Here is a 57,671-nt window from a genome sequence, read left to right on the forward strand (position 1 = left end):
TTGTGAGGATACCCAAATTTGAGCTACCGGGTACTATCGCTGGATATCATAATATCATTGGCTTAAGCCGTAATTTGTTCTACTTCGTGAATAATCCGGGTTAAGTGATTTGAGGGTTCAATTGAATACTATTCCAACATAATGTCTTAAATGCAACTCCACCCGTGGTGATTACGCCATTCTTGCGGGTTGATTGCGACAGCGGGTTTTGGTTAATTGATAATAGTTTTACCGGAGCCAGTCACTGTTAATTAATGCCCAAACCGATGAAACACGTATCCATCCTCATCCCACGCGGTAATGCCAGTGTCGTAAACATCGGCGGTACGCACCAAATTCTGTCGATGGTGAACCAGACGTTGCAGCAGCTGGGACGGAAGCCGGTGTTCGATATCCACCTGGTGGGACTGGAGCAGGAGGTCCGCCAGTCGCCCGGTATCTTTTCGGTTACCCCCGACTGCCTGATGACGGAAGTTGGGGAAACAGACCTGATTATCATTCCGGCCATTTTTGATGATGTGCCTGCCGCCAAAAAGAAAAACCAGGAGTTTATCCCCTGGATTTTACACCAGTATAAAAACGGGGCGGAAGTGGCCAGCATGTGCGTGGCGGCTTTTTTCCTGGCCGAGACGGGCCTGCTGGATGGCAAAAAATGCTCCACCCACTGGATGCACGCCAACAGCTTTCGGAAATTGTACCCCGAAGTGGAGCTGGTGGATGAAAAGATCATGACAGAGGAGGACGGCATCTACACCAGCGGCGGAGCCTACGCTTTCCTGAATTTACTGATGTACCTGATCGAGAAGAATGCCGGCAGAGAGGTGGCGGTGCATATTTCCAAAGCATTTGCCATTGATATCGATCGCGAAAGCCAGTCGCCGTTTATCATGTTTGAAGGACAAAAAGATCACGCCGACGAGAAAATTAAATCGGCCCAGGAATACATCGAAGAAAATTACGAGCGAACAATCCGCGTGGATGAACTGGCCGATAAACTGGCACTGAGCCGCCGTACGCTGGAACGGCGATTCAAGCGGGCCACCTCCAATACGGTAACGGAATATGTCCAGCGCGTAAAAATTGAGGCGGCCAAAAAAGACCTGGAGCGAACCCGTAAAAATGTGACCGAAGTGATGTACGAGGTCGGCTATTCAGATACCAAGTCCTTTCGTAACCTGTTCCGCAGGATCACCGGCCTGACGCCGATCGAATACCGTGAGAAATACAACCGCGATGCCGTAGCCGTCTAAAAACCGACCTTTTTTTGGCATCCCCAGACAGATGACCTGCCGGCAATTGGTAAGGCTGAAAGGGTATTTTAGATGCCCGGTTTTCCCTCTATTGCCTTCAACTATCTCTCATTTAATACGGGGGATAGCAATCTTACCGGAACGAAAAGCCTCAACACAAAAAGCGGTTTTAACAGAAGAGATGTTTCTTTTGTCTTGATACAAAAGGAACCGAAAACTCAAGAAGAATTTAACTCCCCGGGCGGACCTCATCCCGTCCGCTGTTCAGATGAATCGCCTGCTCCTCATAAAACAGAAATTCTTCGGGTTTGGACATGGTGCAATACCCCGTTCATACGACCTACTCCTTCGAAATCCTTCATTCATAATCCCCCACTCCGCTGCATGCAGGAATGGCACGAGCGAGACGCCCGCGCCAGTATTAGAATTAAGTTCAATGGTTTTAGCACAGGCGCGGTTTCGTTATTTGCGGACTGGTTATTCGTTTTTTGAATTAAACCAATAACCTATCTCCGGCGGCGAATGTTGCGGTTTGTCTTCTTCGATGAAAAAATAAACAGGGAATCATGATTAAGAAGCCCCGAAAGGCAGATAGTTACCAACATTTTCATGAGATACTCTAAATGATCTGGATCCCTTTATTACCCGGCGGGCTCCATCTGCCGTTCCTTTTTACGGCGGCGATGTGCTTTTAGATATCGCTCATCTTCAGCATACGTCGTAGGATATACCGTGGGAACCGGCTGAGGATCCATATTTTCATCCACATTTACAAAGGTGAACACACAGGTATTGGAAAGCGCCTTGGTCACTTTATCCAGGCTGGTGCGCTCAATATCGATTTCAATGCTGATAGAAGTTTCACCCGTATATACGATGCGACTGGTAAAATCGAGTTTGTCGCCAATACGGATCGGCTGCAGAAAGTTGATCCGGTTCACGCGTACAAATACCGGCCGGTTTGGGGCGATCTCCTCAGCGTGCATCAACGCCAGCTCAAACGCCCGGCGGATGACGTAGCCCCCAAATATTTTCTTGGGTACGTTTTCATGATCCGGGTACATTCTTTCCATGCTGCTGCGAATAAGATCTCCGGCCAGGAGCCCGTCAAACCCCTCCTTTTCCTGCGCATGGTGCAGTTTACGCAGATGGTGGAACTCCTCTTTACTCGGCGGTTCTTCCAGCGCGTCAATCTGCCGGCGGTATGATTTGCGCCGTTCGATCGCTGCCTGGTATCGCTCTTTTTCCAGGTCGCATTCATATTCAAGCGGGGGGATGGGCAGGCTTTCGGCTTTTTCACCTTCTCCCGTACGCGCCACCATCGTAAAGTAACAGGCCGCCAGTGAGTGTTCCGCCTCCTTGTCCTGGTCAACCCTGATGCCGACCTCCATGGAGGTTCGCCCTACATAATTGATGCGAGCCCGCAGGTACACATCCCTGGTTATATCGCCCGGAACATGCAGGGCGATATCATCGACGGCAGCCGTCACCACACGTGCCCCGGGTTCAAACTGGTGGACATAGTCCAGCGCCACATCCTCGGCCAGCTTGTCGAGATGCTCCAGCAGTCGTCCCCAGCGCATATTGCCGGGAATCTGCCTGTCCACAATCATGAATTTACGACGCAGCTGACGGTCACTGCTAAACGGGAGAGTTCGCTCAATGGAGGTGTCTAAAGGACGCATAATCGGATAATTGAAAATGAAAACACGTTTCTAAATATAAAATAAAAGCGAACTGATGCCATCACGAATATTGTTTCATTTGCATCATATGTCAGTTCAACACAGTATATAAGACCATTTTGCCGTTTGCTACATCCCGGGTTCGTATTTTCGGCATAAATCAATGTCCCGCACTGTATTTCGAGGGAAATAAAATAATTTTCGTGAGAAGTGCAGGTTAGCCCGGATTTCTATACTCTTGCCCGCTGCACTCTCATTGGCTACATTGCAACTCCGCCTGCGGAAGATTGTTGAGTGATAATTGCCGTATTCCAGGCAAGCCCGCGATGGCTGCGACTTGCATCGAACTGAGTTTTTGTTACCCCAAACTGCTAGAAACCAGGAAAAATATTCAATGATGAAACGGAGTTTTCAAGAAATTTACGAGCAGCTTTACCAAATTTTGCGAAACTATGATTTCCCGGAAGAACGGGCCCGGCTTATCGCTCAAACGCACACCCAGTCTAGTTGCGACGGGGTCTATTCGCACGGACTCAACCGCTTCCCTTCCTTTATTGATTATGTGGAGCGCGGACTGATCGACGTTGCTGCCGAGCCGGAAAAAGTGGGCTCTTTCGGGGTCCTCGAGCGTTGGGATGGCAACCTGGCGCCCGGGGTCTCCAATGCTCATCACTGCATGGAGCGGGCGATGACGCTTGCCCGGGAACATACGATCGGCTGTGTGGCACTGCGCAACACCAATCACTGGATGCGCGGCGGTACCTACGGGTGGCAGGCGGCAGATGCCGGGAAAATAGCCCTGTGCTTCACAAATACGAAATCCAATATGCCGCCCTGGGGTGGCCGGGAAAACCGGATCGGAAATAACCCTTTCATCATTGCTATTCCAAGAGAAAAGGGTCATGTGGTGCTGGATATGGCCACCTCCCAATTTTCGCTGGGCAAAATGAATACCTACAAGCTCAACAATGAGTCGCTCCCGTTTGCCGGCGGCTGGGACAGGGAGGGAAATTTGACAAGAGATCCTGAAAAAATACTTGCCACGGGACATGCGCTGCCCGCGGGCTACTGGAAAGGATCAGCGCTGACAATCGTCTTGGACATGCTGGCTGCCCTGCTTTCTGATGGCAATCCAACACACAACATTGATGATGACGAGGAAATCGCCATTTCCCAGGTTTTTATCTGCATCGATCCCGAAAAGTTCGCTGATGGCAACTTGAAAAACCAGTTATTGGATGAAATTATTGACCATGTACATGATGTGCCTCCAATACAGGATGGAGAACGTACATATTATCCCGGGGAGCGGACCCTGGCAACGCGAAAGGAGCATCTGGAACATGGAATTCCGGTCAGTGAATCAGTGTGGAAAAAAATTATACAACTTTCATCTCAATCCGGTTAGGCCGACACTTTTTTCTGGCAGCAACAACGTACCTGGACTATGTCAAAGCCTTCTACAAAAATATTATTTAAAATCCTGGTGAATTATTCAGGTTGTAACCCATACACCTTTTTCTGAAAAATGAATAATATGGCTTGGTTTTACTTAATAATTGCTGGTTTGTTTGAAATAGTGTGGGCGGTAGGCCTGAAATATTCTGAGGGTTTTACCAGGCTCTATCCAAGCATTGGTACGGTCATCGCAATGGTGATCAGTTTTTATTTCCTGGCTCAAGGGTTAAAAGTTATTCCGGTGGGAACAGCGTACGCGGTATGGACAGGCATTGGAGCAGTGGGAACGGCGATACTGGGAATGATTTTGTTTGATGAATCCAGGGATCTGCTCAGAATCAGCTGTATCCTGCTTATAATCGCCGGGATAATAGGCCTGAAACTTGTTTCTCCCGATTAGGTAAATTTTGCAAAATCAGGTTATGCCAGACAAACCACGAGTTCCGTTGCATCCTCCCTGTGTCGAGGGACATTACTGCACGGTCGGTCTGCGGCTGGCAAAGCTATTTTATACAAACAGTATCCTACATTGACATAAGGGGACCGAAAAATTGCAAACGTTTTGGAAAATTAGTCAAATTCCTTGCATTTATTAAAAAAATTAAGACATCTACTTCATTGCTAGTCAATGAAGTAATATGGTTGTGAGGATGCCCTAATCTTACTATTGAATAGCTGATAACGCTGCATTTAACAATCATGAGGGGATACATATAAAGCATCCCCATATGATTGTTTTGATCGGTGTTAGAGTGATGAAAGTATCCCGTTCCATTTGAGCTCAACAAAGAAACTTCGCCCGGGATCGTTGAGTGGTAGTGTAGATCCCTGCAAGCTCCGGTTCAGGTGCTCGTGGTACGTCACGTCAAACAGGTTGTCTACGCCTGCCGAAAGCTGAATTCCGCGACCCAGTTGGGAACTCAGTTTGAAACTTGTCAACAGGTAACCGTCCGTCGGCTGCTCGTCGAACGATTCGGCCACACGGGTTTGCTCGGCCACTCCGCGGAGATGCAGTTGTGGAATCAACTTATTATTCAGGAAAGGGTAGTCCAGTTTGAGGTTTGCTTCATAAGCCGGAATCTGAGGCAGATCTTCATCAGCCGTTACATTGCGGCCAATGGTATAGGCGGTGGACAGGTTGTAACCCAATTTATTGCGCCCATTGTTTTGGAACGTCAGCTCAAATCCGTACAAGGCAGCCTGATCCACATTCACAAACTGCTTTACGCCCGGTGCCCCCATCTGTTTGGGATTCAAATCGGGACGAACGGCCGCGCTGATATAATCGGTCACGTAGCTGTAGAACAGTGAAGTCTCAATACTGATGACTTCGTTCGTATAGTTGAGCATCGCATCTACCTGGTGGTTGGCCTCGGAGTTCAACTGCGGATTGCCTACGTATTCATAGGGATCCATCCCGATGGCCAGGTAGTTGACAAAAAGCTCATCCATGCCGGGGTAGCGCTCCGATCGTCCAACCCAGAAGCCGGTCGTCCAGTTCGGATGCAGATCTTTGGTAAAGCCGGCGCTGGCACTCCATCCCAGGTGCTCCTGGTCGAGCGTTCCGAGGGACTGGGCAAAATACGTATCTGGATCGCCGGCATTGGAGTAGTAGTAGTCGAATCTGGAAGAGATCACCACGTTCCATTCGCTGATAATCGGCTGGTATTCCACCACACCGCCAAAACGATTGCGTTTTCCACCCTGCCAGACGTTATCGGTGACGGTCTGCCCGGCCATGGGACCCATGTTGAAATCGCGGGTGCGAAATCCCTCCATATACCTGAGCGTGGCGTCGGCGCCGAAGGTCCAGCTGCCCGATGTCCCCGGTAGCACATAGGAAATATCGTACCCGTAGGTTTCCGTGGCCAGGTCCGTAACCGCTTCGGTCATTTTTGACATCTCGCGATCCAGGTTATCCATAACGTGTGCAACGTACGAGCCAAAAACCGAGCTTTTAAAGCGTCCCCTGCCGAGATCAGCCTTGGTATAGGTAAGCGTGGCGTTGGTGATGTTGTCTTCCCGCATATCCATCATCAGCGCCGGGTATTCCACATCCCGCGCAAAATTCTGACTCAGTTTGGCTTTAAGGGTGTTGGCACTATTTAACTGGACCGATGTTTCCACCGAATATTCGGCATTCGACATCCCGGCGCTAACGCTGTTTCCGGAACCGTCCTCATAATTTTCAGTGGATGCAAAAGCCCCGTATATGTTGGTCGTCCATCGGCCGCCCTCTTTTTTGATGCCGCCCGCATAGCGCTGGCGGTCGATGTTGCTTTCGTAACCGGCGGTTACGTAACTCGAAATAGCAGGATTGCCGAAATGGTTCGCCTGCTGTGATTTGAAATTGATGATACCGCCAAACGAGGGCCCGTGCTTCAGGGCATAGGGCCCCTTAAGAATCTCAACTTCTTCGATCTGCTCCATCTGAATGTGTGTTGTTGGGGGATCCATCCGGTTGGGACAGGCACCCTGGGATTGCAGCAGGCCGTCCATCTCCACCATCAGCTGATTTTTTTGGAAACCGCGCAGTACGGGATCGACGCCAAAACCGCCGCCTTTGCGAATGCCTGAAATATTGGGCGAATCCTTGAGAAACTGTCCCGCATCGTGCGAAAGGTTAACGGTCGAGATGGCCTGCAAAAACTGGTCGGGCTGGGCGGAGGTTTTTCTTGCCAGCACCGTAACCGGGCTCAACGCCTCCCTGGATTTTCGCAAGTAGATTGTTGCTGTTCCATCTGCACCATCTCCCGCATTGAGTTCAACGGTTTCAGTTTTGTAGCCCACATAGGTAATGCGCAGGATTAACGTTTCGACATCTGCAGTAAAGCTGAATTCGCCGTTGGTATTCGTCGTTGTAGTTACACCGCCGTCCAACCAATGCACGTGGGCACCGGTTAACGGTGTACTGGTTGATCGGTCCAGCACTTTGCCTGTAAACGTGTGTTGAGCCCAGGCGTAACCCGGGAAAACAGTAAGGAGTAACAGTCCAATTGCCAAAGAAAGTATTTTTTGTGTTCGCATGATTCTAATATGGTTTCGTTCATCCGCATCACAATCGAGATATTGCTATTGCAATAGCGTTACCGCACAGTGATGCAGCGTGATTGATGAAATTTGATTGGAAAAAAGGAGATCATGCGGTTGGCCGGGGCGGATGGAAAATGTCTTCCGTAAAGATAAACGGCCGATGCTGCTTCATGCCGGGAAGGATGGAAGTCGGGGAAAAGGAGATCCCGCCAAAAGCCGAAACCAGCGGGGCTTTAATCTGAAATGGAGACGCTATACCCACTACTTCGTTCCCGTGATGGGTACACCCACAAATGGTGACGGTGTTGTCATGTTCTGTATTATCCGAGGAGTGGTGACTGCAATTGCAACGGTTAGTGCCATTCATCTCGCAGGTGGTCCCGTTATTGCTCGGTTTTTCGCATACCATAACCTCGCTGCCGGAATGGGATAACTGCTGTGTCAAAACCGGTGAGAGGCTTTGCAGCGACCAGGCCGAAAGGAATAAAATCAATACAGCCGGTGGTATGTTTTTAAGGGGAGTCAGCAAAACAAAGCACGTCTTATTCAGTTTTCGTTGCCGTGATGTTATGAAGACATCACATGGCTACATCTTGTCATCTCATTAATTAGGAGGCCCTGTAATAGATACAACTTATCACCAATCAAATAAATTTTACAAGAAAATCAAAAACCTCTAATTGCAATACCAAGGTAAATTTACAATATTGTGAGTAAACATTCACATACTAAATGGATTTGATTATGAAACATCAATTTTTGCTTCTTTGTGTGTTGGTGATATTTTTTTCAGTAGCGATGGTTGAGATCGGAAGTGATCCCGTGCAGGATGATACACAACCGATTACAACGATCATGCAGCGTTTGATGATGGATATGCAAACCATAGAGGTTGGTATCTGGAACGAGAATTACGAAACGATCTGGTCGGGTGCACACAATATTCTAAATCATCCCAAAATTCCGGCGGACCAGCGAACCGAAATTGCCGGTATTCTCGGCAAGCAAAAAATGAAAGCTTTTGCCGCGTTGGACATGCAGGTGCATAACCAGGCAGATTCTTTGGCAAAAGATGCACTGGCACAAAATATGAATGAAATTCTGAAACACTACAGTATTATCCAGCAGGGCTGCGTAAGCTGTCACTCGAATTTCAGAACAGAAATCATTGAAGGAAGATAAGTGGGCGATACCAAAAGAAAGGCAATATTGGAAACGGCTTTACAACTATTTGTGAAGCACGGTATAGATGCGACCTCAGTAAGGGCAATTGCGGAGGGGGCTGATACTGCAGAGGGAAATATATACCGCCATTTTAAAAGCAAGGGTGATCTTGCCCGGACCATCTTTTTGGACTGCGCCAACACGTTCCGAAGTACCTTGAAAAAAGCCGTCCGGGAACAATCCGGCCCGGAACAGAAGATTGAGATATTGGTTCGCGCCATGTTTGAATTTGCCTTTAAGCACTCGCGGGAGTTCTCCTATATACTCATTGCCAATCACCGCGAGGAGATCATTACCCGGGATATGCTGGCCAAACCCCTGCCAAAAGATGTGTTTGAGGAAGCGCTGCAGGAGGGGATGGAGCAACAGTTATTTCAGGTATCGGAGCCGACGATTGCCGTTGCCTGGATCGTGGGGATGGTACAGCGCAGCACCATTTTTATTCAGCGGAATATAACATCACTGGAGCCGGAGAACGTTATTGACGAGACGGTTAAAGCCGTTTTGCGGATGTTGAAATAATGCCGAATTTTCGTTGCCTATTGATCAATGGATAATAAATCTATTATCCATTCCACGTTCTTTTCTATTTCTTCGGGATCGGTATGAACTAAGGAGGTGCCGATTATGTCAAGATTTTTATCCGCTATTACAATGCACGGTTCGCCTCCAGAGATGCCAAATTGCTGAATAATCGAACCATTTTTGTCAATAACAACTGGATATGGTTCTCTTTTTAATTTACTCTTTTGGATGCTGTAAAATGGAAACGATGTTTGGTACGGCTCCACTATCAAAAGCGAAAAAGTTTGCTTGTTTTCGGATGTTATCTCCTTCATCCATATACGAATAATATTTATAATCTTTTTCCCTTTCGACGTTGATCCGGGTTTAGGTAAGAGAAAAAGGAAGAACCCTTCCTTCTGCATATTGGAAAGTGTAATCTTATCACCTTCAACGGTTTCAAAGGATTGTTTAGAAATATCGGTTAAAGGAATTGAGTCTATCGATAGTTGAGCAATGGCTGGCAAATTCAGTAATACCAGGAATCCGAATAGTACTATCCTCTTGTTAAATAAAATCATCACTGATGGTTAATTTCGTACCTGGTTAAAAAATATCCCCGGCTATCAACCGGAGATATCTATGTTGGGGATTGATTGGATTAGGGGGCATGGCAAAATTCTATTGGGAATCCGTTGCTGATTTTATGTCTCCCAGCCAGGATGTAAAATCATCAATCACGGTATAAAAGACGGGCACCACCACCATGGTAAGAATACTTGAGGCCGTAAGTCCGCCGATAATGACGATGGCCATGGGTGAAAACCGCTCGGCCCCCAGTGCCAGCTCCAGCGCCAGTGGCAACATACCGATCACCGTTGAGAAGGTGGTCATCATAATAGGACGAAACCGAACCGCAACCGATTTTTTTACAATCTCTTCCCGGCTTTCGCCCTTCATCTGGTGCAAAATAAAATCAATGAGAATGACCGAGTTGTTAACCGCTATACCAACCAACAAAATGAAGCCGATCAACACCGACATGGAGATCACCTTGCCGGCAATGATCAAGGCAATTGCAGCTCCCACCACGACAAGCGGTACGGCAAGCATAACCGTCAATGGATGAATAAACGAGCGGAATTGGGCCACCATCAGCAGGTAAACAGCAATGAGAGCCGCCAGCAGGGCGCCCAGCATTTGTGAACGCGACTCCTGGAGGTCGGAGTTTTCACCGGTTACCTGCAATTCATATCCATTGGGAACCTCCATTTCGGAGATGGATGATTCTATATCGGCAATGACGTGGCTGAATGCCCGGTCGTAGGTAAAGCCCAGCACGTCGGCCGTACGGATTAGGTTTTCACGCGTTATCAGGTTCGGGGCCAGCTGCACATCGGTTTTTGCCACGGATGACAATGGCAGCCCGGGCTTCAGTTTGGTCTGCAAGACATCATCCAACACCCTGCGATTGGTAGAATCATACCTGACCACAATATTGGGATCGGTGCCGTCAGGTGCATCTAATCTGCTTACCGGCACCCCATCTACGGCGGCAAATGTCTCCTGGGCGATATAGCCGGGTGTGAGATCATAAAAGGCCGTATTATAGCGATCAATGGTAAATTGTACTTCAGGTCGTTCCAGGGTCCACTGGCGATAAATATTAACAGCCCCCTCAACATTGCGTACCCGCTCGGCCACTTCCTTGGCCAGCCTGTTAAGCTGCTCCAAATCCGGTCCCGATATGCGCACGTCAATGGGAGCAGCAGTAGTGCTTTTAGCCGTTCCGCCCATCTCCTTTAGCACGGCTGTTCGAATTCCGGGAATGCGGTTTATTTTATCCCGCAACTGATGTTCGATATCCCAGATTGAGCGCTCCCGTTCTTTGCGAGAGACCAGTTCAACGGTAATAAAAGCCTGCTGTACACCCATGGCCCCGGCATCACCAAAGAATTTGGCATCGGGTTCAAACCCGATCTGAGACGTATAGTTAATCACATCGTTATCCTCTTTGAGTAGATCTTCGATGTCACAGACAATCGATTTTGTCTTATTAAACGAGCTGCCCGGTTCAGCCTCCACGGAGATAAAGAAGGAACCGGAGTCCAGCTTGGGCAGCACTTCCATCCCCCGCATAGCCAGCAGAGCCATGCTTCCGATAAATATGATCAGGGTACCGGTCAGCAGAATGGCGCGGTGTTTCAGCGACCAGTCGAGGAGTACCAGATAGCCATCCCGAATGTTATCCATCCCACGGTTAAAGGGTGCGATATATTTTTCAATCCATGATCCGATTTCCGAGTTGTTTCTTTCAAGAAGAAAAAACAACAGCGGGATCAGGGTAACGGCCATGAGGATGGAAGATCCGAAGGCAAAGATCATGGTGAGTGAGAGCGGACCAAAAACCTTGCCTACAAATCCCGTTAGAAACTGAAAGGGAATTAAGACAATGATGGTCGTAGCCACTCCCACAAGCACGGCGAAGAAAACCTCCCCGGTGCCATCAATAGCTGCTTGTTTGGCAGAAAGATTTTCCTCGTCGTAGTGGCGGCTGATATTTTCAATAACCACCACAGCGCCATCAACCACCATACCAACAGCCAGGATAATAGCCGAAAGCGTCACCAGGTCCAGCTCCATGCCGTTGAGTTTCATCAGGGCAAATGTAAGCAGGAAGCTCATGGGCATGGCGATACTTACAATAAAGGCGCGCCGGATGCTCTCCAGGAATCCAAATATGATGAACGATGCCAGGAACAGCGCAAGGGCTATGGACGTAGCCATATTTCCGGTGACCTGCTCGGTGAAGGATCCCTCTTCGGTAGCAACTTCAAACGTTAAGCCGGGATACTGCTGTCGAAGACTGGGAAGCTCGCCCGTAACGCGACTTACCACCTCCACGGTATTGGCATCATCCTGCTGGAGTACCTGCAGGGCTACAACCTCAGTTCCGTTTACCATGAATGCACTTTGCGGATCGGCCACACCGTCTTCCACTTCTGCGATATCGCCGATCAGCAGCCGCTGGTTGTGTTCATTTTTTATGGGTATACCTCTAATCTCTTCAGCAGTAGTCAGTGATTCGTCAAAACGCAGCAGCACCTCGCGCCGGTTGTTTTCAATACTGCCCAGCGGCCTGGAGATGTTGGCCGACTGTACAGACCGGCTGATGGTACCCAGCGTAAGATTGGCCGCTTCCATACGATCGCGGTTGATGGAAATGTTGATCTGCCGGCGGTACCCGCCGAATATGTCCACTGAGGCAACGCCCCTGAGGCGCTGCAGGATGGGGGCAATTTCGTCGTCGGCAATTTGACGCACCTTCCTCAAGTTACCGTCATTTGAACTGATACCGAGCGTAATTACCGGCTTATCACTCGAGCTGATTTTTAATATACGCGGCTCGCTGACGGATTCCGGAAGCCTGCCGCTGAAACGGCTTACCGCATTTTGCACATCCACGGCCGCCAGGTCCACGCTTACATCATATTGAAATTCCGCTGTAACAACGGACAATCCGTCTTGCGATTTGGAGGTTACTTTTGCGATCCCGTCAAGGGCTGACACTTCCTCTTCCAAATCTTCAGATACCTTTTCAGCAACATCAAGCGCAGTGGCACCGGGATACTGGGTAATAATGGTAACCACCGGGGGGGAGGTCTCCGGGAACAGCGAGATGGGTAGCGTAAGATATGATTGCGCACCAAACACCAGGATGGCCAGTGACAGCGCGTAAATAGTGTACCTGTTTTGTATTGAAAATCCTGCCCAGTTCATAAAATATGGTGATCGTAATTTTAATTAATAGACGTGAGTTTACGGGCAATTTCCACCCGGTCGCCGGGCTTTACATTACTGACGCCGGAGCTGATAATTCTATCAGTTGGGGATACATTACCTTTTACCTGTCGATATTCCCCGAGCTGGATGCCGAGTTCTACCGGTAGGGCCTCCGCTTCCATTTGATTGTTTACCTTGAACAGGCGTGGGGTATCCCCTCGTAAATCGACAGAGGATACCGGCACCAGCAAGGCATCTTCCTGCCTGTTGACTTCAAAAGTCAGGGAAATGCCCGCCCCGGGTGGTCGGCCGGCAAGAGCAGAATCAGGGAAGGAGGTAAACACACGAACACTCCGGAACGGCGGTTTGGCCTGGTAATCTATTCGCTCCACCCTTCCGGTCACCATTTTATTTTGCAATTCTGCCGAAACCGGGGTTCCCTCTTTAATACCTTTCCGGAGGTCCTGCTCCAATACATCAGCATATATTACTGGTTGCCCCTGGTGGAAAAAGAAGACCGGCTGGCTGGGCCCGATGTTACTGCCTTCCCGGATCATAATTGATCCAATCCTGCCATTGGCGGGAGCCTCAAGCTGGGTTTGTGCAATTCTTTCTTGGATTTCATCCAACGCCGCCTCTGCAGCATAATAACCACTCAGGACCTGTTCATAGTTGAAGGCGGTTTTATTGAATGCCGTTTGTGAAATGGCCCCCTCTTCATAGAGCGTGCTGTCGGTGGTAACTTCACGTTCCCAAAAAACTTTTGATGATTGTGCCTTCCTGAACTCGCTTTTTGCGCGCCTGCGCCGGGCGTCCAGTTCGGGAACCGAAACGGCAGCCAGCAGCATCCCCTGTTTGACGGCTTCACCTTCTTCAACGTTGATTTCGTTGAGCGTCCCACCTGTGCGGAAGGAAAGGGTTCCGTCTTTGGTCCCAGCGACCGTCCCCAAATACGGCAGGTGATCGGCAACGGTTTTCACCGTTGGCCGGGTGACCTCAACGGCTACACCGCCATTCTGTTGAGTCAAATTTGTGTCTCGGGCCGCTGCGGATTCACTGTTATCGGTAAACCATAAAATGGTAACAGTGCCCAGTAGAGCTATTATAAAGACGGTCAAGATATCTTTTTTATTCATGTTCATAACTGTTCACCTTCTGCCATTTTTATCGCTATTTCCCTGGTTAGTTGTCCTGTTAAAACGGCTGTGTTAAGATTGAGCATCCTAAGCTGCGCGCGCCTGGCAATAAGTTCTGCCCGTACGCTGTTTAATTTGGATTCCGTGGTCAGCAGGTCGGTTAGCGTGGTTCTGCCTTTCCGATAAGAACTGAACTCCACGCGATAGGTTTCTTCCAGGTACGTTACCCGGGTTTCCGTTGCCTGTATTCTTTCCTGCGTTTCGAATTGAGCATTTATCAATTTGTTTAGCTGCTGTCGATACTGTTGACGGGCCTGTTCCAGCCTGATCTCCTGTGATCTGGCTTCACTCTTTTTTACCTGGTTGTTGACAATTTTCTTACCGGCAAAAAGCGGAATGTTCAACCGGATGCCCACCATCCACTGGTCATCTATTTCCAAGTCGGCGCCCGACCGGAGCTGTTCGGCTGCAAAGAGATTGAACTGGGGTAAAAAGGCACGATATGATGCCTTAACCTCAAATTGTGCAGCCTGTTTTTTCTCTCGTGCAGCCATAACGGATGGGGCCTGCTCGGCATGGGCGCGATCCGGATTAAACAGAAAATCATTCTCAAATTTCAGTGGAACTACTTCCTCCAAGACCAATGGATCCTGCAGGGCCAAATTGTCTGAGAGTGTCTCCAAAATTTGGTCAATATTATTGTTGGTTGCTGTTACTGACGTCTTAGCATCTACAATGGTGTCCTCAATTTTCAGAAGGTCAACGTTGGCTATCCGACCCTCGCGGTATAGCGACTCTAATTGCTCTTTGCTCTTTTTTAAAGCTTCAAGCCGTCCTTGCTGCACCCGCCTGAGCTCCCTGAGCTGCTGCAGCTGAACAAAAGCCGACACGGTCGATTCAATGGTTTCCATTTTGGCCAGTTCATACTTCACATTGGCTGCATCGGCCAGCGCTTTTGCTTTTTGCCTGATAGCTCGACTTTCACCGAAATCAAAAATCTCCCAGTCGGCCTGAATGTTGGCCTCATATAATTGGTCGTCCAGCGGGGGAAAAGCTCCCTGCCGGCGAATGGGAGTTACAATTTGGGGAAATTGTGAGCGGGTATATGACAGACTGCTGTTTATTTTGGGAATATAGTCGGAAGACAAAAGTCCACTGCCCGCTTCAGCTGCTTCTTTTTCAGCCTCGGCAATGCGGGTGGTAGTGGCATGTTCCAGCGCCCGATCAATCGCTTCCGGCAGGGTAACCGTCTCGGTTTGAGCGAAAGCTGGCCATGCAAGTCCGCCGATCAGATAACTGCCAATAAGGAGGTTGCGTAACAATTTCATGCTGTTGATTTATAAGTGAACGTTCACTCACAATATAAGCTTCAATTCTTTGACAGTCAATATTCAAAGGTCCCCAATATTAAGTAGGGCATGTTTAAAAAATCACTGGTGGGGATTAGTTATTGGTTATTAGGAATTCGTTGTAGGTTCAACAAATAACGGATAACCAATCCACAAATAGCTAAACTTCGGCTGCGCTATATTTTGCCGGACGACTCACGAATCGCAAGAGCGGATGGGGGATTAGGGATGAAGGATTTTAGATTTTGGGAGAGGGATGGAGAACGCGGGTCAATCTCCCTAAATACTTCTTCTCCAGAGGGACTTGGGGGGTAGCTCATTTTTACCAACGAGTTCCTCTGGAGAAGGAGGATTGACCTTCAATTTCTTTTGGTGTTAACATGATTACCGTATGCATCTTCTTGTTGTTGTTGAGCCTTTTTTAGGCAGCCTCACGGAAATATCCCGTTCTTATGTCAAACTTAGTTTAGTGACCTTTCCCCGCCTAGATCTTTTTCATACCTTTGGGATCAAGTCAAAATGAACACCTCTGCTCAGTATTGAGGCTTTTAGGTCCAGTATGGTTGCTATCCCCCGCTTTAATGCAACGTAGTTAAAGGCAATAGCGAAAGACCGTGCATCTAAATTACCCTTTCAGCCTTACCAATTGCCGGCAGGCCAGGACCTGGCATCTGTCTGGGGATTCCTTATTTATTTTTGTGCCAAATAGCTTCACAACAAGTCGCTCAAGCGCGTTCAGTTAATTGCTATTTCAGCTGCAAATATAAACGGTTGTTGCCACTTTCCGGGTATTGGGCTTTGACAGGCGGTGTATCTTGGGATAAAGAAATATCGCTCGTCTTTTTCAGCAATTCCTCCAGCACCACCCGCAATTCCATTCGTGCCAGCGGTGCGGCCGGGCATGCGTGAATACCCGCTCCAAATAACAGGTTTTGTTCCTGATTCCGCTCTGGGTTAAATGCCTCGGCCTCCTCAAACGCCTGACCATCCCGGTTGGCAGCCACCCAGTTTGTCGTTATCGTCTCCCCGGCCTCAATCCTGCGCCCACTTATGTTCACCGGACATCTGGTTTTACGACGGTTTGTTACCAGCGGGCCGTAAAGCCGCAATATCTCCTCGATCGCATCTTCCAAGCGTATGGTCTCTGCCCGAAGCTTGGACTGAACGTCACCGCGGGCAGCTATAAAATGGACCAATATACCGATGGCGTTGGTGATAGTCCCCACCTCTCCCATCGTCCAGTTCCGCAGAATACTGATGATCTCTTCATCGGTCAGCCGCTGACCGTTTACCTTTTGATGCAGAAGATGAGCGGTGATATTCTGGTCTGGGTCGGCTTCCCGTATCGTGCTCAACAGCTCTTTCATATGCCGCTGGAACCGTCGGGCGACCCTTTTAATTGCCGGGCGATCCCGGTTGCGGATCGCCCGGATATTGTTGATCGTCCACTCCCGGAGGGTTTGATGCATCTCCTTGGGCCAACTCATAAATGCACACTGTACCCGCACCGCGAATGTCCGGGCAAACCGGTCGATGAACTCCACCTCTCCACAACCGGTGATTTGATCCACAAGATCGGAAGCGACACCTCGGCATTTGGGCTCAAATTCCGCAATCCGGTCATCTTCGAAATAGACCTCAACCAGCTTCCGGTATTGGGTGTGCTCCGGCGGATCCATTCCGTTCGGCACCGATGTATGTGAGGACACGTTATTACTGAATGTCTCACTATCGTGCAGTATATCCATTATATCGGCGTGCCTGAATACCGACCAGCCCCATGAAGCACTGTAGGCCACCGGGCAGTGTTCACGCATCTCGTCATAGGCTGAACGCTGATCCCGCTGTACGTTGACGGAAAAAGGGTCCCAATTCGACCCGTTTCTATTACTCATAAAGATACCTGCTTCGTTAATTTCAGTTACTGCTCCCCCAGGGGGTTTTTTTAGAATAAGGATGCCTGCGTCGAGTTCTTGTTGGATACCCCGTATTGGGTTTTGGTTGGGACGTAGCATGCTACGTCCGTACTGATATTTGATTTCGAAAATTCATATTTAATTCTGGTCAGGAAATCTGCAGCATCCGTTCTATCGGCTTTTTGGCCCGTTCGGCCAGGGCATCCGGCACGCGGACCTCATACTGCTCATGTTTGAGCGCCCGGTGCACCTTTTCGAGGGTGATCATCTTCATAAACTCGCAGACCGACTCCTCGTTGGCCGGGTAGAACTTTTTCCCGGGATTCTCCTTCTCCATGCGGTAGAGGATGCCGGTTTCGGTGGCTACCACAAATTCCTCCGCCTCCGATTCAGCCACGTGCTCCAGCATGCCGCCGGTAGAGTGGATATGGGCGTCGTTGCAGTCAAAATACATGGAGGAACGCATCATGCAGGAGGTGGAGCAGCCGCACTCGGGATGGATCAATACCTCCGCATCGGGGTGCTCTTTTTGCACCTCAGCCAGGTTCAGCTCCCCGATCTTCTCATGCACGTGGCACACGCCGTCCCAGATATTCAGGTCGCGGCCGGTCTGCATCTCGATATAGGTGCCCAGGAACTTGTCTGGCAGAAACAGGATTTCCCGGTCTTCGGGGATCGATTCCACCACCTGCACTGCATTGGAGGATGTGCAACAGTAGTCGCTCTCCGCCTTTACCTCCGCGGTGGTATTAACATAGGAAACCACCACCGCGCCGGGATGTTCCGCCTTCCACGCCCGCAGCTGGTCGGCGGTAATGGTCTCGGCCAGCGAGCAGCCGGCCTCCGGATCCGGTATCAACACCTTTTTGTCGCGCGATATCATCGAGGCGGTCTCGGCCATAAAGTGCACCCCGCAGAACACGATCATCTCCGCATCGGTGCGGTCGGCCTGCCGGGCCAGTCCCAGCGAGCTGCCGATAAAGTCGGCCACCTCCTGCACCTCCGGCACCTGGTAATTATGGGCCAGGATCAGGGCCTTCTTTTCTCGTTTCAGTTTGCCTATCTCTTCTGCTATCTCTGTGTCGACCGTCGTTTTCATAACAATTCTTGCTTGTGATCTCGATTACAAGTGAAGCGGGGGCAACATACATTGTAAATGCCTCGCACCACTGGTTTAGTCATTTGACTTTTCTGAACTCAACAAACCTGTGCGTACTGCGATTAAACCATGTTATAAAGCCGTTAAAAGAAGTGCAGGATGCCACTTTCTATTTGGGACCTCCATCTACAACACAGGCTGTGATTTTACAACAGGGAACTACTCCGATTTTTTCGTGATTTTCACTTTCCACTCCCCGGGCATGGCCAGCAGGTATTCCCACTCAAACGGATCATCGCTTTCCGCCTCCATCTGGTAATACAGCGGCTTGGGATCGTGATCGTTGGTAAACACAAACGCCTCTCCGGGATTCAGCTCCTCAAACGCATCAAAGATCATATCGTGGCGTTTGGCCGGCGGGTGGGGACGGACATCAAATTTGTTGACAATCGAAACATCCTCGGCCGTTACATCACTCTCCTCCTTTTTCGTGATATGGATTATGTATTCTCCGGCCTCCTGCTTCTTATACGTCCAGTCGTGCTCGCCCTCAAATTTGTTGCCGAAAATCCTGCGAATCTCTTCCGGATCTTCTTCCGCAACAAGCTCCATCGTATCTCCTTTCAACATCATGCCGTAACGATGAAATACCACGTACTTCCAGTCCTTTTTATCGGCTTTGCGGAGATCCATCAAAGTGGAAATTTCCCTGAATTCCCGCCCTTTTGAGGCTTCGGTCCTTGTAACTCTGACCTTCCACTCCTGCCCTCCGCGCTGCATGTATTCCCATCCCACTACATTCCCGTAAATTGACCGGAATTCATAATACAGCGGTTTGGGATCATGATCGTTGATAAAAGTAAAGCTTTCGCCCACGGGCAGCTCCTTGAAAAGCTGCAACAGTTTTTCATGACGTTTAACGGGGATAAGATTGCGTACATCCAGTTCTTCTGTTTCGCTAATTGAGTTATTCATAAGATGTATTTAAAAGATTTAATACTACTTAGTCCTATTTTAATTAAAATACAATAGTCAAACCTTCACGGTACTTTTTGAAGAAGTTCGGTTAATGGTGAGAGCCGGTATTTTCCTGGTCTCGCAATTCCACCACAAAAGTAATTTTGTCCCCTTCCGTGTTTACGTTGGGCGTATTCAGATCTTTGACCGTACAGGTGAAATTACCCCCGAGGTAATCATCGATCTTCTCCTTTATGAGATGTTCCAGCTGATCGGCAGAAAGAGTTTTTAAGTATTCACTCATAATACTACTGTTTAATTTTCTGTTTAGATCAACTCAGGATAAGAAAGCCGGCATCAATTTCTCAATTGCGGTAGCTTTCCAACAAATATCCAATAACTACACCAGCCAGGATTGTACAATCATCCTGAATATTTCAGAACATTGCACCCAAAAGCAGCTCCTTGTTCTTCTACTCCCGCCAGTAATTATTGGCTTCGGCTACTGTTTGGTAGTGCACAGCAATAACGTGTGAGCTGGCAATAAGCGCATCCGGATCCTTGGAATACACATCCCGCAACATGAACAGCACATCCTTGTCAGGCTGGGTGGTTGTCACCCCTTTTCGGGCCAGTTGAACCGCTACTTCAAATCCCTCTTCAGGGGTGTCAGTAATCAGGGATAACTCATCCTTCTTTTTTGCCATGTCGGTTGTATCGCTATCCTGTATAGATATAAATGCCGTTCCGGCTACAAGTAATATTATGCCCAGTACGATTGCAGATATATATTTAGTCATGATCCTGTCTTTTTCTTGATTGAGGTTGGTTGGTAAAACTCATATTCATTATAAATATCCGTTTATAATCCTTGTGAGATCCTGTTCTCACAACCGATGCCACCCATTTATGAGGATTCCTCAGCGTATGTATCCAAAAATTCCTTTAAGACAATGGCGTGATTATGCGCCTTATCCCTGGCAGCAAAAAGCAAGGTTACCTGTTGGTTTTCGGCCTTTTTCAGTAATGCTTCAATTACCTGCTGCTTCTCTGCAAGCTCTGTTTTATACCGATTGCTGAAGGCTTTGAACTTGTTTGGATCGTGATCAAACCACTTGCGCAACTCGGTGGATGGAGCAATTTCTTTGAGCCACTCGTCCAGCCGGGCCTCCTCTTTGGAGACGCCCCGCGGCCAAAGGCGATCCACCAGCACGCGGTATCCGTCATCAGCGGTGGGTTCCTCGTAAATGCGTTTGAGTTTAAACGTTGGCTGACTCATCTACTTTACTATGTTCATTTGTAATTCCAATTTGCAAGTCGAAGGGGGTCTAATTTTATCCCAATTTCTTTTAAATGAGCGGTTCAATGCAAGCAGATCATACCAGGCCCTGCTGAAGCATGGCATCCGCCACTTTAATGAAGCCCGCAATATTGGCCCCTTTGATATAGTTGATGTTACCGCCTGCCTCACCATGTGTTATGCATTTTGAATGGATATTTCGCATAATTTCCTGGAGCCTGGTATCTACTTCTGACCGTGACCACTGGGTATGCATGCTATTTTGAGCCATCTCCAACTGCGAGACCGCCACACCACCGGCATTAGCTGCTTTTCCCGGTCCGAACAGCAACCCGTTTTCCAGGAATACCTGCACGGCTTTCGGCTGGCAGGGTTTGTTGGCGCCCTCTGCTACGCACCGGCAACCGTTTTCGACCAGCGCAATGGCATCTTGCTCGCCAATTTCGTTTTCCGTTGCACACGGGAGGGCGATGTCACAGGAAATATTCCACGGTGTCTGGTTCTCCAGGTAGGTGACATCATATTTTTGGGCATATTCGCGAATGCGACCGCGTTTCTCATTTTTAAGATGCTTGACAAACGCCAGCTTCTCCTCATCCAGTCCCTCCGGATCATAAATGGCGCCATCGGAGTCCGAAAGCGAGACCACTTTGCCGCCGAGGTGAATCGATTTTTCCGCTGCAAACTGGGCCACATTCCCGGACCCGGAAATTGTAATGGTTTGTCCCTCAAGGTTTTGATTCTGGGCCTGAAGCATTTCACTGACAAAATAGACCAGCCCATACCCTGTTGCTTCCGGTCGCAGCAGACTGCCGCCGGATTCTGCACTCTTGCCGGTCATTACACCGTTAAACTCATTACTCAGCCTCTTGTACTGGCCAAACAGGTACCCGATCTCGCGCCTGCCGACGCCGATATCTCCGGCGGGTATATCCGTTTCGGGACCAATATACCGGTACAACTCCGTCATAAAGGACTGGCAAAATCGCATGACTTCCGAATCGGATTTTCCCTTGGGATCAAAATCGGCTCCCCCCTTGGCACCCCCGATCGGGAGCGTCGTCAGGCTATTTTTAAAGGTCTGTTCAAAGGCAAGAAACTTGAGTATGTCCAGGTTCACCGACGGATGGAAACGCAGTCCCCCTTTGTACGGACCGATCGCTGAATTGAATTCAACCCGGTAGCCACGATTGATATGCACATGTCCCTGGTCATCTGTCCACGGCACGCGAAACATGATGACCCGCTCGGGCTCGGTAAGTCGTTCCAAGATATTTGTATGCAGATATCTGGGATGCTTTTCCAGCAGCTCCCATACGGAATCAATGACTTCCTTAACCGCTTCAAAAAATTCAATTTCACCAGGATTTTTTTCTTTAACCCTTTTAAGAAATGTATCGATAGAACTGTAACCTACAGCTCCATTTGTTTTGAGCTCCGGGTTATCTATTGTATTAGATTTTAATTGTTCTTCCGTCATGGGTAAGTGGTGTTAAACTTATTTATCAGTGATTAGCTAGTGCTATTACCATCAAATTTGTAATACAGTACTCAATAAATTTTTTAGATAGTCCACCTGGGTTAACTGGGCATAAAGCAGAAAATAATGTGGTATACCCCACAAATAACGAATACACGAATCAACCAATAACTACACTAGCTTGCCTTCAACGAAATATCATAGGTGCAGGAAAAATCACCATCGGCGATATAGGACGTGCGTTCGACATCGCCCTGAAACAGTTTTTTGTAAAACATCGCCTCCAGCTTGCAGGGCAGTTTGGTTTCCTTGACCACCTCGCTAAATGGACAATTGCATTCCTTGACCGTCAGGGCTTCACTCTCCTCATCAATATTGAATTCGGGCATAAAGCCCTCCTCCTCCAGCATTTTTTTCAATGCTTCAGCCCTGGAGTAGCTGTCAGTTTCCGAAGCCTCGTCCATAGATCTCCGGGCTTTTTCGATTCGCTTGTCCCAAAACGCCTGGAAGAAATCCTCTATGGTTTCATCATCCCCATTTGACTTGAGATATTTAAGCAACTCTCTCATCATCACTGACTCATACGACGGATACAGGTTATTTCCCTTTTGAGTCATCTGGTATTGAAGACTAGGCCGCCCGGGCCCTGACCGAACGTAGTCCCGCTTGATGTACCCATCCCGTTCAAGCTGCAGGAAGTGTTCTCGCACGGTTGTTTTGGCCAGCTCAACCACGTCGACCGCATCATCAATTGAGATAGCTCCTTCTCGTTTAATTAGATCCAACAATTCTTTTTTTGAGCCGGTAAACATATTTAGATATTGGTTATTTGTAATTGGTTATTCGTAATGTGCTCGGTGCAGCCGGCAAACTATCTAACGTCAGCTCGAGATAAGAAATAATGTTTATATTGCTTATAAGGTCTTTGGATACACTTTTTATAATGTTCATTTTTTCACCGATGAAAAAACGAACCAAAAAAATCGCCGGCTGGTGAAATTTTTGTTCCGTTCCCTCCGCCGCAGCTAAAACCATTTAACTCGATCCGCTGGGAAGCGCGGATCTCAAACAGAAATGGTTTCTTAACGCTCCGGCTGCGGTCACTATTCCAACAAAAATTTCATAGGCCGGAAAACAACTCCTTCTCGTACTTATTATTACATTCCTTAACCTGAGATCACGTTATCTATATTTTGAGCGTACCAGGGGCAACAGCTTCTGCCGCTCCAGTTCAAACTGCTCGCTGAGTATGGAAAATAGCTGATTCAAGTTATAATTGAGAATGCGCAGCGTCGAACAGGCTCCGCTGGGGTTGTTAAGCTGATTACCTTTTCGCTTAATCCTCCCCACCAGGTTCTCCAGCTCTTCCTGATCTTCTTGAATAATTCCGATTCCTCGTTTTACTTTCTGGATGGTCCCATCCATGATCCCCTGTCTTCCGTCGTTGAGGTTCTCAAAAAGGGGGAAGAATTTTTGGCTTTCAAAGTAGGTATAGAACTGAAGCTTATCGTCAAATTTCTCAAGCGGCCATTGCATATGTTTCAGCCAGGTGTATTGATTGCCGTGTACCTGGTGAATCCGGGGAAAATCATGGGTGATCTGCCCAAGAAGGGAAAGGAGCCGGGGATGATATTCCTCTACAATATGATTGCGCCACAAAGTTAGATCATCCCCGGAATCCGGTTTGTCAGACTTTTTGGACTTTTGCTCCTGAGTATTCCTGGCAACCCGGTTTTTCTTAACCCACGCCAGCACCTCCTCTTCACTCCACTTCAGCTGCTGGCATACCGAACGCAGGGTTTCACTTTTGTGGCTTGCCGGTTCCATGCCAATGGACGCCAGCAGATCTCCGGCTTTCTGGTCGGCTGTAATAATTTCTTCTATAGTAGCTTCAGGAGTCAGGTTTGCAAGGGCTGAATGGGTATCCATAATAGTCAGGTTCGTTCCGTGATCGTTTTTTCAAGCTGTTTCAAAATAGGAATGCCGAACCATTAAATCAATAAAAAAGGTTAAAACCGTTTTTATAGTTGATATTAATTTTCCAGGCTCCTACCTTTCCCCTGAAGCAATTGAGAATCGTTTAACACTTACTGCTATGGCGTACGTCGTTACCGAACCCTGTATTCAGTGCAAGCACACCAACTGTGCGGCCGTCTGTCCCGTGGATGCTTTTCGGGAAGGGCCTAATTTCCTGGTCATCGATCCTTTTGAATGCATCGATTGTGATGCCTGCGTGCCTGAATGCCCTGTGGATGCCATCTATCCCGATGACGAAGTGCCTATGGAGTGGGAGGAATACATCGAACTCAATGACCGTCTTTCTGAAGAGTGGGCAGCCCATATTATCAATGAAGTAAAAGATCCCCTGCCCAATGCCGAGGAATGGGGAAAGCGCGAGGACAAGCGCGAATACCTGGTCGAAAGCTGGAATGGTGAGGCGAAGCCCGTAGACTAGTTATTGGTTATTGGTTGATTAGTTATTCAGAATCGGCTTGATCAACCAATAACTAGTAACTAATAACTAAAGATACCCGGCGGGTACTTTTCCAAACAGAGGTCAGCTTTTGCAAAGGTACTCGCTCAGGGGTTTCACTCCCGTCTAGTCAATACTGTTAGAAAGATTATGGATTTATCCACTTTAGATCGAACGGCCATTGTTCAGAAGCTCCGAGGAGTTATCGATCCCGAACTGGGAGTCAATATTGTTGATCTCGGACTGGTGTACGGTATATACCCGGAAGGGGATGTGGTTGTCGTGGAATACACGGTCACCACGCCCGGGTGTCCCATGCGCCGCTTTCTTCAACAGAAAGTGGAAGAGGCATTGGATTCAATCGATCAGATCAAGGCTTTTGAAACCCGGGTGGTCTGGGAGCCCGAGTGGAACGTTGATATGATTAAACCGGACGTCGAGTTTTTTGCCCATCCCCCGCCACGAGCTCAAGTGTGAAAAAAGCAAGTATGTAAATCTGGCTCACATAAAATCAGAAACCATTCAAAATTTCAAAGATTAAATGAACGCTGGTAAAGTCTCCAACAAAGTGCTGGTTGGTCTTCTCTTTTTTGCGGCCGTGGGGCTGCTCACCGGATTGTTTTCCGGTTTGGTCCGCCTGGGCTTTTTAAGCGATGCTCCCACTCAGCCGGTTTCCCCCATAGCTCATGGCCCGCTTATGATCAACGGATTCCTCGGAACACTCATTGGATTGGAACGCGCGGCTGCTCTTGAAAAGAAATGGGCTTATATGGCCCCGGTGCTGATGGCGGCCTCTACGGTATTACTGCTGGCGGGTCCGGTGGTTGCGGGCCAGTGGCTTTTGCTTCTGGGTTCGATAGGGTTGACACTCGTTATGAGTTACCTGTACTACCTGCAGCCCAAAATCTACCACCTGATTATGGCATTTGGAGCCGCTTCACTGATGGTTGGAAACGTGCTCTATATAACCGGTTATCCAATCTATACCCTGGTAGCCTGGTGGGCTGCCTTCCCCATGCTTACCATTTTCGGGGAGCGGCTGGAGCTCAACCGTATTATGCGTCCCCCGAAGCAGGCCCAGCAACTGTTTGCCGGGCTCATCCTGGGGTGGATCGGGGCTCTGGCGATAACCCATATCGACCGAACTATTGGCTGGGCCATTGCATCCGTACTTCTGATCGGGGTGGCCGGGTGGCTCGTTAAATATGATGTGGCCCGCCGTACCATCAAATCGGTGGAGTGGACCCGCTACAGTGCCATCTGCCTACTGACGGGCTACGGGTGGCTGATCCTGTCCGGCCTGTTTGGCCTCTGGCATGGCTTCCCGACGGCGGGGCCGCTGTATGACGGGCTCCTCCACATGATATTTGTGGGCTTTGTGTTCAGCATGATCTTTGCCCACGCATCGGTCATCATACCCTCTCTTTCGGGAAAACTGGTTCCCTGGCACCCCTATTTTTATCTGCCGCTGATTCTTCTTCACGGTTTTCTACTGGCCCGGGTGATGGGAGATCTGGTTTGGTGGCCGGTAGTCCGAAAAATCGGGAGCCACGGCAACGTGCTGGCGATCCTGCTTTTCCTGGGTGGCGTACTCTTCCAGTTGATCCGTGCTTCACGCAAGAAAAAGCAGCCCGTCAGGCAATCGTAATAGAAATGTAATCGCTATTGATGAGAACAGTTTACCATTATGAATAAACCATCTGCTATACGTTCTGTCCAGCGACCGTTAACGGTTGAGAAAGCCAGGGCCGGAGAGCGAATTGACACTTCGCTGCAATCAATCCGCCTCATTTTTTCCTTTGTCGCTTTTTCCGCCTTCTGGTTGGTATTCGGAACACTCGTTGGAGAATATGTAGGATTTAAGTTTGTCTGGCCGGAGCTCGATTCGATCTCCTGGCTTTCCTTTGGCAGACTTCGTCCCGTACACACCAACGTGGTATTCTGGGGATTCCTTTCTCAAGCCATGATTGCACTGGCCCTGTATGTGGTCCCCAGAACCAGCCAGCGCGAGCTCTACAGCTACCGGCTGGGGTGGACGAGCCTCGGACTTATGAATATAGCCGTGTTTTTCGGGGTCATCAGCCTGATGGCCGGCATCAACAACGGCGCGCAGGAGTACCGCGAGATCATCTGGCCTATTTTTGCGTTCTTTGCATTCGGGCTTATCCTGGTGGCTTATAATTTGTATAAGACAATCGCTGATCGGAATGTGAAGGAAATCTACATTTCCAACTGGTATATCCTGGCCGCCTGCCTGTGGACCATCATCCTGGTGAGCATTGCCTACCTTCCGGGTTATCAAGAGGACGGGATAAGCCAAACGGTGATCCAGGGCTATTATATGCACCAGGGCGTGGGACAGTGGTTTACCCCGATGGTGCTGGGCCTGACTTACTACTTTCTTCCCAAACTGCTGAACCGACCGATCTATTCCTACTCGCTGGGCGTACTGGCATTCTGGACGCAGATGGTATTCTATACGATGATCGGCTCCCACCATTTTGTCTTCAGCCCCATTCCCTGGTGGATACAGACCGTGGCCATAGTATTCAGCGTGGGGATGATCGTCCCCGTTACCGCAGGGACAGGGAATTTCCTGTTGACGATGCGCGGGAAGTGGCGATCCATCGCACGAAGCTACTCGCTTCCCTTTATCCTGGTCGGAGTCATCTTCTATGCAATTGTATCCTACCAGGGCACCCTGGAGGCATTCCGTTCACTTAATAAAGTATGGCACTTTACCAACTTCACTGTGGCCCACTCCCACATGAGCATGTACGGGTTTGTCTCCTTTCTTGTCTGGGGCGGCATCTACGGTCTTATCCCCCGGATGACGGGAAATGAACCGCCACAATTTGCCGTAGGTGCTCACTTCTGGCTGGCCCTTATCGGCGTGCTGGTCTATAGCATACCACTGATGATCGGGGGTACGCTGCAGGGACTCAGCTGGATCGCCGGTGAATCATTCATCGAGTCGGTCACCCTGATGACCCCGTACTGGGTGTGGAGAGCCGTGGGCGGCACCATGATGTTTATCTCTCACCTGGTATTTGCCTACAACGTCTGGAAAATGCGTCCCACCGCCCGGGGCGAAATCGCTGAAACTACCGAATCGAAAACTGCCTAACTGATTATGAAGCTCAATTTCCATAAAAATCACAAGCTATTGTTTGGTGTTGTATTTTGGGGATTCATTTTCCTCAGCCTGCTTATTGCCGTATTTCCCGCCCTGTGGGTGCAGCAGCAAAATGAGCCTCTGCCGGCCAGCGAGCCGATGACCGAGCTCCAGCAGAAGGGCCTCAACGTATTTATCAGCGAAGGGTGTGTCTATTGTCATACCCAGCAGGTGCGCCCTATTGAAATGGATGAAAACTGGGGGCGTCCTTCGGCTCCCGGCGACTATGCCCGTATCGGCCGGCAGGATGTATGGCGGCAGACGCCGGCCGTGCTGGGGAGCGAGCGAACCGGTCCCGACCTGAGCAATGTGGGGCAGCGCCAGCCGAGCGCGGTATGGCACTATATGCACCTGTACAATCCGCGGTCGGTCGTCGAGGAGTCGATCATGCCATCCTATCCCTGGCTGTTTAGTATCGAAGAGAATCCCTCCGAAGATGCGACGGTGATCTCCATGCCGGGTGAATATGGCCCGGAAGAAGGTCAGGTTGTTGCCACCGAACGTGCGGAGGCGCTCGTTGCCTATCTGCAATCCCTGGATCAGGTACCGATGGATGCCGAGCCAACTGCAGGACAACAAGCAAAAGCGGACTCTGTTACAGCCCGGGCAGCAAGAAAAAAGATCAACGGGGCGACGATATACGCCAATAACTGTGCATCCTGTCACCAGCAGAATGGGCAGGGTGTGCAGGGGGCCTTTCCCCCGCTGGCCGGCGACCCGGTTGTAACGGACGAGGATCCCACCGATCATATTCGCGTGGTACTCTACGGCATGCAGGGGGTTCCTATCGAAGGGACCGAGTACCAGGGCATCATGCAGCCGTTTGGTGAAATGCTCTCCGACGAAGAAGTAGCGGCCGTAATCAACCATGAGCGGACCAGCTGGGAGAACAACGCTTCGACCGTTACGGCTGAGGATGTGGCAGAAGTACGCAATGATGAAGACTTAAACCAAATACAAGCTGACGAATAACCGATGATACCGCTGATAGTAACACTCTTGCAGAAAGCCACAGAATTTTCCACTTCCAGTGAGGGACGTGAATATGCCCCGCCGGACGGCCCGCTCTACTACCTGGTACTTATTATCTCTTCACTAATAGTGATCGGAGTCGTGTACTACACCGTAAAGTGGCTTATCTGGCCGGGGGAACAATCGGAAGATCATATAAAGCGCAAGATTTTAGAAGACCAATCCAACTGAAGATACTATGGCTGAAGACAATAGTAACTTGATTCATGTATATCTGGATGACCAGGAAGAACCCATTGTCTCCTATCGTCCGCCGGTGCGGTTCGAGTTAGACACCACGCAGCTGGAAGATGGACCGCACACGCTAAAAGTAGTTGCCACCGACGCCACCGGCCACAAGGGAGTTCGGAAGATACCGTTCGAAGTACGGAACGGCCCCGGTATAGATGTTGAGGGACTGCAGGACAATGACACGCTGGATGGAAAGGTCCCGATCCTGTTAAACGCGTATGGAGGAGCCAAAGAACCCTATTGGGAGCCCTCACGCGCCGAAACACCCGCCCCGGTCCCGACCTGGGCATGGGTACTGCTGCTTGTAGTAGTGGCCTGGAGTACCTTTTATATCGCCCAGCAGTGGAATGCGCCCGATGAATTTGCCAATTCTCCCACGTACAGTCTTTTTTACGGGGATCAGGCGACTCCCCAGCCATCCGGTGAAGTTGCCCCTCCATCAAAAGCCAATATCGGAGCCACGCTGTATCGTACCAGTTGCTCCAGTTGTCATCAAAATAATGGAGAGGGAGTAACCGGAGCCTTCCCTCCGCTGGCGGGTGATCCGGTCGTGACCTACGAGGACCCGACGCGCCATATCGAAATCATCCTGTTTGGCATGCAGGGAGAGCCCATTGACGGAGTGGAGTATTCGGCCGCAATGCCGCCCTTTTCCGAGCAGCTTTCGGACCAGGAAGTAGCGGCGATCATAAATCACGAACGGACAAGCTGGGGCAACGATGCACCAACAGTAACAGCCGAACAAGTTCAGAAGGTAAGAGCAGAAGGAAATTCAAATTAGTTATTACAGACTAACAACCTCAATAATTAACTCTAAATAAATAGTACTATGCCTACAAGTAAAGCAAATGCACAATGGAACGGAGATCTTAAAAATGGAAACGGCGTCATGCAATTTGACAGTGGTTCCTATCAGGGCGAATACACCTTTGCCTCTCGATTTGAGAATGGGGAAGGAACCAATCCCGAGGAGCTAATCGGCGCAGCTCACGCCGGGTGCTATTCGATGGCGCTCTCCAACGAATTGGCTAAAGCCGGTCACGATCCACAGTCAGTGGACACGCGAGCAGAAGTCACATTTGAAGTTACGAATAATGGTCCGGCAATTACCGGAATAAACTTAATTACTGAGGCGAATGTCCCGGGTATCGACAATAGCACATTCCAGGAATTTGCTGAGGGTGCCAAAGAAGGATGCCCGGTATCAAAAGTGCTGGCTGGAACGGACATTACGCTGGATGCAACGTTAAATTAACTATCAATTCCCACGGCCACGTGTTAATTGATGATTTCACGTGGCCGTGGTCTTGATAAAACGTCAGTCCAACCAACTATGAACTCGGGCTGAGTCACATTTGGAAAAGATCTATAATAAAATGTATTTGAAGAATTACATCCTGTTTCCAAAGGCACTTTAGCTGGAGGACGTTCTTAGCCAAAATTGATGTATTAGTTTAGTTATTGACTACGTTTGGTTGCCTTTTGGCAGGCCCACTATTTGTACACCAATGATGTAATGGATAAATGGGTAGTTCAGGATGCAAGGTTGTTCGGGCGTTCCCATATTTCCTTACATTTGTATGCTGGCAGGAACCAATGGCTACCCCTGGATCCTTTTAGGACTGGTAAGCTGCGAATGGGGTGTTGATCCCTTCCGGCCTGCGGATTTATGAGCCGTCCCGGGCAAACGCAGCGAAGGCGTGAAGAAAAGAACCCCTGCAACAAATTTCGGAGGATGCTAGCAATGTGGAAAAGCGCTATTACTTGGTAAGCCTTTAAATGTGAATATCTGGGGTTCTTTTAGCCACAGCGAAGTACAGCCAGGTGAATAAATCCCCCGCCGGTGATTTTTTGGGTTCGTTTTTGTTCACACAGAAAGGAACACCTCTACCACGGGAAAGGGCTATCAAAAGTTTATGAGCAGGGCTCTAACCGGTAAATTTAAAAAATGACCACTGATTTTATATTATGAATGACATTCAAAATGAACGGGACGTAGAACGGCTCGTCCACAGTTTTTATGAAAAAGTGCGAAATGATGAACGGCTGGGATATATCTTCAACGATTTTGCCGAAGTTGACTGGGACAGCCACCTGCCCAAGATGGTTGCTTTTTGGTCAAACCTGCTGTTTCAGACCGGCCGGTACTCGGGGCGCCCATTTCGTCAGCACCTGCCTTTGCCCATTGAGGAGGGAGATTTTGACCGGTGGTACCGGCTGTTTGAAGAAACTGTAGATAATCATTACCAGGGTGAAAAAGCCCGGTTCGCCAAAAAGCTGGCCCGCAATATTGCCTCGTCGTTTGAGCTGCGTATGGAAAGAGACGGGCTTATAAATCAAAAGAAGGGATAATAAATGGATAGCGATCAAAGAGATTTTACAGACCAAATGGAGGTAGCGGAAAAGGTACGCGCCGCCTGTATCAAGGCCGCTCAGGAAGGGTTCCGTGATGCCTCGATGAGCGGGCTTTGCATGGAAGGGGCTGTCGAATCAGCGGTTGGATCCATACAGTCGCTCGACCTTGAGAATATTTTGAAAAAGCAGGACTAAAAAGGAGATGAAGCAACCGATTATCGGATTTCATACCGATGAGGAGGACCACTGGGTTGCAGAACTGGAGTGTGGACATAATCAGCATGTACGGCATGATCCTCCATGGCAGCTGCGTCCCTGGGTCACGACCAAGTCGGGAAGAGAATCTCGCATAGGAACAGAACTGGATTGCAAAAAATGCGATCGCGGTGAACCGAAAGACCATAACCTATAATGCCAAAAGTAGCACGAACGTTTATCAAAACCGGACTCATCTACTTTATGGTAGCCCTGGTCCTTGGTGTTGCACTGGAAATAGAGTCATTACCCCTTCCACGCCTGATGCCGCTATTCTGGCACGCCCTGATGGTCGGGTGGATCACCCAGATCATATTCGGTGTTTCGCTCTGGATGTTTCCCGGCCGGACCCGCGAGGAGGGATTCAAGGCACAGATCTGGGCATGGCTCACCTATATTTTTTTGAATACGGGCTTGGTGTTACGCTTTATTGCCGAACCGATGCTCCTCTATTCCACACTCACTATTTGGAATATTTTGATAGTAGGTTCTGCCATCTTGCAGGCAGGTGGCGGGCTGACCTACGTGATTGAGATGTGGCCGCGCGTCCAGTCCAAGAAACAGCGCATGCGTAAACGCAAACAAAAACGAAACCGATAGTGTTATGCCCGCTCCAAGTCGATGGCTCATTCGTTCCTCGTTTGTCTGCCTTATGGGCGGGATCATCATTGGCGCGCTTTTGTTAATCCATAAAGCCTATCCCCTGCATCCGGCTATGTGGTCCCTGCTTCCCGTTCATATTGAGCTGCTTATCTTCGGATGGATTATTCAGTTCACGATGGGTACCGCCTACTGGATATTGCCCCGGTACCTGGAAGATTCCTCGCGGGGAAATCCCGTACTGGCAAACCTCACTGTGGTTTTACTCAATATGGGTATTTTATTGATGATCACGGACACACTCCTGTTACCGCAATGGCCGCTGGCACTGGCGGGGAGAGCATTTGAAGCTGCAGCCGTACTTCTGTTTATCATGCTGCACTGGCGACGGGTTGTCTCGTACCGGTAGTTAATAATGGAGATTGAAAAAATATCCACCTGGGATTTATTCACCTGGCGACACTTCGCTGCCGCAAAAAAAATCCCAGATGGTCCCGTTTGCCGATTTTTCCGACAACCAGCGCTTGTCTTCCCCCTGTGGACCTTCCCTGAACCCTTTGCAGGGATTCTTTCTTAACGCCTCCGCTGTGTTTGCCCGGGACGCCTTATATTATTTTACATATAACTGTATTATTATCAATAATTTAGTTTTCTTACATTGTATGCAGTGTTTCTGTTTTTCTGCAGATTGAGGCGTAGGGTAATCCTGTAAACGAAACCACCGCCGTCAAATATTCAGGATGGAAGTTTGGTACTGTGGAGGCCATACAATGAAAAAACTCGCATTTTCAACACTTCTCTCTCTTCTTTGGGCAGCACTCACTACAGGAATCTGGGCCCAGTCTGTTTCAATCACGGATATCAGTCCCTCCTCCCCTTCCAAACTCAGTGTTAATGAAGAGATCACGATATCCTTTGCCTACGAGATTGACAACCCAGGTGGGGCACGCATTTTTATCCGGCCCATTACCTCCAGTCAATTAACGCCCGGCTATGCGGCCAGCGGTTCTCCCATTTATCAGGGAGAGGGAGAGGCAACAGCCCGCTTCACCATCACTTCAGGCAATGTGACGATCGATCAGCTTCGGCTACAAGTAGTGGATGCCGCCCAAAAGCAGCTGATTTTTGAATTTTTTATGCCGGTGGAATATGTATTTTCGCCGCCAACTGCGGTGCTGGTTCAACCTCATCAATTGTTGCAGCCTCAACAGCCTCAAACACTCTCGGTGATCCCAAAAGAACTTCACGCCATAGCGCCGGTCGACACCGTCACCCAGGATGAGGATGAAGACAAGGTCAAGCTTACCCGGCGAACCGTGACCCCCGACGGCATCATTGAGCTCCACTACTCTGACGGTACCATCGTGGGCATCATATCACCGGATCAGCGGTATACGGTGGATCCCGCAACAGGCGACACCACCCACACGCAGCTCTTTTACAGCCAGGTTCAGGGCGCCGAAGAGCCTGCCTCTCCCCCGGGATTTACCGCCACGGCCGCCACCAGTGTCGACGAAGAATGGCTCTCCAGTCTCAATGCCTGGATCGCGTACCTGGGCAGCAAGCTGCTCAGCAGAATTGATCTGCACCTGGATGAAGAGGCGTTCAGCAACTACAAGACCTTTGAACAGAACAACAGTACGACCATATATGAGAAAGTAAATTTGCGTTACACATTCCTCGAAAAGCTCCTGATGACCGACGCTCAATAATACCGTACCGATGCCGATACTTTTCCACATCTGCCGCCCGCTTTCCCGAGCTGTTTGTACCGTCATCCTTGTCGGACTAGTTGCTCTTCCCACAGAAGCTCAGAACAACGCCGCGGGTGATACCACGCCCGGCCAGGCGGAACAGGTCAACCGTATCCTGAACCAGATGCAGCAGGAGATGCAGGGATCATCTGCCCAGGGTATTCCCGATTCCATCATTTCTCCTCCCACCCCCGGCCAGCAGCAGTTGCTGAACGATTCCACTCTTGCCATGTACCAACAGGCGATGTATGCCTACTACGAGTACCGGGTATCCGGGTTCCAGCACCGGAAAGAGGTGTTTGCCTGGCAGTTATTCTCTACCAAGCTGATCTTCTGGTCGGTCCTCTTCCTGGTACTCTCCGGGATCGGGTTTTCCGGTATCCAGTTTTACAAGTCGATAAAATTGGGACCGGGAGAAGGGGCTGGTCCCACAGGTGGTAGTGCCACTGAATTTGAAGCCTCCGCAAAGGGAATAAAGGTTACCTCACCTGTGCTGGGCATTATAATCCTCGTGATATCGCTGGCATTTTTCTACCTGTACCTGGTGTACGTATACCCGATCAGTGAAATTTTTTAGACTTTTTTGGGCCTCCTGACGCGAGTTTTAACCGACTGTGTACCGATGATGTATAAGAGTACCAATACAAATTAAATATAAGGATTTATAGCCAAGGACCCATTCCCCCCATTTGCTCCGGGTGATCCGGCATCCTCTTTCTCCTGTGCTCTTTTCGCCGAAAGGAATGTTTTTTTTCGATGAGAAAAAAACTCACCAGAGAATCCCAGATGTTGTTCTTCTTAAGGCACCAAAAGGGCTATTGCTGATCCACACCAGGTGGTTTACCGGGAACAGAACAGCTGCCGGTATTTTCTGGACTTTAGGTGCCCGAAATATCTGGGCGTACTCGTCCGGCCTCTGGATTTTTTGGGTTCGTTTTTGTTCACACAAAAACGAACACCTCTGCCACGGGAAAAGGGTACTGTTATATTTTACTTGGTCAATTTAGCCCGTATTTCTCACCAGGAAATTTGTTCTTCAGCAAGGCAAAGGGAATATGACCCGCAAACGTACCGCGTTGTACGTTGTGCAGATGATGTTCCCTTTAACGCAGCTGAAGGGCAAATCTCGCAGCGCTTTACACCCTGCCAACCAAAAAGACCGGTAAAATATAGGGTAAGATACTACCTGCCATTAGGTTACATGATTTATACATACATTATTGTGAGAAATGCGGGTTAGCATCCTCATCCTCTACATCATCATCTTTGTCAGATTCTCTCAGAATTTCCACGGCCATATCCCTGTACTTTTTAGCCTTATCATATTCAGGATGTATAGAGAGGGATTTTTCGAACAGTTCCAGGGCCCGCGACGGCTGGTTTTCACTCAACAAAATCACTCCTTTTTCGGTGAGTATTCGATAATTTTCAGGATTCACCCTGAGAATCTTATCGAGTTGCAGAATTCCCTTTTCCGCCTCTCCCCTCGCAACATAAGTGACTGCAAGATAGTGCCGTATATCTTCGTCATCGGGATCAATAGCCAACCCTTTTTTGAAGCATGATACCGCCCACCCATAGTTTTTCAACTGGTATTCACAAATCCCGACTAAGTACCAAACACGGCTGCTTTCTTTTGAGACCTGGTTGTAAAGAATTTCAACCGCTTTGCTGTATTTCTTCTGATTTAAAAGGTTCTGGGCATATTCTACTTTAAATTCCTCTTTTCCCGTTATTCTGACAAGCTCAGTCCAAAGAGGAGCCGCTTTCTTGAAATCACCGGTGTACTCATACAGTTTTGCCAGGCTCTTGTGGGCGCTTACACTATTGGAATTGGCCTCCAACGCTTTCAGATACCGCGATTCCGCCTCTTCCACTCTATTCAGACAAGCGGCTGCATTACCAGCATTTACGTAGAAGGTATCTTTAGGTTTAATCCGGATCGCCTCTTCGAAATATTCAATCGCCTCTTCATACCTCTTTTTTTGATGATATAACAGCCCCATGTTATTCAGTACGGTCGCATTTTCCGGATTTAATTCCAGCGCCTCCCTGTAGCATTTTTCCGCTTTTCCAAACTGTTGATTCAAAAAATGCCGGACTCCCGTGTTGTTTATTTCGGTCGAAGTATCCATAATACAATCTATTTAATCTAAAAAGTCATCTTTGATATCCAGCGCAAGCCCTTTCGCCATCTCGGGAATATCCAGCTGAGGATAAATAACCTCGATATCGTCAAGCGACAGATCAAACGGCTCCCCTTCCCTGTAGTGGATCGGAAATACAACACCGAACTGGATGTCGGGTCCCCACTCGAAACCGGCCAGGTTGTGCCTCCAGGTTTCTGAAACAGATACCAGCCATAAGTCCAGGCTGGCGCGTGCAAAGGCATTTACCGCAAAAGCAAACCTGGGATTCACCATTACTCGACCCTCCGCATCCAGTGCTATACCGAGCTGGGGAGTCCAGTTCACATCCACCATGGCTGAAGCTTCGCCCTGCAACCCCAGCGTACCCTGCAACTCAATTCCGCCGGTAAGACTGGCAATTCCGACACTGACGCCGAGCCCCAGGTCCCCTCTCAGCGTGAGCCCTGCATCAGCCGGTATCACAAAAAGTCCACGCCCGTGAACCGTGGTTTCTTCTTCTCTGTCAGGATTATAGGTAACCTCTGCATACAACTCCCGCAGCTGTCCCGGGCCAAACCCGGCGGCGAAATCCAGTCCACCCCTGATCTGGGCAACCAGTCCAATACTTCGCGGTCCCAGCGGAATGGCAAACAACGGGATTTCAATGGTCGGGGCGGTAAACAGGTTTTTCCTGAATTCTTTTCGCGGGAAAACGTCAACGGTATCGGGCAGGCCAATTCGCCCCTGTACTTCCATTTCACCGTTGGGGAGGAAGCGAACGCCGGCAGTAGCCGCAAGCCAGGGGGTAAGTTGCAGGGTTAGACTGCCTCCGCCATAGACGCTCATTGTGTCGTCAGGCTCCCCGGCCGGTTGGCCCTCTTCATTTACTGCGCGGTTGGTTGCCCCAAGCAACACATTTCCACTGAGCATGCCGCGGCTGTAGGCGGCGGTGCCCTCAATAGTGATGGCACCATCGATGTAGACAACCGACAATGTCGTATCGACGCCCGGGATGTCGGGCTCTGCGGTACCCACGACAGAGACGCTGTAATCTTCCTGCCCGCTCTCCCTGGTGACCGTCGCCTCCACCCGGCCACCGCGAATACCCGGCACATCCGGGCTGATATCGAAAGAGCCGCCGACCGAAAATCCCGCTTCCCCGTACCGCACGCTCAGTGTCCCCCGTTCAATGGCGGGAATATCAAGCTCGGCCTCCCCGTCCGCTTCGAAATTATTTTCGCTGTAAGTGGCCTGTATGGTGGCACTCCTGATACCCCTGACCTTGCCCTCCGGAATCCCGATTTCTCCACCGATGGTCCAGGTATTTTCTTTGTATTCAACACTGATTTCGGCGGGATCAAACAGTTCAGTATCAAAGTTGAACGCCCCCTCCAGCTCAAACCCGCCCGATGTTGAAGCCGCGGCCCCGACATGTCCTTCACCCACCCCCTGGATGCCAAAATTCGTCTCTCCCTCAATGCCCAGTCCACGTCCCGTGCTGTAAAAAATGCTGAGGGTGCTGCTGGTCAACTCAAACGGCGGGGGTACGTTGATCTCACCCAGCGCAAACGTTTTGCTGAGGATAACTTCGTTTCCCAGAATTGTGATATCGATATCCGCATCACGTATGAAGGGAATGCTGGGCAAAACCTTGCCTCTGGCCACGATACCCACGCCCGGCTGAATTTCAATGGAATCAACCCTTATGGGACTCATGCCCGGAAGGCGAAGACTGGCGGCAGCTCCACCCCTGAAGTAGCTCTGTACCGAATCCATATTGATATAACCGCCATAAATCCCCGGGATGGGAGTGATCGTCCAGTTCATATCCGGGTAGGAGGCGGAGACCGGTTTGGCCTGCTCTCTCCTTCTGCCCTCTGCGGCTTTATAGGCGTCTACATTTAGATGACCTCCCACTGTACCCCTGCCCTGTTCGGTATTCAGCGTATATCCCTTGAGATCTACCCGGGGCAGCCAGTTTTGCACCGGGAGCTGCGATTCCGGGGGCATCCGCAGACGCTGACCTCCGCCGGGTGAAGTAAAGATGAACGGCTCACTCTCTTCACCCATCTCGCGGACCTCCTCACCTTTAAGCGGTCGGAGTTTATCCAGGTGGGCATTCCGTATGATTTGTCCGACCGACCAGAACGTGTTGGGCTCTCCGCTGATATCACTCATCCCAAAATCATATTCAGTGAAAGTCACATCATACGTTCTCTTGATGACAATCCAGTCGGGAAGCGCAAGGTCGGGATACTCTTTCTGCAGTTCACTTTTTGCCGCCTGGATGCGGCGGCGTATCTCGTGCCCCAGTTTTGAACCGGCACTCATATTGGCTGTAGCTTCCAGGAGCTCATAGTTGGAGGCCTTATCCTCCCCTCCCAGCTGATCCTCTACAATATGATCAACCTGGAAACTGGCAGCACGGGGCCTGTCGTCCCAGAACGGTATTTTTGCCCTCTCTTTCAGTTCATCGCTTGTACCGATCAGATAGAAATTGCGATCCCGTTTCGCCCTGAACATGTACACATCACTTCCCGTCTTTCCGCCCTGGGCTTCGGCATCATTCACCATCTCCGAAACTTCACTCTCTACCGGGGAAGCTACATGAGACTTCCAGTTTTCGACCTGGTTGGTTTCAGATCTCGACTTGTTGATGGTAAGTTGTGGCGGAAATTTCCCCCTGTTTCTTCGTTTAAAGCGTGGCAAACTCAACCCGGGAATATGGAGGCTGGGGGGCGATACGGTCGTATCAAGGGCTATACCACGATGTTCTCCTTCATCTATGGTATAGGTATTTCGCGCGGCCGGTGCTGTATCAGCAGTGCCCGCGCCACTCGCCGAAGTTTCGTCATCCTGCTTCTGTATCCTCCCCCCGGTCTGCTGAATGGTGTGCGTGAGCTCGTGGGCGATCAGCGACTTCCCGGAACTGGTACCGGGATTAAACCTGTTGGCCCCGAAGTAGATATCATTCCCGTGGGTAAAGGCCTGAGCACGCAGGGCCTTGTTCATGCGGGTTGCTTCCGGCCCGGTATGGATGCGCACGTCGCTGAAGTCGCTCCCAAAACGGGGCTCCATGTAATTTTTAACCGGTCCGGGAAGGGAACTGCCCGCTCCCTTGCTTCTTCCCAGCACATTTTCAACACTGGACGGAACATGCCCGCTCCCACTCTCGTCAGTCTTGCGCATTACCGGCTCTTCTTGCTCATCGGTCCGGGTCTGCACCTCGGGCAGATCCTCTACGGGCTTCGTCTGCATTATTTCCTTCTCCGGCCCGGGAACCGGTTGCCGCCGGAGCGGCTCCTCTTCCCCCAGGGTTGCGCGCTGTATCGGGTCTTCTTCGTTTTTGAGAGACTGTCGCTGCAGTGTCTGGACCAGTTCATCCTCGTTTTCAACCTTCTCTTTGGGCTGCAGCATCCTGGAAATGCCCGGGGACACAGGGGGGGTCGGCAGCGGCTCCTCTTTATCCGAGGTCGGACCGGGCATTCTCATCACCTTGTCCGCGGCAGCATCCGCCTCCTGCTCAAATTTGTCATCGGGACTTCCGACCTCCAGTTTCGGCTGAATACCTGATGTGATCAGGGAGGAAAGGGCAACGTTGCGAGAAGGAATTGAATCCGGTGATCCTGACCCCTCCGAAATGACTGCCTGTAAACCGGATTTTTTCTGCAGTACGGAGGTCTTCGAACCGGGACTATTTGCCTCTTTTTGGGGCAGTAGCTTCTCCTGCGGAGCAGAACTTTTCCGCTGAATGGCAGCAGCCGAGGTGGCGGTGCTCTTATTGGTAGTTTCGGAAGCCTTGGTTGAATGCACCTTTTATCCCATCATAGTGTTCTGCCTTCTTTGATATATTCCTTGCGGATACCTTCGATGATATCTTTCTGCAGGATTTTGTCACGGTTGCGATGCAGAGCCATAAGGGAGGCGTACCGAACGGCATTCATGATGGAACCTCCCGACAATTCATATTTGCGTGCGATCTCTCCAAAATCAACCTCCTCATCCAGGTTGGCTGACCCGGGAAAGGCGTTATTCCACAGTTGCAGTCGTTCCTCCTTTTCAGGCAGGGGAAAATAGATGACCGATTGAAATCTCCGTGTAAAAGCCTCGTCGAGATTGCTTTTGAAATTCGTCGCTAAAATGACCGTACCTTCAAAATCTTCCATCCGCTGCAGCAGGTAAGAAATTTCCTGGTTGGCAAACCGGTCATGGGCGTCAGAAATTTCTGTTCGCTTTCCGAACAGTGCATCTGCCTCGTCAAAAAACAGGATCCAGTCCCTGTTCTGAGCTTTGTCAAAAACCTTGGCAAGATTTTTTTCCGTTTCACCGATATATTTCGATACCACCAGCGAAAGATCGACACGATACACATCTATTCCAGATGATTTTCCGAGCAGGGCGGCTGTCAAGGTTTTACCGGTCCCGGGCGGTCCATAAAACAGGGTTCTGTATCCCGGCAGTACCCGCTTTTTGAGTTCCCAGTCATTCATCAACGTTTTCCCATGTTTCAGCCAGGCCTGTACCTCCTCGATCTGGTCGACCGTCTCATAGGGCAATACAAGATCATCCCAGCTCAGAGGGGTCGTTATTCTTTTGGCCGGGAAGTCGGCGTTAAATTCCGGCTTCCTGACCTCACCCGTAGTAAAATGAACTACATACTCCTCCGACAGCAGGAGTGCCCCGCTCAGCGGAGGCTCATCGTCAGAAATATTCTTCAATCTCAGAATATTCTCTTTCGCAAAAAAATGGTCCTTCTCCAATAGGTACCTGTACTGAAACCGCCGTTCCAGGTCGGCCCCTGCCAGGAGAAACAGGGCGGTCTCACCTGTTGGTATAAAACCGCTGTAAGCATCGCCTTTCAACCCGCCGAACTCGGTGAACCCCCGTTCGAAATGCGTGTTCCTGGTAAAAAAGACATCGAGCAGCTGGGGACGAACATGGGGGATCAGCGCCAGCAACAACACGATTCGCCCGGCTGAGTCAATCTTTTTCTCTTCCAGGAACCGCGAGTAGTTCGAAGCCGGTCCATCCAAAGATGGCTGGGGAACGTCCAACACATCGGCATACCGGCATTCCTTGCCGAAATACAACTTGATGCGGGTGTCCAGGACCCTGGAAAACCACTCCAGCTCTTTTGACAGGTGTCGGGCATTTGACATAATCTATCTCCATTCTACATACAGCGGTTTGGGCATCCAGTGGTTCCTGATGACCGAAATTCCCCAGGGCAGTCGATCGATCAGCATATCATAGGTTTTCGACTCCACGTGCAGCAACCATTTTTCTTTCTCATGGTGCAGTCGTCCATTCCTTTTTAAAAAAGCTTCACGGAATCCTCCCACAGAGCTATTTTTCAACGCTTTCCAGTGGTCTATGGCAGACTGTATGAGCTCCACGGCCTCATTTTTCTCCGATTCCGACAAAAAAACTTTGGACGGGAGAGGCCGATCTACGGGATATCCACACAGTATCTTGTTCAACACCATCAGGTATTCATAACTTTTATCAGATCCTGTTGCCATAAATTGCAACAGGTGAACAGCCTTGACGTGGGCCGTCTCATCAATAAACTCCCGGTCCACCAGCAGCTCCAGCTTTCGGAAAAAACGGGCCAGATACGGCCAGAGCAACACCAGCCCGGCATTGGCTATGTAATATTCTTCTGTCTCTTGCAGCTGATTTGACTCCCTTACTTCCAATTCAGCATTTTTTTCAGACACGTGGTCAGAAGCAATTATATTTTGTGCCGGTTTCTCCGATTCCGCCGCAGCATCGGGAATTAACTTCAGTTCTTTCCGGAGCCGTTGTTTCAGTTTTACCAACGAGGAATAGCTTGACAACTGCCGGTAATCTCCTGCCGCTTTAACGTTTCGCAGAAGTTCCCCCCTCCATTCGTTCAGGCCCGCTTCAGTGGCCAAACTTTCCAGTTCCTCAACCCATGCCGGTTCTACATACAGGATGCCTCCAGCGGAACGCTTGACGCGATTATCAGTATTCATATCGACAAGGAATTGGCGGAATTGCTCTGTCGCAATATCCTTCAATACCAGGCGACCCAACCAGGACTGTTCCAATGCACTTCGGACAGGAACTCCTTCGATCATTCTGCGCTTGAGTCGTCTGAGTACTTTTCTATAGGCCGATGCCAGCGATTCGGAATGCTCGTTGCTCATTTCTTCCAATATCGAGGCAAAAAGCCGCTGCGATACCTCCATCCGGGCGGTTTGTCGTTTGAATTGAACAACATTTTGCAGCAAGTATTCCCGGACCGTTCGGCGACTTTCTGGAGATGGTGAGAATCTCCATATTTTTTCTCGACTTAAGAACCCAATCAGTTCCATAACTTCCCTCGTAGCAGATTGCAGCATTGGATTCACAAAACCGGCAATCTTAGATATCGAATCATCTCCAAACTGAATCGCAACGCGCTTCCTGGTTCTTGGGTCAGCTATCGCCTCGACCATCTCTTTTTTGACTTTTTCACAGGTATTTTCGAGCAGATAAAGGAATAGTGATTCCGGATCCTTCAGCGGTCCCTCCAGCATGCCTTGGCCCACAAACCACGGATAACGCCCGCTACGCATGTAATAGAAAAAGATCTCCAGATAAAGCTCCTCGCGGCTCTTCCACCGCTCCCTTTCTGCCTGACGGTCCAGGTCATTGCCGGTATATTCCGCTAATTTTTCCCGTAATTTAGCTTGCACCCTGCTCACCAGCTCATCTTCCAGCGATGGGTACGCCAGCGTTTCCAGGTCCAGCTCCAGGTGATCCAGTACAATCCAGCGGTCACCGGCCAACTCCTGGAAAAGCGCTTCCAGCACCGGTTTCAGTTTAGTCTGAACCAGCCTGCTCACCCGGTCCTGGATTTCATGAGCGCGGTCCGGGCTTTGAACCGAAAGTTCAACCCGGAGTTTGTCTATGATATGTTCCCTCGGTATTTCCATCGCTCTTATTTCGCAACGGTGTCTTCAAGATTTGCAAGCAAACCAGCCAGATTCCTTTTGCCCGTTCGCTCGGCCACGGCTTTTATTTCACTGATCGATTTCGAAAGCGACTTCCGGGGGTCCATCTCCAGGCCTGCATTCTTCAGGGTTTCAACCTGGTTCGATACAGACTTTAAAAGCTGCCCCATCTTGCTGTTGGTCGCTATATCTTTCTTTTGGTTGACAGCCAGCTCCATAAGCTGGGTCACCTGCTGGTCATATATGCCATACATATAGGTCTTTTCCTCGTCGCTGGCATCGGCCGCCTTTTCGGTGATGAGTTCGGTGGCCTCCGAAAGCATCGAGGAGTAGGCCCCTGCGATCTCTGCATTCTTTTTGCCCTCCTCATATTTTTTTCGCTCCTCCCCGCTTTTCAGCTCATCCCTGATGTTTACCATGTAGTCCCTGGCTCGTTTCAGGATGATATTTTCGCCGCCAAAAAGCTCCCGGTCCATCTCCGGGTTGCTGTAGTTCTCGAGTCTCGTCAAACGGTTATCAAAACCGGTGGTCAGACGATCTGACGGCCCGGGCTGTTCTTCCTCAAAAGGTACTTCAATCAACTGGTCAACTTCTGCCGGGCAGCCGTTTTCTGAGATAACATGAAGCACCACGCGGTGTTTACCGCCGGTATTCAGGAACGTGTGCTCCGGCGACTCTTCCCTGTATCTTGTGCCGTCAAAGACCCATAGATATGTTTTGATATCGCCCTTACCAGTATAGTGGAACTTCATCCGGGTAGCCCTGATCCCCAGGTCTAAAACTTCCGACTCGAAACCGGCTGCGGGCCCTTCCAGGATTTTGACCTCGATAGACGCATCAAGGTATTTGAAGGTATACTCCCCGGGAGCATATCCCTTGGGAACAAAAAACTGTTTGTTATCCTGCTTTTGTACTCCGGAAACATCATCGCCGGCAATCTCTTCTCCAGCGGGCTTCGTCTTAAACAGGTAAAGCCTGTCGTCCGTATTACAATAGGTTTTTTCGCCAAATTCCTTGCTCGGCTGCAGGTCGAATTCCGTCTCTATGTGCCGGGGGATCTCTACACTCTTGCTGACGGCATCCGAACACTCCTGTTTCCAGGCCGTCAGGGTCACAATTGCCTGATCCTGGTCATAGTCCCGGTAAATATGCACCGGGTCGGACTGGGTAGAGCTGGCCCCATCTCCAAAATCCCACTCGTAACTCTGTGCGCCCCCGGAATTATTGTAAAAGGATACCTCAACACTCCCGTCATCCAACTGACTGACTTCAAAACTGAAGTCAGCCCGGGGATCGAACACTTTGGCGTTAAACACCACGGTACGACTGTTGACCCTGTAGGTGAATTGAACATCCTCGGCAGACGGATTGGATTCGGAAGGCTGGAAATACCAGGTGTTGCCCTCTTTGGTAACGCCACCGGCTGAGCCCTCCACCACTCCACCCGCCGGATCCGTAACAAATGGATATTTAGATTTATCGTCTTTGCAAAATCGACTTTCCGAAAGTGAAAAATTGATTTGTGAAATTACCATGGTGGCCAGCTCCGGGCAGTCGTTTTTGCAAAGATAGGGAAGCGCGAAGTCGGCTACCACCACGTTATCCGGGGGAATATCCCTGGGAATAAAGCCGGGCAGTCGTTCAATGCGTTCCAACACGCCCTCTTCAATCTCCCTGATCTTTTCCCTTTCAATATTGATCTCTTTTTCCGACGCCACTTCACTAAATTCTTTCAGAACGGCGTCATAATATTCCAACAGTTTACTTTTTTCGTAATCAGAATAGGATCTTTTTGCTCCGCCTCCCGATTCCTCTTTTACCTCTGTGGGAGGTGCAAAACCAGCAGCACCCACTTCTTCGGCGGCCAGGGCGACAGCCCCGGTAACATCCCGGCGGATGAGTGGTCCTGCTTCATTTCGATCTATATAGACCAGCACAAAGGTGCCGCCCCGGGGCACCCCGGCCATATGCTCCAACCCGGAATGGCGGGCGGCAAAATTGGAGAAAAGATTCAGCTTTTTAAATTCATCGACGCGTTCCTGGTAAAGCAAATAGAGCTTTTTCATCTTCTTTATACTGCAGCTGTAAATCAGCTTGTCAAGCCGGAAGAGTATTATTTGCTCGCGCCCGTCCAATTTCTCCCCACTGTCTTCTTTTTCTTTGAGCAACTGCTTGTAATCAACCGCTGTCTGAATCAGCGTGTCAAAGCTCCCCTCCAGCTCTGTGATATCGAGATTTTCCAGCCGGGGAGGTATTTTGTTCAGGACCTGCTGAATATTATTGGCAAGCTGGGCCGGTTTCAACATCAGGAAAACCCACTCATTCAGATTCAGGTCAATAAGGGCGGGATCATAATTCAGAATGACATCCAGGTAACTTTGGCCCTTGCCGCTCTCCGAAACCATCGCGTCATAATAGTAGCCGAATGTGCCCTCTTTTGTTTCGGGATACGTATATGTGCCCGTGATGGGAGAATAATAGGTAGACATCTTCCCAATTTTTTGCCTGAGCAGCGTTTCCTTCTTGCCCTCTTCCTCTTTCCGCTTCCAGTAATCGTCTATCTCTTTTCTCCCTGTTTCCGCGCTTGTACCGGCCCTCTTTTCAACCATCTCACCGGCGATCTTTTCTTCGGCTGTTTTCTGTGTCTCCAGCGTTTTTTTCTTTACCTCCAACCCGCGGAAAAACTGCATCTCCTCGTCCAGCAGGCACCGCAGCTCGGTACTGAAGGTTTCATAAAGATTCTCTAAATCCCTGAACCGGCACTCGAAGGTAAGTTTGGTGTTGTCAAACCGCCGGCCAAGCTTTACTCCAACGACTTTGATCGGCAGGCTGAACCGTTCCCGCATGCTGTCGATTTCGTCAACGGCCTGTTCATACGGTTTGCCTATATGTCCCTCTACCCGGAAATTTTGATACTGCATATTTGAATGCAGAAGCGCCTCGACGGTACAGTTGTCCCGATGTTGTCCCTCATTATACGCCTCGGAGTGGTAGGATGGGATGCGATTTGATTTGAATATTTTTGTCTTGCGGTAACTCCACTTTTTTACCAAATCCACATTTTTTTTGATGTTGTAGTAATAGGGAATGGAGCGCTTGCTCAACGGGTATTCTGCCGTTCTATCCGGTGTGATCCGGATTTCTGTATCCGTACCCGGAACCGGCTGAACATCAAATCCCTGAACCATGTGATCCATGCGCTCAAATAAAAGCAGCACTTTACTACGCTTGTCTTTCTGATCATTCAATACGGGACTCGGCTGGAAGTAGTGGCGAAAGGGGGTCCGTTGATCCCTTTGTTCGGGTTGGGCCGGCCCCAGCATAAGATGGCGTTCAAATAACAGGGGATTCGGGCAGCAGGCGGAGGTCACTTCGCAGGCGGTATCGCGAAACTCGTCGCAGGCGCCGGCTAAATCTTTCAAAAAATCGTAGGCGTATTGAATTGCATAGGGTGAACCGCTGAGGCGATGTTTGATCAGCTTGTAAAGCCCGTTCTGCTCGTAATCTCCTTCATCAAAACCGGGAAAAGGAGATTCCGGGTAGTGATCTTCCAGCAGCGGTTTAAAGAACCCGTAGCTTTTTGCCAGGGCCTGTCCCACCCGAACGGAGGCCTGTTGAATAATCGGCAGGTAATCCGATACCAGCTGCTGGTACTGAACGTAGTGATCGAGCGAGAGATCTTTATCCCTGTAATACCCCGGCCGCTCGATACATAAGTGATCCAGGTTAGAGCAGATATTGGCACGATTCCGGAGCTCATCTTCCGAGGTCGATTCATCCCGGCTGATCATTCGCACCAGGTCCTTTTTTTCAACCAGAAGCTTGCGCACGGCAAACTCCCGGCGGATTCCCTCTTCATCACAATCGTCACCGCAGCAGTCGTCGGTATCTACATCCTCTATCTCCTGGTATAGCAGGATACAGTATTCAGAAAAATCGAGCGTAAATGAGGTTTCTCCCTCCTCAATTGTTATACCATCATCCCAGTCCAGGGGGTAACATGTCTCGGTCTCTTCAACCTTTTGTTTTTCTTCACTGGTAAGCAGCTCCCAGAGATTAATCTGCCTGCCCGTATCCGGATTAAGAAAGGGGGGATATCTCCCCGCGGTTTCCCCATCCCCGTCGCCTGCTCCCGTCATCTTCTTGTCGGTGTATCGCTTGATAAACCTGCATTCGCTTTCCCCGATTCCGACCAGGTACCCCCGGGAGGTCACCCCCACTCCTTCCGTCAATAAAATGGTGTCGGAAGCCGGGTGTTGTACTTCCAACCCACAGACAATGCCGATGCCGACAAGGTGGCTGCGGGTCATCCTGTCCTGCTCGTCCAGGTACGTTCTGAGCTCATTAAGGTGGTGGGCGCTAAGGACCTGGTCCTCTTCAAAAATCGGGAAAAATCGCTTGTGCGTATTCATATTACTCCGGGTTAAATGTTCCTAAAACGGTATTATCAAGCAACATCGGGTTATCATCGCTGTCTTCCCTGTAATCGTGCAGGGTGGCAACGGGATATACGCTTCGAATTTGTCTCATAACCTCAATCAGCTTTCCCAGCTTGTCCCTGAGTTCCCCGGGATCCGGGGTGGGCTTTGCCTTTGTTTCAAGCCAGTCTCTATATACCGGCTCAAAATCCTTCATATCTTTTTGATCGGCCCAGCAGATTTTCAGATGTACATGGGCCGGGGCTTCCATTCTGATTGTCTTTTCCAGGAACCGCCTGAACGCCATATCGTCAAACCGGTCGGGCCAATAGGGTACGATGAGCGAAACCCTGAACGAGTATGGATCCAGGTATCCCGGGCAATCGTTGCAGTTCTTTTGGACGCACGCGGGGAGCTTTGGATCATCCTTCTCTTCGGGCCTCAACAGGATATGCTCTATCAGGTGAAAGCCCTCCCTGTTGCATTTCCCTGACAGCGCCGCAATCATCACGGCTACAATGCGGTCCCGTTCCTTCTCTCCTTCGTACAAAATGCCGGTGCCAATTATTTCTCCATTCTTCCCGATCAAATTGAAGTAATACCGGCCGTCCGAGGCCTCCGATAGCTCATAGTTTTCGAAGTCGACACCTGCTATTTTGACCGCCTCAATACCTTTTTCACAATTCTCCCTGCGGGTGTATCCCTCACTTCGGAGTACAATTTCATCCTCCGGAAGCACCAGCCTGAACCGCCATTCGCCTCCCTCATCCCGGTAGATCTCAAACAGCTCGTCGGGATCTTTGCAGCTCAACCTACGTCGATCGTAGCGCTCGATACCCAGGAGCCGGCTTGCCCGCTTTTCCAGTCCCGATACATTTTCGGTGCCCCAGACCTCGCCCTCCGCCTTGTAATTAAAACCCCTGCCCCGGGAGCTCGAAATGGCGGGATACTCCTGTAAAAATTCGATTTTATCATGGATCAGATCGGGCGCAGTGTGCTCCCCGGGCTGCCGGGAAAACATCAGCAGCACGTAGTCAGTAAACGATTCCCCAAAACGGGCCAGCAGGTGATCCAGGAATCGATTACGGCGGTTCTCAAAGGTCTTCTTACTCTCCACGATTTCATCCAGTTTCTTTACAAAATGCGTGGAGGATTCATCCCCGAGCCCTGTCTCTTTCTTGTACTTCTCCCATTTTGATCTGAATGTGTTATAATCGTCAAGGTCTATGCCCGCTTGCCCGGAAATTTCCTGGATAAAGTCTTTGATCACCTGGTAAATATGCGGTGACTCCTCGCCATTAAAAAGAACCTCGAGCCCCGGATCGCCTTCCGGGAAGGCAAAACTTTGGGGAAGATCATATAACACCTGGTAAAAGTAGGTCTGGTGGATATCGGGGCTTAATGAAAAAAGGTTCTTCAAGTTGGCCAGCTGAGAGAGATAATTCGCCAGCATTTGATCGTATAAAGTGAGATACGCTTTCAGCTGTTTGGCCTGGGCCCTCCGTCTGTCCGTAACGACTCCCGGTATCCCTGCACTGCCCACCCCGTAGGTCAGCGGGAGCTGTTCCTGGATAGATGTAAATCGCGCTACATTCCGGTTCTGTCCATTTGGGACCGAAAGGTCGTATTCCTCGTCAGCAGAAAGCTTGCTGTTGCGTTCCAGCTCCTCCAGCTCTTTTACATACCGCGCAACCTTGTCAGCATTGGGTTTATATGGCAAATTCTCTTTAAAAAGGTCGATATCGGAAAGCCCGGGGCTAAAGCGTGGCACCCGGCCTTCTCCGACCGTGTGGCACCATTTTATTTTGTCATTGAGGGTCTCTCCTTTATAAATATTAGCCAGGAGAACATTTTCAACGGATTTGACACCTTCTACATCCATCATAATCTGAATAATGTCGGAGACGAATATCTGCTTCTTGATTTCGGCTTTCTCCAACTCCCCGGAGGAGATAAATCCATGATCAAGAGCGGGCCCTTCAAAAATTGCGTCAGTTGGAATATCCATATCCATCATCTCTCTCAGGGAGTAAAAATATACCTGTGGGGCAATATGGTGGTCGATCCGGTGGTACAATTCAGCCAGTACCCGTTCCAGCTCTGCATCGTTATCAAGGGCTACATCCGCACACACCCTTATTTTTTCGACGTCGAGTCCCCGGAACTCTTCGAAATCTTCGCACAGGCTCCGGTTTTCATGCAGCCGGTAAAACGCTGTTCTCCCGATACGCAAAGCCGAAACAGTTTTTTCCCTGTACTGCTGAAGCAGGGATTCATCCTCAATTCGGTCCTCGACATCCTTCAGAGGGATATCCCTGTCTGTAGCTTTTATCGTCATCTCCTCCCCGTAGCTCCGCCCGCCCGCCTTGATTTGGACCGTTCCCTTAAACCTGGTCTCGCTTGTACGTTCAATACTTGCAAGGCTGACCTCCTCGATATTTCCCGGTTGGATCTCCTTGTTCAACCAGGTACTCCAGTCGGGGAACCGGATAATCAGCCGCTCGTCACGGTCTTCTTCATCCGGATCGGCATAGAGATCGATCTCGAAAACAAAATCATTCAGGTCGCCGAGCTCCTCGTCCTCATCGAGCTCGAGCGTCACACGGTACAGCCCCTGCAAATTGATCCGCTTCGTATGCTCGTTCGCCTCCGGCTGCCATCCCCCTTTTTTACAGTTCAGGTACAGTTCCGGGTATGTCTCCCACAGCGGTTCCAGCCAGGCGTTTTTAACACCCTCGATATCGATCAGGATCCGGCGATAGTCCTGCAGGGTAACCGGTTTGGAGGTTAATATTTCGCGCGCCGTATGGAAATGGTCCTCCTGTTTGGGACCAGGTGCCGACTGGTCGGCCAGCAGATCTCCGATATCATAAGACGTCCGGTATCCCAGGTCGGTAATAGCATAGCACAGGAGTTCCAGGAGGGTGATGCCGGGGTCATGAATATTATAGTCGGTCCACAAACTGCCCGAGAGCTGCTCAATATGTTTCATTCCCTGTTCTCGCAGAAAAGCGTAATCCTGGCTGGGAGCCAGATCCGGATTTTTCGGTATGGTGATAGAGTCATTCATACAATCGTGCAGGTAGAGTGCTCGTTGATTATGTGCAGTTTGTGTGAGACCAAAATAGAACGGGCTGTGGTAACGGTTATCCGCTCCAGATCCCGGTTTTTGAGGGTGTCTTCCACAAAATGGTGCATTTTGAAATCGGTGACATACCTCACATACGGGCGTTCCTCCACAAAATTGAGAATCAGTGACTTGTGGGTACCACCCCCGAACGCGATATCTTTGCCCTCCCCAAAAGCCCAGGGCGACAGGAAGCGGGCGATCTCGTCCACCAGTTTTTGCCGGTAGTGTCCTTCATCCACCTCATCAACCAAATTTACGTAACACTCGACCTGGACCTGTTCAAAAAGGGGATTGATCACTTTCAACTTTTGAGCGGCAAACGCCGATATTTTTGCGGATATAAATTTCTCGATCTTGTCCCGCACATTCAGGCTGAGCCGGGGTTTCAGGGGTTCTACCGCATTTTTGTTCTTCAAGTCGGGTACCACTACCAGCGTTACATATCCCGGTGCAAATTCAGCCGTAACTTTCCCGCCGTTCAAATCATAATTGTAGGTGCTGTGGTTGACACATTTGGCCTTGTAGACTTCCGGGAAATGCTCCATCACCAGCCGCTCGTAATCCCAGATTGACACGCCTCTTTCCTTGTGTCTCAAACGCTCGCTAACCCGGCGGTAAAATTCGATATCCTGTTCGGGTATTTTCCCGCCCTCGGATGCGTACGGTTGCTGTATCTTCTTTATTTCCGAGCGCTTGGTCTTCAGCTTGCTGATCGTCCCGGCCTTGAGGGTGGTGTCCAAAAAGTTTGGATCGTTATCGTGGTCGACAAATTCGGCCGTAATCGCCTGGGCCCGTACATCCACCAGGCGACATACCGCATCGGGGTTACCGGAAACCGCGGCTTTTATCCAGTAGTGCGCTCCGGGAAACAAGGTCGAATTGTTGGTGGCCTGCTTCGGGATATTGATTCGCACGATACCGGTGGTCAGGAAGTCGTTCGTTGAATCACGGACCAGTTCTTCCGGCTGGAATACCTCCCAATGATTGCCGGCAAGGTAAAACCATTTTAGTGTCAGCTTGTCGAGAGAAGGATCGGCGCTGCCCTCGGCAACTCTGAATAAAAGTGATAGTTGCTGTGGTGGTTTTAGCCCGGAAATTCCAACAAAAAACTCCCCGTCATGCCAGTTGATCCCACCGCCCTCAGCGTGGCTGAATCGCGGCAGCAGGGGAATGGTATCGCCGGTGGTGGTCAGTGCTGAATGGACTTCTTTCTCTCCGAAGGGATAATTGTGAAAAAGATAACTCGTTCGCTTTTCAAAGCCGGCCGTATTTCGGGGCTCCACAGTAGCCCGGGCCTTGTAATCCAGTTCTATTGAGCTGATTTTAGGAGTATAGGGTTCACGGGGGAGCACAGTCTTTTCGTTTATAACCTGCTGTGTAAGCAGAGTGGGGTACAGTTTGTGCCCAAAGGCTTGTTGCGGTGCACTCAGTACAAGTCGTATAAACCCTCTTTTCAACGAGACATCAAATTGGTCGATCGGCCCCAGGCCGGCATCCGGTTCCATCTGTATTTCAGGTTCATTACCGGAATTGGCCGAAATTGACGTCGGTGATTCTGTGAAATTTGATGGGAAAAGCGTTTTTTCATAGCGCTGAGGTGCTTCCGGTTTCCAGGCACCCTCCCTTAAAATTTGCAAGTTTGCCTTAAAGCTGCTGTTGGCGGGGGAATACCCGGTAACCGGGTTAACCATTCCTGTTTCCCCACCCGTGGAATAATTGTAGTGATCTTCCAGCTTTGCTTCCGGCCATTCATGCCACTGAACATGTAATGTGACCGAGTCCAGTTTTTTCTGAAAAACTTCCGTACTTCCGATCAAGAATGCCGACCCTATCGAAGGTGAAGGGCCAAACGGCTGAAACGGCTTTGAGGGATCCAGGATACCGAGCTCATTTTGGAGTACGAGACTCTTCATCCCCTGCACCTCCACTGTAATATTTACTTGTTGGACGGTGATATTTTTCAACGTGGCATACCCGTACTTCCCCGGATCCAAATTTTGATTCAACACCAGCTTCAGTACGGGCCACTCCGTTTGGTATTCACCGCCGTGCATTTCCTTCTCATATCCTGTAACAGGGGATACACTTCGGGGAAGGGTGATCTCTAACTTTAACATGGGGCCTTCTTCGGATGTGTCGGATTCAAGTGATACCTGTGCCCCCTCTATACCCTCCAGGTCCAGCCACTCTTTCTCGGTTGTGACAAAACAGCGAAACAGCCGATCCCTGGTGGACTTATCCAGTTTCGGGGACTGGTTGCAGAGTATCTCAAGCGTGATGGTCCGCGTACCTTCAGAAAGGTGCAGGATGGGAGAAGAAATGGAAAATCCCACCTCCGAGAACTGCATGGTGGCCTCGTCGCCAGCCAGGTATTCAAAACTCCCGTCGGGACGCTCTGCCCGTTGGGATTCACCAAACGCCTTCCACCCCGCCGGGGGATTATCCAACGGGGTGCCGGTTCCCTCTTTCGAATTGGCGATTGATTTTTCATACACCCGGTACTGGTCCTCCTTGTCGACATAAACCGATTTCAGGGCTACAACGCTCGCTTTGTTCAGGACAACCTCGGAAAGAGACTTGTAGAACACATCTTTGCCCTTGGCATCTTTACCGGCTTTAAACAGCGTACCGGACTCCAGTTTGTATGTGTCCACATGCTTTGCCAGTTCAACAAGCAGATCCACACGGTCGGGTACGGCTTCCTTTCGATCCAGCTTTAGCACCTCTTCGTAGTAAAAATCAAGGTGTTTGCCGGTTAATGTGTTGATGTGGTCCTGTGCATGGCGGAACAGCTTTAAAAACGTGAGCATCAGCCCCATCTGAGGCTCATGACCGGAAAACCTCGTCAGGGTCTCCTCGATAAAACCGGGCGACCTTTCACGGGTTCTCTTAAGGGCGGTGATAAAAGATGCGGCCACTTTTTTGACGGGTGGGAACCCGGACCGAACCCGCTGTTTAATCGTACCGCCGGGAGGTAAATAGATAGTGTCGTTTTCTTCAACCGAAGTGTAAAATGTGGCCCAGTTCTCCGTATTGCCCGTTTCTTCGGTTTCACCGATCCACACCTCCTGCAACTCCCCTGTTTCAAGCCCGGTAAAATGCTCGATGGATGTATTGCAGAAATCCCCCTCATCCAGGTATTCCTTGTCTACAAGGTTCGTACCCGACAAGGCCCCTTTGTAATACCCGATACATTTTTCCAGTTCGGTGCGGAGTTGTGACGTTATCAAAACGTGAAGGTGTTCCTGGAACTGGTATTCGGCCGGGACTTTTCCATACCAGGAATCGAGCTGCACGGCAAGCGTCCCGATAATATCAAACAGCGTCTTGAAGGCCCGGCGAACGTTCTGATAGGTAGTGTCATCGTCAAATATCACCTTCTCTATCTTCTCTATACAGGGATTGAACGCGGTAGGATCCTCGACTGTCAACAGGGCGATTACGGAGGTGATATCTCCTGAAAAAAAGGGACGCCAGTCGCCGGAAGGGATGTTGTCCGGTTGGTAGTACTGGAGCTCTTCAGCATAGCGGACCACAAATTCGAGCAAATCAGCGAGCGAGCGCTCATCGACTTTTGCATAGGCCGGATCAAGCGCTTCAGGCATTCGCCTGGACTGGCTGACACCGTCTCGAACCAGTGGATTTCGATATGTACAGCTGTTTTCAGGCATTAGTCAATATTTGATCCTTCCTCCTTGTAAAAAGGAAAGACATAGTTGAACCGTGAGTTTGTTTTCTTGATCTCGTATTCCAGGGTAATATTGATCCGCCCCTCATGTTGAAAAGGCACGAGAGTCAGGTCGATTAGTCGAATGCGTGGCTCAAAGTACAGTATCGCGTCCCGGACGACCTCGGTCATATAGGTGATCATGGTGGTGTCGATGGGCTCAAACTGGAACTGTGACAGGTCACATCCATACCTTGGCTGCATCACCCGTTCGCCTGTCATAGTGGTAAACAGGATCGTGAGGCTGAGATTAATATCCTCGGCTCCCTGCGTCATGTCCACGCTCCTGCTTCCCCTGACAAAGGCAGGCGGAAAGCCCCAGCCTTTTCCCAAAAATGATCTGCCTTCATCCATAATCGTCTATCCTATTATTACTGTTGGTTCACCAATGACTGCACCGGCCCCACACCCGCACACATCGCCTACTCTCAGCGCCGGTTTACCCCCGATAAAAACGGTGGTGCTTCCCATTGGAAACGGGGTTACCGGCGGATGCGGCGGAGGTATGGCACAGGAATGCATATCTGTGGCTACGGCGGCCGGCATCCCCCCGATTAGTACCGTCGGAACGCCAGGTCCGGTTATGATCCCCCCGTGACTCGTTATATCTGTGACTCTCGCTGCTGCCGGCATATCATCTCCTTTTTGTTTGATTAAACCTTCTGCCGAAGAATGCTATTGTTTGTCTTGCAGAAGATGTTTATCCAAAATACTTGTGAGAAATCCGGGCTAGTTTATCTGTACAATCGCGCCCTGAACTTTAACCGACGCGCTGCTGGTAAGTTCAGCACCGGCGCTTCCTTCCGCCTTGAACTGCGCCTTCGCCTTCTGTTCAATCTTCGTTCCTTCTACTTTTATATTCCCACCCGCTTTCAATACCACGTCTCCCGCACTCTCCAGCGTGATCCCATCCGAGTTCATAAGAATGCTATTCTGATTTTCATCCTCCAATTTGATACTTCCCTCATCGTCGCTCAGGGTGATTTTATTACCGTTGGGCGTCTCCAGTTCGATGCTCTTTTTGTCATCATTGAGCCAAAACCGCAGTTGCTCGCGGGTTACGAACCCTTTTTCATGGTTGTCATCGCTTGCATCGGCGGGGGGCGGCTTGGCGCTGCTGTTCATCATGCCCAGGACCACCGCATCGCGGGGATCGCCATTTATAAATCCCACCAGCACCTCATCACCTATCTCCGGTCGAAAGAAGGACCCGCGGCTGTCGCCGGCATCAAGGATGGAGATACGCGCCCAGGTCCCCTCATGTTCCATATCCACCATCGGCAACTTAACCAGTATTCGGTGCTCCCCCTCCGGATCGCCCTGCAGCTGTGTTACGAGACCCACCTGCAACCCGTTGACGGCGGGCAGCAACCCTGATGCCGCTACTTCGACAATATCATCTTCCTTGTAAAACCAGCGGGGCGAGAGCCCAAATTCGATATCCGTCACCCACCGTTCGGTCGAATAATGCTGCCTCACGCCGGAAACAAACACGTTGCCGCTAAACCGCTCTCCGATGCCGGTCAGCTCGATAGTGTCAAACGGCTTGATCCCGGCTATTCCCGGGCAACGGACGCGCCCCCGGATTTTGGCCAGTCTGCTTTTGAGCATGGCAGCGTCGGCCCAGGCCTGGAGTTCGGTATCCAATACCTGTCCACTGTGGCGTAACGAGAGCTCCTCCAGTCCAATAACCTCCGAAAGCTCTGCTTCACCAATATTTCCCGCCTGTTGAAAGCCCGGATCTTCTCCATCCGTGTCTATCTTTTCCTGGGCGGTATAATCCCATGAAGAGGTTTTGACCGCTTTGAACTGGTCCCTGACATCCATCTCAGCTTCCAGGTCAAAAATTGTGGCCCCATAGGCAAGGGCTACAACCGGGTCTGTAATAGTGGGCTTTTTAATAGTTAACTTACCGTCATCCGGCAATACCGCCTGACTGTTCATTTCCGCCCGGGAAACGACAAAATCCCAATCCGTGGCATAATACTGAACCAGCTCTTTATGAGTTTGACTGGCAGATTCTATATCCGGTTGTAACCCGTACTGGCCGACCAGCTCCTCAATAATATCGCTGTCAGTCATTTCGGTATAATAACGGTTCTTTCTTCCGGCCGTCATTTTAACTGCCGGATCCTTGCATTCAACCGATAGCATTGATGGCTGACCGTTCCTGGATTTGATCCCATGCTTAATCACCAAGCCTTTAAAAATGGTCGCCTCCTCCCTGTGGTAACCGGCTCTCACTTCGATCTCCCGACCCGGTTTAAACAAGTCGGTATTGCTGAGTGGGAAATCCTCTTCAGAGGGACTGCCATCTTTCAGCACCAGTTGGGCATACGAAATGCGATTGAGCTTCTTGGAGACCGTAATTGAAAACAGATGATACCTGTCGGGCAATTCCTGCCCGGCCGACAGTATGGTAAATGTCGGCAGATCGGTGGGGTGGTCAGACGGTATGGTTTGACGTGGTGTTGCCATGGTTTATTCTCCCAGTGGTGGAAAGGAAAGGATGGTGCCGGACTCCAGTTTTCTGAAATTCTGCAGGTTGTTTTTTTCCGCCACCTTAAGGTAGTACCTGGAGTCTCCGTAGATCCGATAACACATCAGGGGAAGGCTGTCTCCATCATTTACCACCCGGTGGTGCGTCAAATCGGGAGAACTCTTATCCTCTTTGGCGGCCCGCAAATTATCCTCAATAAAGCCGTTGAATGTCGCATTAATCTTGGCACGCAACGGCTTGCCATCGTTGCTGAACATCGTGTATTTGACGGACGAAGATTTGAGGATGCACTTGAAGATGAGGGTCCCCCAGAGTACCATCAAATAGCGGGGGCGGTGCTCATCTCCCTTAAATTCATAGGTAACCGTCAAAAACTCCCGGATCTTGTCGGGTACGTCCACCTTTTCTCCTGTCGTGACCCCGGTACCGTCCAGTGTAAAATCGAGGGTAAGATCCTGCGGCCTGATCTTTTTAAATGTATGCGCGGTTCCCGTGGTCCCGATGCCCTGCGAGCTATCGCTTTCAATTTCATATTTGACAGAATATTCCTGCGGATTGTAGGTCACGGAAAATTCATCGTCCTCCTGGTTGTATTCGGCATCCTTAAAAGACTTTATCTTCAGCTTTTTCAATTCACCGGTGTTGCTTTCCTCGGCAGCCATTATCGCTCCCTCCTTTTCTCAAATATTTCCAGGACCTGTTCCACCGATTCCCGGATAATCTGCTGTCTCTGTTTATCCCGGTTTTCGGCCCTGC

General features: G+C 49.9%; 48 protein-coding genes (1 of these 48 running past the window's edge). 20 read left to right on the forward strand and 28 right to left on the reverse strand.

The features are described 5' to 3' along the window. Positions 1-266: 266 nt before the first annotated feature. Positions 267-1,250 carry a GlxA family transcriptional regulator gene (locus tag ACG2E4_RS13200; RefSeq protein ID WP_395262463.1) on the forward strand — a complete coding sequence of 328 codons (984 nt, stop codon included), beginning with the start codon at positions 267-269 and terminating at the stop codon, positions 1,248-1,250. A 641-nt stretch (positions 1,251-1,891) separates the two neighbouring features. On the opposite strand, the gene ACG2E4_RS13205 is transcribed toward ACG2E4_RS13200, so the two are convergent. Then, positions 1,892-2,935 (reverse strand): hotdog domain-containing protein, encoded by a 1,044-nt coding sequence (locus ACG2E4_RS13205; protein WP_395276850.1) that lies wholly within the window; start codon positions 2,933-2,935, stop codon positions 1,892-1,894. A gap of 394 nt (positions 2,936-3,329) precedes the next feature. On the opposite strand from ACG2E4_RS13205, the gene yiaK reads away from it, so the two are divergent. Both yiaK and sugE read left to right on the forward strand, forming a co-directional pair. After that, positions 3,330-4,343 carry a 3-dehydro-L-gulonate 2-dehydrogenase gene (gene yiaK, locus ACG2E4_RS13210; RefSeq protein ID WP_395276851.1) on the forward strand — a complete coding sequence of 338 codons (1,014 nt, stop codon included), beginning with the start codon at positions 3,330-3,332 and terminating at the stop codon, positions 4,341-4,343. A gap of 129 nt (positions 4,344-4,472) precedes the next feature. Further along, positions 4,473-4,793, forward strand: a complete 321-nt coding sequence (gene sugE / locus ACG2E4_RS13215; RefSeq protein ID WP_395262466.1) for a quaternary ammonium compound efflux SMR transporter SugE — start codon at positions 4,473-4,475, stop codon at positions 4,791-4,793. A gap of 347 nt (positions 4,794-5,140) precedes the next feature. Here sugE and ACG2E4_RS13220 read toward each other — a convergent pair whose 3' ends face one another. Further along, positions 5,141-7,420 (reverse strand): TonB-dependent receptor, encoded by a 2,280-nt coding sequence (locus ACG2E4_RS13220; RefSeq protein ID WP_395276852.1) that lies wholly within the window; start codon positions 7,418-7,420, stop codon positions 5,141-5,143. Positions 7,421-7,532: 112 nt separating this feature from the next. Continuing rightward, positions 7,533-7,919 carry a hypothetical protein gene (locus ACG2E4_RS13225; RefSeq protein WP_395276853.1) on the reverse strand — a complete coding sequence of 129 codons (387 nt, stop codon included), beginning with the start codon at positions 7,917-7,919 and terminating at the stop codon, positions 7,533-7,535. Positions 7,920-8,170: 251 nt separating this feature from the next. Between ACG2E4_RS13225 and ACG2E4_RS13230 the strand changes: the two genes are divergently transcribed. Together ACG2E4_RS13230 and ACG2E4_RS13235 are read left to right on the forward strand one after the other, a co-directional pair. After that, positions 8,171-8,608, forward strand: coding sequence for a hypothetical protein (locus tag ACG2E4_RS13230; protein ID WP_395276854.1), 438 nt, complete (start codon positions 8,171-8,173; stop codon positions 8,606-8,608). After that, positions 8,609-9,172 (forward strand): TetR/AcrR family transcriptional regulator, encoded by a 564-nt coding sequence (locus tag ACG2E4_RS13235; RefSeq protein ID WP_395276855.1) that lies wholly within the window; start codon positions 8,609-8,611, stop codon positions 9,170-9,172. Positions 9,173-9,189: 17 nt separating this feature from the next. Here ACG2E4_RS13235 and ACG2E4_RS13240 read toward each other — a convergent pair whose 3' ends face one another. The 13 genes from ACG2E4_RS13240 to ACG2E4_RS13300 all read right to left on the reverse strand — a co-directional run bounded on the left by ACG2E4_RS13240 (position 9,190) and on the right by ACG2E4_RS13300 (position 24,103). Next, positions 9,190-9,735 carry a hypothetical protein gene (locus ACG2E4_RS13240; RefSeq protein WP_395276856.1) on the reverse strand — a complete coding sequence of 182 codons (546 nt, stop codon included), beginning with the start codon at positions 9,733-9,735 and terminating at the stop codon, positions 9,190-9,192. Positions 9,736-9,835: 100 nt separating this feature from the next. Continuing rightward, a complete protein-coding gene (locus tag ACG2E4_RS13245; protein ID WP_395276857.1) occupies positions 9,836-12,934 on the reverse strand; it encodes an efflux RND transporter permease subunit in 3,099 nt (1,032 codons plus the stop codon). A 20-nt stretch (positions 12,935-12,954) separates the two neighbouring features. Then, positions 12,955-14,073 carry an efflux RND transporter periplasmic adaptor subunit gene (locus ACG2E4_RS13250; RefSeq protein ID WP_395276858.1) on the reverse strand — a complete coding sequence of 373 codons (1,119 nt, stop codon included), beginning with the start codon at positions 14,071-14,073 and terminating at the stop codon, positions 12,955-12,957. A gap of 2 nt (positions 14,074-14,075) precedes the next feature. Further along, on the reverse strand, positions 14,076-15,401 hold the full coding sequence (locus tag ACG2E4_RS13255) for a TolC family protein (protein WP_395276859.1): 1,326 nt from the start codon (positions 15,399-15,401) through the stop codon (positions 14,076-14,078). Between the two features lie 767 nt (positions 15,402-16,168). Then, complete coding sequence (locus ACG2E4_RS13260; RefSeq protein ID WP_395276860.1) at positions 16,169-17,317, reverse strand: cytochrome P450; 1,149 nt, start codon at positions 17,315-17,317, stop codon at positions 16,169-16,171. A 169-nt stretch (positions 17,318-17,486) separates the two neighbouring features. After that, entirely contained in the window at positions 17,487-18,437 is a 951-nt protein-coding gene (nadA, locus tag ACG2E4_RS13265; protein ID WP_395261813.1) for a quinolinate synthase NadA, read from the reverse strand. Between the two features lie 219 nt (positions 18,438-18,656). Next, positions 18,657-19,412: a DUF2249 domain-containing protein gene (locus tag ACG2E4_RS13270; RefSeq protein WP_395276861.1), complete on the reverse strand. Its 756-nt coding sequence runs from the start codon at positions 19,410-19,412 to the stop codon at positions 18,657-18,659. Positions 19,413-19,503: 91 nt separating this feature from the next. After that, positions 19,504-19,698 (reverse strand): hypothetical protein, encoded by a 195-nt coding sequence (locus ACG2E4_RS13275; RefSeq protein ID WP_395261815.1) that lies wholly within the window; start codon positions 19,696-19,698, stop codon positions 19,504-19,506. Positions 19,699-19,867: 169 nt separating this feature from the next. Next, a complete protein-coding gene (locus ACG2E4_RS13280; RefSeq protein ID WP_395276875.1) occupies positions 19,868-20,101 on the reverse strand; it encodes a hexameric tyrosine-coordinated heme protein in 234 nt (77 codons plus the stop codon). 200 nt (positions 20,102-20,301) lie between these two features. After that, on the reverse strand, positions 20,302-20,673 hold the full coding sequence (locus ACG2E4_RS13285; protein ID WP_395261816.1) for a DUF488 domain-containing protein: 372 nt from the start codon (positions 20,671-20,673) through the stop codon (positions 20,302-20,304). A gap of 97 nt (positions 20,674-20,770) precedes the next feature. Continuing rightward, entirely contained in the window at positions 20,771-22,174 is a 1,404-nt protein-coding gene (gene gdhA / locus ACG2E4_RS13290) for an NADP-specific glutamate dehydrogenase (RefSeq protein WP_395276862.1), read from the reverse strand. Positions 22,175-22,350: 176 nt separating this feature from the next. Then, on the reverse strand, positions 22,351-22,986 hold the full coding sequence (locus ACG2E4_RS13295) for a helix-turn-helix transcriptional regulator (protein WP_395276863.1): 636 nt from the start codon (positions 22,984-22,986) through the stop codon (positions 22,351-22,353). A gap of 370 nt (positions 22,987-23,356) precedes the next feature. Next, the gene (locus tag ACG2E4_RS13300; RefSeq protein ID WP_395276864.1) at positions 23,357-24,103 is read right to left on the reverse strand and encodes a hypothetical protein; all 747 of its coding nucleotides are present in this window, start codon (positions 24,101-24,103) and stop codon (positions 23,357-23,359) included. A 166-nt stretch (positions 24,104-24,269) separates the two neighbouring features. Between ACG2E4_RS13300 and ACG2E4_RS13305 the strand changes: the two genes are divergently transcribed. The 15 genes from ACG2E4_RS13305 to ACG2E4_RS13375 all read left to right on the forward strand — a co-directional run bounded on the left by ACG2E4_RS13305 (position 24,270) and on the right by ACG2E4_RS13375 (position 34,626). Beyond that, positions 24,270-24,629, forward strand: a complete 360-nt coding sequence (locus ACG2E4_RS13305; protein ID WP_395276865.1) for a ferredoxin family protein — start codon at positions 24,270-24,272, stop codon at positions 24,627-24,629. 168 nt (positions 24,630-24,797) lie between these two features. Then, positions 24,798-25,124 carry a metal-sulfur cluster assembly factor gene (locus ACG2E4_RS13310; RefSeq protein ID WP_395276866.1) on the forward strand — a complete coding sequence of 109 codons (327 nt, stop codon included), beginning with the start codon at positions 24,798-24,800 and terminating at the stop codon, positions 25,122-25,124. 64 nt (positions 25,125-25,188) lie between these two features. Beyond that, a complete protein-coding gene (locus tag ACG2E4_RS13315; RefSeq protein WP_395276867.1) occupies positions 25,189-26,295 on the forward strand; it encodes a hypothetical protein in 1,107 nt (368 codons plus the stop codon). A 39-nt stretch (positions 26,296-26,334) separates the two neighbouring features. After that, entirely contained in the window at positions 26,335-27,774 is a 1,440-nt protein-coding gene (locus ACG2E4_RS13320; protein WP_395261823.1) for a cbb3-type cytochrome c oxidase subunit I, read from the forward strand. Between the two features lie 6 nt (positions 27,775-27,780). Next, positions 27,781-28,794 carry a cbb3-type cytochrome c oxidase subunit II gene (locus tag ACG2E4_RS13325; protein WP_395261824.1) on the forward strand — a complete coding sequence of 338 codons (1,014 nt, stop codon included), beginning with the start codon at positions 27,781-27,783 and terminating at the stop codon, positions 28,792-28,794. 3 nt (positions 28,795-28,797) lie between these two features. After that, a complete protein-coding gene (locus ACG2E4_RS13330; RefSeq protein ID WP_395261825.1) occupies positions 28,798-29,025 on the forward strand; it encodes a hypothetical protein in 228 nt (75 codons plus the stop codon). Positions 29,026-29,032: 7 nt separating this feature from the next. Continuing rightward, entirely contained in the window at positions 29,033-29,866 is an 834-nt protein-coding gene (locus tag ACG2E4_RS13335; protein WP_395261826.1) for a c-type cytochrome, read from the forward strand. Between the two features lie 48 nt (positions 29,867-29,914). Continuing rightward, on the forward strand, positions 29,915-30,340 hold the full coding sequence (locus tag ACG2E4_RS13340; protein WP_395261827.1) for an OsmC family protein: 426 nt from the start codon (positions 29,915-29,917) through the stop codon (positions 30,338-30,340). A gap of 713 nt (positions 30,341-31,053) precedes the next feature. Beyond that, positions 31,054-31,437 (forward strand): group III truncated hemoglobin, encoded by a 384-nt coding sequence (locus tag ACG2E4_RS13345; RefSeq protein WP_395261828.1) that lies wholly within the window; start codon positions 31,054-31,056, stop codon positions 31,435-31,437. 3 nt (positions 31,438-31,440) lie between these two features. Continuing rightward, positions 31,441-31,635: an acetyltransferase gene (locus ACG2E4_RS13350; protein WP_395261829.1), complete on the forward strand. Its 195-nt coding sequence runs from the start codon at positions 31,441-31,443 to the stop codon at positions 31,633-31,635. A gap of 7 nt (positions 31,636-31,642) precedes the next feature. Then, on the forward strand, positions 31,643-31,852 hold the full coding sequence (locus tag ACG2E4_RS13355) for a DUF3565 domain-containing protein (protein WP_395261830.1): 210 nt from the start codon (positions 31,643-31,645) through the stop codon (positions 31,850-31,852). After that, positions 31,852-32,295 carry a hypothetical protein gene (locus ACG2E4_RS13360; protein ID WP_395261831.1) on the forward strand — a complete coding sequence of 148 codons (444 nt, stop codon included), beginning with the start codon at positions 31,852-31,854 and terminating at the stop codon, positions 32,293-32,295. The genes ACG2E4_RS13355 and ACG2E4_RS13360 overlap by 1 nt, the downstream gene beginning before the upstream one ends. Before the next feature lie 4 nt (positions 32,296-32,299). Beyond that, positions 32,300-32,704, forward strand: a complete 405-nt coding sequence (locus ACG2E4_RS13365; protein ID WP_395261832.1) for a cbb3-type cytochrome c oxidase subunit I — start codon at positions 32,300-32,302, stop codon at positions 32,702-32,704. Between the two features lie 361 nt (positions 32,705-33,065). Continuing rightward, positions 33,066-34,007 carry a hypothetical protein gene (locus ACG2E4_RS13370; protein WP_395261833.1) on the forward strand — a complete coding sequence of 314 codons (942 nt, stop codon included), beginning with the start codon at positions 33,066-33,068 and terminating at the stop codon, positions 34,005-34,007. Between the two features lie 10 nt (positions 34,008-34,017). Continuing rightward, on the forward strand, positions 34,018-34,626 hold the full coding sequence (locus tag ACG2E4_RS13375; protein WP_395261834.1) for a hypothetical protein: 609 nt from the start codon (positions 34,018-34,020) through the stop codon (positions 34,624-34,626). 640 nt (positions 34,627-35,266) lie between these two features. Here ACG2E4_RS13375 and ACG2E4_RS13380 read toward each other — a convergent pair. From ACG2E4_RS13380 to ACG2E4_RS13435, 12 genes are all read right to left on the reverse strand, one after another. After that, positions 35,267-36,184 carry a tetratricopeptide repeat protein gene (locus ACG2E4_RS13380; protein WP_395261835.1) on the reverse strand — a complete coding sequence of 306 codons (918 nt, stop codon included), beginning with the start codon at positions 36,182-36,184 and terminating at the stop codon, positions 35,267-35,269. Positions 36,185-36,196: 12 nt separating this feature from the next. Beyond that, the gene (locus ACG2E4_RS13385; protein ID WP_395261836.1) at positions 36,197-39,991 is read right to left on the reverse strand and encodes a DUF4157 domain-containing protein; all 3,795 of its coding nucleotides are present in this window, start codon (positions 39,989-39,991) and stop codon (positions 36,197-36,199) included. An 11-nt stretch (positions 39,992-40,002) separates the two neighbouring features. Continuing rightward, positions 40,003-41,337: an ATP-binding protein gene (locus ACG2E4_RS13390; RefSeq protein ID WP_395261837.1), complete on the reverse strand. Its 1,335-nt coding sequence runs from the start codon at positions 41,335-41,337 to the stop codon at positions 40,003-40,005. A gap of 3 nt (positions 41,338-41,340) precedes the next feature. Next, entirely contained in the window at positions 41,341-43,122 is a 1,782-nt protein-coding gene (locus tag ACG2E4_RS13395) for a contractile injection system tape measure protein (protein ID WP_395261838.1), read from the reverse strand. Between the two features lie 5 nt (positions 43,123-43,127). Continuing rightward, the gene (locus tag ACG2E4_RS13400; RefSeq protein WP_395276868.1) at positions 43,128-47,552 is read right to left on the reverse strand and encodes a PKD domain-containing protein; all 4,425 of its coding nucleotides are present in this window, start codon (positions 47,550-47,552) and stop codon (positions 43,128-43,130) included. A 1-nt stretch (position 47,553) separates the two neighbouring features. Then, positions 47,554-50,628: a DUF1508 domain-containing protein gene (locus ACG2E4_RS13405; RefSeq protein ID WP_395276869.1), complete on the reverse strand. Its 3,075-nt coding sequence runs from the start codon at positions 50,626-50,628 to the stop codon at positions 47,554-47,556. Next, on the reverse strand, positions 50,625-54,359 hold the full coding sequence (locus tag ACG2E4_RS13410; protein WP_395261841.1) for a baseplate J/gp47 family protein: 3,735 nt from the start codon (positions 54,357-54,359) through the stop codon (positions 50,625-50,627). The genes ACG2E4_RS13405 and ACG2E4_RS13410 overlap by 4 nt, the downstream gene beginning before the upstream one ends. Beyond that, the gene (locus tag ACG2E4_RS13415; protein WP_395276870.1) at positions 54,359-54,769 is read right to left on the reverse strand and encodes a GPW/gp25 family protein; all 411 of its coding nucleotides are present in this window, start codon (positions 54,767-54,769) and stop codon (positions 54,359-54,361) included. The genes ACG2E4_RS13410 and ACG2E4_RS13415 overlap by 1 nt, the downstream gene beginning before the upstream one ends. A 6-nt stretch (positions 54,770-54,775) precedes the next feature. Further along, entirely contained in the window at positions 54,776-55,048 is a 273-nt protein-coding gene (locus ACG2E4_RS13420; protein WP_395261843.1) for a PAAR domain-containing protein, read from the reverse strand. A gap of 96 nt (positions 55,049-55,144) precedes the next feature. Then, positions 55,145-56,893 carry a type VI secretion system tip protein VgrG gene (gene vgrG / locus ACG2E4_RS13425; RefSeq protein WP_395276871.1) on the reverse strand — a complete coding sequence of 583 codons (1,749 nt, stop codon included), beginning with the start codon at positions 56,891-56,893 and terminating at the stop codon, positions 55,145-55,147. A gap of 3 nt (positions 56,894-56,896) precedes the next feature. Next, positions 56,897-57,577 (reverse strand): LysM peptidoglycan-binding domain-containing protein, encoded by a 681-nt coding sequence (locus ACG2E4_RS13430; protein ID WP_395261845.1) that lies wholly within the window; start codon positions 57,575-57,577, stop codon positions 56,897-56,899. Next, positions 57,577-57,671, reverse strand: partial view of a DUF5908 family protein gene (locus ACG2E4_RS13435; RefSeq protein ID WP_395261846.1) — the 3' portion only. The gene runs 67 nt beyond the window's last position; only the last 95 of its 162 coding nucleotides appear in the window; its start codon lies off the right edge, out of view; the stop codon is at positions 57,577-57,579. Before ACG2E4_RS13435 ends, ACG2E4_RS13430 begins: the two co-directional genes overlap by 1 nt.

It is taken from the genome of Halalkalibaculum sp. DA384 (genome assembly GCF_043951955.1).
GTDB lineage: Bacteria > Bacteroidota > Rhodothermia > Balneolales > Balneolaceae > JAMQKA01.

Coding starts and splice junctions, on each gene's coding strand:
- ACG2E4_RS13200 (WP_395262463.1), top strand. CDS start 267: ATGAAACACGTATCCATCCTCATCCCACGCGGTAATGCCAGTGTCGTA.
- ACG2E4_RS13205 (WP_395276850.1), bottom strand. CDS start 2,935: ATGCGTCCTTTAGACACCTCCATTGAGCGAACTCTCCCGTTTAGCAGT.
- yiaK (WP_395276851.1), top strand. CDS start 3,330: ATGATGAAACGGAGTTTTCAAGAAATTTACGAGCAGCTTTACCAAATT.
- sugE (WP_395262466.1), top strand. CDS start 4,473: ATGGCTTGGTTTTACTTAATAATTGCTGGTTTGTTTGAAATAGTGTGG.
- ACG2E4_RS13220 (WP_395276852.1), bottom strand. CDS start 7,420: ATGCGAACACAAAAAATACTTTCTTTGGCAATTGGACTGTTACTCCTT.
- ACG2E4_RS13230 (WP_395276854.1), top strand. CDS start 8,171: ATGAAACATCAATTTTTGCTTCTTTGTGTGTTGGTGATATTTTTTTCA.
- ACG2E4_RS13240 (WP_395276856.1), bottom strand. CDS start 9,735: ATGATTTTATTTAACAAGAGGATAGTACTATTCGGATTCCTGGTATTA.
- ACG2E4_RS13245 (WP_395276857.1), bottom strand. CDS start 12,934: ATGAACTGGGCAGGATTTTCAATACAAAACAGGTACACTATTTACGCG.
- ACG2E4_RS13250 (WP_395276858.1), bottom strand. CDS start 14,073: ATGAATAAAAAAGATATCTTGACCGTCTTTATAATAGCTCTACTGGGC.
- ACG2E4_RS13255 (WP_395276859.1), bottom strand. CDS start 15,401: ATGAAATTGTTACGCAACCTCCTTATTGGCAGTTATCTGATCGGCGGA.
- ACG2E4_RS13260 (WP_395276860.1), bottom strand. CDS start 17,317: ATGAGTAATAGAAACGGGTCGAATTGGGACCCTTTTTCCGTCAACGTA.
- nadA (WP_395261813.1), bottom strand. CDS start 18,437: ATGAAAACGACGGTCGACACAGAGATAGCAGAAGAGATAGGCAAACTG.
- ACG2E4_RS13270 (WP_395276861.1), bottom strand. CDS start 19,412: ATGAATAACTCAATTAGCGAAACAGAAGAACTGGATGTACGCAATCTT.
- ACG2E4_RS13275 (WP_395261815.1), bottom strand. CDS start 19,698: ATGAGTGAATACTTAAAAACTCTTTCTGCCGATCAGCTGGAACATCTC.
- ACG2E4_RS13280 (WP_395276875.1), bottom strand. CDS start 20,101: ATGGCAAAAAAGAAGGATGAGTTATCCCTGATTACTGACACCCCTGAA.
- ACG2E4_RS13285 (WP_395261816.1), bottom strand. CDS start 20,673: ATGAGTCAGCCAACGTTTAAACTCAAACGCATTTACGAGGAACCCACC.
- gdhA (WP_395276862.1), bottom strand. CDS start 22,174: ATGACGGAAGAACAATTAAAATCTAATACAATAGATAACCCGGAGCTC.
- ACG2E4_RS13295 (WP_395276863.1), bottom strand. CDS start 22,986: ATGTTTACCGGCTCAAAAAAAGAATTGTTGGATCTAATTAAACGAGAA.
- ACG2E4_RS13300 (WP_395276864.1), bottom strand. CDS start 24,103: ATGGATACCCATTCAGCCCTTGCAAACCTGACTCCTGAAGCTACTATA.
- ACG2E4_RS13305 (WP_395276865.1), top strand. CDS start 24,270: ATGGCGTACGTCGTTACCGAACCCTGTATTCAGTGCAAGCACACCAAC.
- ACG2E4_RS13310 (WP_395276866.1), top strand. CDS start 24,798: ATGGATTTATCCACTTTAGATCGAACGGCCATTGTTCAGAAGCTCCGA.
- ACG2E4_RS13315 (WP_395276867.1), top strand. CDS start 25,189: ATGAACGCTGGTAAAGTCTCCAACAAAGTGCTGGTTGGTCTTCTCTTT.
- ACG2E4_RS13320 (WP_395261823.1), top strand. CDS start 26,335: ATGAATAAACCATCTGCTATACGTTCTGTCCAGCGACCGTTAACGGTT.
- ACG2E4_RS13325 (WP_395261824.1), top strand. CDS start 27,781: ATGAAGCTCAATTTCCATAAAAATCACAAGCTATTGTTTGGTGTTGTA.
- ACG2E4_RS13330 (WP_395261825.1), top strand. CDS start 28,798: ATGATACCGCTGATAGTAACACTCTTGCAGAAAGCCACAGAATTTTCC.
- ACG2E4_RS13335 (WP_395261826.1), top strand. CDS start 29,033: ATGGCTGAAGACAATAGTAACTTGATTCATGTATATCTGGATGACCAG.
- ACG2E4_RS13340 (WP_395261827.1), top strand. CDS start 29,915: ATGCCTACAAGTAAAGCAAATGCACAATGGAACGGAGATCTTAAAAAT.
- ACG2E4_RS13345 (WP_395261828.1), top strand. CDS start 31,054: ATGAATGACATTCAAAATGAACGGGACGTAGAACGGCTCGTCCACAGT.
- ACG2E4_RS13350 (WP_395261829.1), top strand. CDS start 31,441: ATGGATAGCGATCAAAGAGATTTTACAGACCAAATGGAGGTAGCGGAA.
- ACG2E4_RS13355 (WP_395261830.1), top strand. CDS start 31,643: ATGAAGCAACCGATTATCGGATTTCATACCGATGAGGAGGACCACTGG.
- ACG2E4_RS13360 (WP_395261831.1), top strand. CDS start 31,852: ATGCCAAAAGTAGCACGAACGTTTATCAAAACCGGACTCATCTACTTT.
- ACG2E4_RS13365 (WP_395261832.1), top strand. CDS start 32,300: ATGCCCGCTCCAAGTCGATGGCTCATTCGTTCCTCGTTTGTCTGCCTT.
- ACG2E4_RS13370 (WP_395261833.1), top strand. CDS start 33,066: ATGAAAAAACTCGCATTTTCAACACTTCTCTCTCTTCTTTGGGCAGCA.
- ACG2E4_RS13375 (WP_395261834.1), top strand. CDS start 34,018: ATGCCGATACTTTTCCACATCTGCCGCCCGCTTTCCCGAGCTGTTTGT.
- ACG2E4_RS13380 (WP_395261835.1), bottom strand. CDS start 36,184: ATGGATACTTCGACCGAAATAAACAACACGGGAGTCCGGCATTTTTTG.
- ACG2E4_RS13390 (WP_395261837.1), bottom strand. CDS start 41,337: ATGTCAAATGCCCGACACCTGTCAAAAGAGCTGGAGTGGTTTTCCAGG.
- ACG2E4_RS13395 (WP_395261838.1), bottom strand. CDS start 43,122: ATGGAAATACCGAGGGAACATATCATAGACAAACTCCGGGTTGAACTT.
- ACG2E4_RS13400 (WP_395276868.1), bottom strand. CDS start 47,552: ATGAATACGCACAAGCGATTTTTCCCGATTTTTGAAGAGGACCAGGTC.
- ACG2E4_RS13405 (WP_395276869.1), bottom strand. CDS start 50,628: ATGAATGACTCTATCACCATACCGAAAAATCCGGATCTGGCTCCCAGC.
- ACG2E4_RS13410 (WP_395261841.1), bottom strand. CDS start 54,359: ATGCCTGAAAACAGCTGTACATATCGAAATCCACTGGTTCGAGACGGT.
- ACG2E4_RS13415 (WP_395276870.1), bottom strand. CDS start 54,769: ATGGATGAAGGCAGATCATTTTTGGGAAAAGGCTGGGGCTTTCCGCCT.
- ACG2E4_RS13420 (WP_395261843.1), bottom strand. CDS start 55,048: ATGCCGGCAGCAGCGAGAGTCACAGATATAACGAGTCACGGGGGGATC.
- vgrG (WP_395276871.1), bottom strand. CDS start 56,893: ATGGCAACACCACGTCAAACCATACCGTCTGACCACCCCACCGATCTG.
- ACG2E4_RS13430 (WP_395261845.1), bottom strand. CDS start 57,577: ATGGCTGCCGAGGAAAGCAACACCGGTGAATTGAAAAAGCTGAAGATA.